Origin of the sequence: Lysobacter yananisis (assembly GCF_031199375.1) — a bacterium.
Lineage (GTDB): Bacteria > Pseudomonadota > Gammaproteobacteria > Xanthomonadales > Xanthomonadaceae > Lysobacter > Lysobacter yananisis.
The window spans coordinates 2988607-3044238 of the sequence record NZ_CP133568.1 but is presented as its reverse complement, the minus strand read 5'-3'; the positions used below and the strand labels follow the sequence as shown (position 1 = coordinate 3044238).

Sequence of the window (55632 nt, the reverse complement as noted above, 5' to 3'; positions counted from 1 at the left end):
CGTCGGCCGCGTCGCCGATCGCCTGGATGCGGCAACCCAGCGCCTGCGCCCAGAATTGCGCGGCCCAGTCGGGGTCGGTGGTCTCGCAGTCGATCACCAGTTGCGCCAGTCGGCTCCTGTGCATGAGGTCTCCTCCGTCTCGAATGAAGGCGTATCGGTGCGCGCGGATGCGCGAACGAAGCATCCCGACGAAAGAGCGACGCAAACGGTGTGCCACCTCGCCGAGCGTCCGCGCCGTCGCCGCGCGCAGAGCCCGGCGCGCGGCGACGGGCCAGGCCGCGGCCGCGAAACAATTTCGCGCTGCGGAAAAAGCTTCGCGCAGACACTGCCGACACCGTCGTTTTCGCGCGGATTTCCGCGGTTTTCCGTGCGTTCTCGGGCGAATCCTTGAACCGATCCATTACATCCGCGGGGTTAGGATGAGTTCATGGCTTCGATACGCACTCTGCGCACCGCGCCGCCGGCGCCTGCGCCCGACTGGGCTTTGTTCCTCGACGTCGACGGTTGTCTGCTCGAACACGCGCCCGCTCCCCATCTCGCCCGCGTCCCGGCGCAATTGCCGCAGCGATTGCTCCGCTTGGCCGCGGAACTCGACGGCGCCCTGGCCCTGGTCAGCGGCCGCTCGCTGCAATCGCTGCAGGCCTTGTTCCCGGACTGCGCCGACCTGTGCCTGAGCGGCATGCACGGGCTCGAGCGGCGCAGCGCGCATGCGCCGCTGCGCGCGCCGGCGCCGCCGGAATCGATGCTGGCGCTGGCCGGCGAAGCCGCGCGCTTCGCCCTCGACTATCCCGGCGCCTGCATCGAAGCGCACGGCCCCTGCCTGAACCTGCATTGGCGCGCCGCGCCGCAAGCGGCCGCGGCCATGGGCGAATTCGCCGATGCCGCGCTGACCCGCCTGCCGGGCTATCGCCAACACCGCGGCGCGCACGGCATCGAAATCCGTCCCGACGGCATGGACAAGGGCCGCGCCATCGCCGAGCTGCTGGGATTGGCGCCGTTCCGCGGCCGCGTACCGGTGTTCGCCGGCGACGATCCGGCCGACGAACCCGGCTTCGCCATGGTCAACGCGCACGGCGGCATCAGCGTGCTGGTCGGCGAACGCGACGATACCGGCGCGCGCCACCGTCTCGCCGATCCGGCGCAGGTGCGCGCCTGGCTCGGCGTGTCCGCGGAGGCCGGCTGACATGCCCCGCACCGTGATCGTGTCCAACCGCGTCGCCCTGCCCGGCGCGCAACGCCCCGGCGGGCTGGCCATCGCCTTGCAGGCCGCGCTGCGCGAGAGCGAGGGACTGTGGTTCGGCTGGAGCGGCCGCAGCGGCGCCGCCACCGAGATCCCGCAGCGCTGCCGCGAACGCGGCATCGACTACGCCACGCTCGACCTAAGCCAGGACGATGTCGACGCCTACTACCGCGGCTTCGCCAACCGGGTGCTGTGGCCGCTGCTGCATTCGCGCGTCGATCTGGTCGATTATCGACGCGAGTGCAGCGACGGCTACCAGCGGGTCAACGCCGGCTTCGCCCGCGCGCTGGCGCGCGAGCTGCGCGGCGACGACGCGATCTGGGTCCACGACTATCACTTGATCCCGCTGGCCGCGCAGTTGCGCCGGCTCGGCGTGGACAACCGCATCGGCTTCTTCCTGCACGTGCCGTTCCCGCCCGCGGATCTCGCCGCGACCCTGCCACACCACCGCGAGTTGTTCGACCCGCTGCGCGCCTACGACCTGATCGGCCTGCAGACCCGGACCGACGCGGCGCATCTGGCCGAATACCTGCAAACCCATGCCGGCCTGCGCGCGCTCGGCGGCGGCCGCTGGCGCGGCGACGAGGGCCGCACGACCCGCATCGGCGCCTTCCCGATCGGCATCGACACCGACGCCATCGCCGCGCAGGCCGCCGACGCCGCCGCCCTGGCCGAAGTGCGGCGCCTGCGCGACAGCCTGGGCGGCCGGCGGCTGGTCATCGGCGTCGACCGGTTGGACTATTCCAAGGGCCTGCCCGAGCGCATGCGCGCGTTCGAGCGCCATCTGCAGCGTCATCCGGACCTGTGCGGCCAGCTCACCTACCTGCAGATCGCACCGCTCTCGCGCAGCGACGTGCCCGAATACCGCAGCCTGCGCGCCGAGCTCGAAGCGCTGGCCGGCCACGTCAACGGCGCGCACGCGCGCCCGGACTGGACCCCGATCCGCTACGTCAACCACGATTACCCGCACAGCGCGCTGACCGGCTTCTACCGCAGCGCCGCGGTCGGCCTGGTCACGCCGCTGCGCGACGGCATGAACCTGGTGGCCAAGGAGTACGTCGCCAGCCAAGCCGCGGCCGATCCCGGCGCGCTGGTGCTGTCGCGCTTCGCCGGCGCCGCGGACCAACTCGGCGAGGCCTTGCTGGTCAATCCGCACGACGCCGACGAAGTCGCCGACGCGGTGGCCGCGGCCGCGCGCATGCCGTTGGCGCAACGGCGCGAGCGCTGGGCGGCGATGATGGCGAGCCTGCGCGCCAGCGACATCGGCGCCTGGCGCCGCGGCTTCCTGCAAGCGCTGGCCGAGACCGCGCCCGCGCCGGCCCAGGACGGCGTCCGCGGCGAAGCCCGCGCCGCGCCATCGCCATCGCCATCGCCCAGCATGGCCGCGCGCGGCCTGGCCGCCCTGGCGCCCGCGCCGCTGCTCGCCCCCGGCTCCCTGCTCAGCAAAGGCACGCTATGAAGATCGCGCAGATTTCCCCGCTCTACGAAGCGGTCCCGCCGCGCTTGTACGGCGGTACCGAGCGCGTGGTCGCGCACCTGTGCGATGCGCTGGTCGAGGCCGGCCACGAGGTGACCCTATTCGCCTCCGCCGACGCCGCCACCCGCGCCGAACTGGCGCCGGTGCGCGACTGCGCGATCCGACTGGATACCGGCGCGTTCGCGTCCAACACCGCCAACCTCGCCGCGCACCTGAGCCAGATGCACGAAGTGCGCCGCCGCGCCGCCGAGTTCGACGTGCTGCACTTCCATGTCGACCTGCTGCACTTCCCGTTCTTCGAAGACTGCGCCGACCGCACCCTGACAACCCTGCACGGCCGCCTGGACCACAAGGACATGGCGCCTGCGTACAAACGCTGGCCGCGCTATCCGCTGGTGTCGATCTCCAATCACCAGCGCCGGCCGCTGCGCCAGGCGCGTTGGCTGGGCACGGTCTATCACGGGCTGCCGCCGCAGTTGTTCGCGTTCGCGCCGCGACCGGCCGGCGGGTATCTGGCCTTCCTCGGCCGCATCTCGCCGGAAAAGCGCGTGGACCGCGCGATCGAGATCGCGCGCCTGGCCGGCTGGCCGCTCAAGATCGCGGCCAAGATCGACCGCGCCGACCGCGACTACTTCCGCGACGTCATCGCGCCGCTGCTGGACGCGCCGGGAATCGAGTTCGTCGGCGAGATCGGCGACGCCGACAAGGCCGGCTTCCTCGGCCAGGCCGCCGCGCTGTTGTTCCCGATCGACTGGCCCGAACCGTTCGGCCTGGTGATGATCGAAGCGATGGCCTGCGGCACGCCGGTGATCGGCTGGAACTGCGGCTCGGTGCCGGAGGTGATCGACGAAGGCGTCACCGGCACGGTGGTGGATTCGGTCGAAGCCGCGGCCGCGGCGGTGCCCACGGTCGTCGGCTACGACCGCGCGCGCATCCGCAGCGTATTCGAACGGCGCTTCTCCGCCGCGGCCATGGCCCACGACTACCTCGACCTGTACGCCGGCCTGGCCGGACGCGGCGGCCGCGCGCTGCAGCTGAGCGCCTGAGCGCGGAGGCCCGCCGATGGACGCCGCCGCCACCGCCGCCCTCTACACCAGCCATGTGCTCAAGGACGGCGACAGCTTCCTCATCGCCAACGGCTACGGCGACATCGCCGGCCCGGCCGAAGGCCTGTTCCACAACGACACCCGCCTGCTGAGCGTGTACCGGCTCGGCATCGGCGACGGCCGTCCGGCCCTGCTCAGCGCCGCGGTCTCGCGCGACAACGCGTTCTTCGTCGCCCACCTGACCAACCGCGCGCTGTCGCCGATCGGCGACACCGGCACGCCCGAGGGACTGGTCCACATCGCCCGCACCCGCCTGCTGCTGGGCGAGCGCATGTACGAGCGCATCGCCTGCACCAACTACGATTCGCGCCCGGCGCTGCTGCCGCTGCGGTTCGAGCTGGCCGCCGATTTCCGCGACATGTTCGAAGTGCGCGGCAGCGTGCGCAAGGCCCGCGGCGAGATGCTCGCCACCCGCGACGACGGCAGCCGCCGGCGCTTCCAGTACCGCGGCCTGGACGGGGTCCTTCGCAGTTCGTTCATCGCCTTCTCGCAGGCGCCGCGCGCCGAGGACGGCGCCGGCCTGGACATCGAACTGCGGATCGAGCCCGGCGGCCACGGCGAGCTGTACGTCGAAGCCGGCATCGACAGCGACGACGCCGCGCCCTCGCGCGCGCGCTTCCGCCAGGCCGCGACCCAGGCGCGCCTGCGCATGCGCCACCGCCGCCGCCGCGGCGCCCACATCGGCAGCAACGGGCCGCTGTTCGACGAATGGATGCGGCGCTCGCGCTCGGACCTGGCGCTGCTGACCAGCGAACTGCCGAGCGGGCCATACCCTTACGCCGGCATTCCGTGGTTTTCCACGCCGTTCGGACGCGATGCGGTAATCACCGCGCTGCAGACGCTGTGGCTCGATCCGGGCCTGGCCCGCGGCGTGCTGCAGTTCCTGGCCGATCACCAGGCGCAGGAGGATTCCGCGTTCCTGGATTCGGCGCCGGGCAAGATCCTGCACGAGACCCGCAAGGGCGAAATGGCCAGCCTGCGCGAACTGCCGTTCGGCCTGTACTACGGCGGCGTCGACACCACGCCGTTGTTCGTGATGCTCGCCGGCGCGTACGCCAAGCGCAGCGGCGATCGCGCCTTCATCGACCGGCTGTGGCCGGCGCTGCGCGCGGCGACCGCGTGGATCGAACGCGTCTGCGACGCCAATCCCTGGGGACTGCTCGACTACGCCCGCGCCGAGGCCAGCGGCCTGGCCAACCAGGGCTGGAAGGACAGCGGCGATTCGGTGTTCCATGCCGACGGCCGCATCCCGGCGGGGCCGATCGCTCTGGTCGAGGTGCAGGGCTACGCCTTCGCCGCGCTGCGCGCCATGGCCGAACTCGGCCGCCGCCGCGGCGACGCGGCCGCCGACGCGTGGGACGCTCGCGCCGAACGCCTGCGCGCCGCGGTCGAGGACAAGTTCTGGATGCCCGAGGCCGGCTACTACGGCCTCGCGGTGGACGGCGACGGCCGCCTGTGCGAAGTGCTGGCGAGCAATCCCGGCCACCTGCTCTACACCGGGCTGGCCGATGCGCAGCGCGCGCATGCGGTGTCCGAGCGGCTGCTGTCGAACGCGTTCTACACCGGCTGGGGCCTGCGCACCCTGGCCAAGGGCCAGCCGCGCTACAACCCGATGTCCTACCACAACGGCTCGGTGTGGCCGCACGACAGCGCGCTGTGCGCCAGCGGCATCGCCCGCCAGCACGGCCGCGAGACCGCCGCGCGCCTGCTGCGCAGCGCGTTCGAGACCGCGGTGCACTTCGACATGCGCCTGCCCGAACTGTATTGCGGCTTCGCCCGCCGGCCGGGCGCGCCGCCGATCCCCTACCCGGTCGCCTGCCTGCCGCAGGCCTGGGCCGCGGGTTCGCCGTTCATGCTGTTGCAGGCCTGCCTCGGCGTGGAGATCGACGGCGAGCACGGCGTGGTCCACGTCGACCGCCCGCGCCTGCCGCCAGGCATCGACGACGTGCGCGTGCGCGGGCTGGTGGTCGGCGAGGAACGCGTCGATCTGGTGTTCAAGCAATTCGGCGAGCGCGTGGGCGTGTTCAGCGAAAGCCGTTACGCCAACGCCATTCCGGTCAACTTGCGCAGTTGAGCGGCGGTTGGCGCGGCAAGGATTGCGCAGTGCGAAAAATATTCCGGGACCTGCGTGGCCGGGCTCGGCGCAGATCGCCCAGGCGGCGCGCGCAGCGCGGTCTTTTCCGCGATTTGCGCAGTGCGTCGCGCGCCCGGCGCCGGCGTCGAGGCATGCCGGCGCTGGCACGCGGTTTGCTTCGCCTGTTCATGCCGCAGGCCACCGCGCCTGCCTTGGGCCGTCATGCACCCTAGCGCCATGGATCGCGAAGACCGACCCGCCCGCGCCGGGCTCGAACGCGCGCTCGACCGGCTCGACAGCGCCGTGCAGGCGTGGATAGACGATCCGCCGCAGCGCGAAGTGCTGGAGGTCGAGTTCGAGCAGGCCGTGGCGCGGGTGCTCGAACAGGCCGGCGCGATCGACTACGGCTACGTCGGCGCGCGCATCCGCGGCAGCATCGAACGCTTGTTCGGCCACGACCGGCCGCAGCGCTCGTGAATCCACACCCCACCCACAGGAGACCGGCATGAGCGACGACAGCGACCGACGCGGCCCCCAGGACCGCGCACGCATCAGCCTGGAGCAGGCCCACGAGCTGCGCTACTGGACCGAGCGCTTCGGCGTCGACGAACGCCGCCTGCGCGAGGCCGTCGCCGCGGTCGGCGTATCGGTCGACGCGGTGGAACGGCACCTGCGTGCGAACGGCTGATCCGGCGGCGCGCCCATGAGCGAAACTCCCGCCCGCACCGGTGGCGACAACCGCGCCTTGCGCGCGGCGCGCATCCTCGCCTTCGTCGCCAAGTACCGGCACATCGCCGCATTCTCCGAGTTGGCGTCCGCGCACGGCAACGCGCTGGCGCCGCAGCCCGGCGCGGCGCCGGACGCCGAGGCGTTCGTGCGCGACCTCGAATCGCTGGGCCCGGCCTTCGTCAAGCTCGGCCAGGCGCTGGCCACGCGCCCCGACCTGCTGCCGCCCGACGTGCACCGCGCGCTCGGCCGCATGCACGACCGGGTCGAGCCGCAGCTGCCTTACGACGTGGTGCGCGCGCGGATCGAGGACAGCCTGCAAGTGCGCCTGACCAAGGCGTTCAAGGACTTCGATCCCGAACCGCTGGGCAGCGCCTCGCTGGCGCAGGTGCACCGCGCGCGCCTGCGCGACGGGCGCGAGGTCGCGGTGAAGGTGCGCCGGCCCGGCATCGAACACGTCATCGCCACCGACCTGGACATCCTCAGCCGGCTCGCACGCACCGCCGACAAGGTCACCCAGACCGGCCGCCGCGTGCATTTCGCCGACTGGCTCGACGAATTCCACCGCAGCCTGCTGGGCGAACTGGACTACTGCGCCGAAGCGTGCAACCTGGAACGGTTCGCCCGGCATCTGGCGCCGTATCCCGGGTTGTACGTGCCGCAACCGGTCTGGAGCCTGTGCGCACCTGCGGTGGTGACGATGGACCTGGTGCACGGCCGCAGCGTACTCGCGCTGTCGGGCCTGCTGCGCACCGAGCGCGACTTTTGTGGCCTGGCCGCCGACCTGCTGCGCGCCTACCTCGACCAGACCTACCTGCACGGCGAGATCCACGCCGATCCGCATCCGGGCAACGTCCTGCTGGCCGGCGACGGCCGGCTGGCGGTGATCGACCTGGGCATGATCGTGCACGTGCCGCCGCAGCGGCGCGAGCGCCTGCTCAAGTTCATGCTCGCCGCGCTCGACGGCCGCGGCGAGGACGCCGCCAGCGAGGCCATCGGCGTGGCGGTGCGGCTGGAGAGTTTCGACGAGGTCCGCTACCGGCGCGAGATCGGCCACTTGGTCGGCCGCTACGCCGTGCGCCAGGCCGACGACGGCCTGGCCGAGGGCAGCCTGCTGATCGAAGTGGTGCGCATCTCGGTCGCCTGCGGACTGCGGCCGCCGGCCGAACTGGGCCTGCTCGGCCGCACCTTGTTGAATCTGCAACAGGTCGCGCACGCGCTCGCGCCGCAGCTCGACATCGAAGCGGTGGCGCGCCCGCACCTGCAGCGGCTGATGCGCCAGCGCCTGACCCGTTCGCTGTCGTTGTCCGGACTGGCGGCCGAGTCGCTGGAACTGCAAGGCCTGCTGCGCGACGGACCGCGCAAACTGCAGGCGCTGCTGTCGCTGCTGGCTGATAACCGCCTGCAGGTATCTGTGGCGGGCCTGGAGGAATCGCGGCTGATGGAAGCGCTGCAGAAAATCGCCAACCGCATCAGCACCGGAGCGATCGCTTCGGCATTGATCATGGCCTCAGCGATCATCATGCGGATCGACACACCGTACATGCTATTCGGCTATCCCGCTCTTGCCCTGATTTTATTCCTGATTGCTTGTTTGTTAGGCCTTGGGTTGATCGCCAGCGCCGTACTTAGCGATCGTAAGGCCCCATCGCGTAAATTACCGCCGCCTTAGATTAGTGAATCCAGCGCCGCCGCCCCAATCTTCGCGGCGCGCTAACCTGTTGGGAGGCAGCTTTTCCGAAAGCTTGCTTTCGCCAACCTCCAAGCCGTCGCGGAATCGATGATCGATGACGAACGCCGCTCCGCCCCAGATCGCCCTGCTGATCGTCGATATGTTCAACTTCCTCGATTTCGCGGACGGGCAGGCGCTACTCAAGCAGGCGCTGCCGGCCGCGCGCCGGATCGCCGCGCTGAAGCGCCGCTTCCGACGCGTTGGCGCGCCTGTGATCTACGCTAACGACAATTTCGGCCAGTGGCACGCCGATTTCCGCGAACTGGTCGCGGTCTGCCGCCACGAGACTTGCCGCGGCGCGCCGATAGCGGACTTGCTGGCGCCTGAGGCGGACGACTTTTACGTGCTCAAGCCCAAACAGTCGGCCTTTCATTCCACGCCGCTGGCTGTGCTTCTTGAGCATTGCGGCTGCCGCGAAGTGGCCATCACCGGCATTTCGACTGACGTATGCATCGCAGCCACCGCGATCGACGCGCACATGCGCGACCTGACGGTGAGGATTCCCGCCGATTGCGTCGCCGCACCGAGCCGGCGCCGCACTGCGGTGGCCCTCGCGGTGCTCAAGCAGTCGGTGCATGCGCGCTGCGCGCAGTCGCGTTCGCTGCATCCATGACCGTCTAAGCCGGCGCAGACTCGATTGCCGCGGCGACGCTTTCATGACGATCCGCGATTCCCGGAATGGGCAGGCGGTGAGCGACCATCGGAATTTCGACCGATGCGTGCATCTGGGGCCACCGCGATCGCAAGCCGGTCACGCAGCCACCGCGCGCCTGCCTCACAGCTGCGAACGCAAGGGGCGGACCAAGGCCTCGCGGACGCGCTGATGCCACGGCCGCTGCAGCCAGGCGTCGCGCGTGTAGGGGCGGGACCGAGCCAGATCGCTCTCGAACACCCTGCGCATGCGCTGGGCGAATCCGCGGTCGTATACGTTGAGGCTGGCCTCATCGTTGAGCCGGAACGATCGGATGTCGAAATTGGTCGAACCCACCGATACGAGGTATTCGTCCACGATCAACATCTTCACGTGCATCATCGTCGGCCGATATTCGTGGAATTCGACGCCCGCCGCGAGCAAGGCGCCCCATTGGGCCTTTGAGGCGAGCCTTACGGTTTCCGAATCGGTGTGCTCGCCGGGGGCCAGGATGCGCACGCGTACACCGCGCAAGCGCGCGCGCAGCAGCGCCTGCACGATGAGTTCGTCCGGAACGAAATACGACGCAGACAGGTCGATCGAGCGCCGCGCGGCGGTGAGCGCCATCAAGTACATCAGGTGCATGCTCTCGCTGCCGCTGGTGGGCGAACTGAGAAACATCTGCGCGTCTGCGCCGCCGACCGGCGCCAACGCCGGAAAATAGGCCGGCCCTGAAAGAGGCCGACCGGTCATCTTGATCCAGTTGTCGTTGAAGGCGGCCTGGAATTGTCCCGCCGCCGGACCACGCAGGCGGAAATGCGCCTCGCGCCAATGCTCTGGGTCTTGCGCATGTCCCCGCCACTGGTCGGCGATGCCGACACCGCCGGTGAAGGCCACGGCGCCGTCGACCACCAGGAGCTTGCGATGGGTCCGGTTGTTGAACCGGTCCCAGCTGTACCAGTCCAGCGGGCGATAACGCTCGATCTGCACCCCGGCGCTGCGCATCTCATCGAGCAAGTCCGTATCCATCTTGGCGCTGCCGAGCCAGTCGATGGTCAAGCGCACCTCGACGCCGGCGCGTGCGCGCTCGGCCAGCGCGCGGCTGAAATTCCGGCCGACCTCGCCTGACCAGTAAATGTAAGTCTCGAAGGTGATCGAACGCCGGGCCGCCGCAATCGCCTCCAGCATCGCCGGGAAGATCTCGTCGCCATTCTGCAGATCCACGACTTCATTGCCGGCGACGATGCCCGGCCCGAGCATGATCGACATTTCGCGCCGGAACTGGGGGTCTTCGACTCCGTAGCGATGCTCCGGCAGGCGTTGAATGCGCTTTTCCGGACCGGCCAGGTTCACCGCGACCCATGCCACCAAGGCGGTCGTCAGGACAGCGCCGAGCAACCAGGCGCCGACCTGCCGACGTGTCCAACGCTTTCGTTCCAGGATGCCCATGCCCCACCTCGATGGCCGCGCCAGCCTTCGTAGCTTCATCGCCCGGCGGGTGTTCGTTCGACGTCTTCGCGGCGGGCGGTCGCCTTCGCAAATCCCTAACCAAGGGCGTTGCAGCGTATTCGACTACCGCTGCAGCGGCTAAGGAGCGTGGCAACGCACAGTGACGACTGCCGTCTGCCGGATCTACCGCCCGCGGTGGAACGAGCCCCGCCATACACCCAAGACTGGAGGCTGTTGTCCCCATGCAACCGGACTGGATCGGATGGATCTCCTCCGCCGTGCTGATCGCCACCTTGGTGCGTCAAATCGTGAAGCAAGCCCGTAGCCCAGATCAGGAGGGCGTATCGAGCTGGCTGTTCATCGGACAATGTGCGGCCTCGCTGGGATTTGTGGTGTACAGCGTCCTGCTCGACAACTGGGTATTCGTCGTCACCAACAGTTGCCTGCTGGCGACCGCGCTGGTCGGACAGATGCTGGCCTGGCGCAACCGACGCTCAAACGGCCAAGGAAAAGCCTCGTGAGCGCGACACGCATTCGATCCGTCGGGGCCACGACGATCGGGCCGGTCCATCGCGCCACCTGTCATTGCGGCGCGGTGGAACTGGAGCTGCGGCTGCCGCACGGCATCGTCGATCCGCACCGTTGCGACTGTTCGCTATGCCGTCGCCGGGGCGCAATCGCGGCAACGGTGCCACTGCCCGATCTACGAGTCGTTCGGGGACATGCAGCGCTGAGGCTCTACCAGTTCCATACCCGGACGGCCAAGCATTACTTCTGCTCGGTGTGCGGCGTCTACACTCATCACCAGCGGCGCTCCGATCCCAACGAATATGGCGTCAACGTCGGTTGCCTGGAAGGTGTCGATCCGTTGTTGCTCGATCCGGTGCCGGTCAGCGATGGCGTTCACCATCCCAGCGACTCGCAGCCGGAGTAGGTTGTGTCGGTCAGGCATCTCGGCGCGCTCGTCCGGTCCCGCATCGCCGCACCGCAGCAGGCTCGCGGGTATGCGTAGATTCGTGCAGGCGCTTTCGGCCGAAACAGACTGGGCGTCGGCCACTTTTCCCGCCTTCGCAGATGCGCTGCGGGCCACGCCCGACCGCTACAACATCGCCGGCCACGACACCGCCCTCGCCGTTCTCGGCCTGCCCGACGGCCCGCGCCTGCGCGAATGCGTTTGGGGCCTGGTGCCGCCGTGGTCGCCGTCGCCGCAGACGCGCTACACCACCGTCACCGCGCGCCTGGACCGCGCCGCGCGCAGCCGAATGTACCGGCGAGCGTGGCAGTCGCAGCATTGTGTGGTGCCGATCAGCGGCTACTACAAATGGGACCGCAACTCTGCGCCGGCGCGGCCGTACTTCATCCACGCGCGTTCGGGCGAGCCTTTGTTGCTGGCCGGGTTGTGGGAATGCTGGGATCGCGACGGGCCCGCGCTCTACACCTTCACCCTGCTGACCGGCCCCAATCCGGCGATCCCCGCGCCGTTGACCCAGGATGGGCCGGTGTTCGTTCCTACCGACCGCTGGCAACGCTGGTTGAAGCCGGGCGCCTGGTTTCCCGGCGTATCGTTGAAGGGGCTTCGCCTGCCCGCGCTGGATGCGTATCCGGTCGGCCGCGCGATCCAGGACAAGACCCGCGACGACTACACCTTGCTTGAACCCGCTGCAGCGGACAACGAATCGGCATACCCGGACGACACCGACGAGGATTTCACCGACGACGACTAGCCGGCGGGACGGGACACAGCATCCGTATCCGACGGCTCAGGCTTCCGCTTCGAGCCGCAGCCTGCGCCGCTCCCACGTCTGCGCGGTCTGCGGCTTGACGAACAAGACGACCACATCCGGATGCTCGCCGCGCACCGCGGCTTCCAGGCGCAGGATGCAGGCTTCGATCTGCGGCGTGGTCAAGGCATCGTGGAAGTCCGCGCTCAAGGCCGCCATGATCGATTCCTGACCCAACTGCTGGGTCAAAACGCCGTTGGCCCGGCGTATCGCCGGGTCGGCGTTGGCGATGCGCAGGATGTCGTCCGCAACCTGGCGCTGCGCGGCCTCGCCCAGCAACAGGCCCTTGGTCTCTCGCGCGAGCAGGATCGCGGTGACCGCGAGCACCACGCCGATGCCGAGCGACGCGTAGCCGTCGTAACGCGGGTCCGCGGTCCATTGGGACAGGGCGATGCCTGCGAACGCGAGCAGCAGGCCGAGCATCGCGGCGGTGTCTTCGAACAGCACGGTGAGGGTGGTGGCGTCCTTGCTGTCGCGGAACGCCTGCATCCAGCCGCGGCGTCCCTTGGCTTCGCTGCCCAGCGATCCAGGCATCGCCGCGGCGTGCCAAGCGCAGGGCACGGCTTATCGGTTCTCGGCTCCGATCACGCCTGCGCAGCAGGAGGCCTACGCCAACCAAGGCATCTATATCCATGGCGTATCGCCGATTGGAGCCGGGAACTGGCTCATCGGCAACTCCGGCACCTACAAGGTTCCGGCGCCGCTGCGGATCTCGCGTCGCTACGTCTACGACCAGAGCCAGCAACTGTGCAAGACCATCGAGCCGGAGATCGGCGCGACGGTAATGGAGTACGACGGGGCCGGCAATCTGCTGTGGTCGGCCGCTGGCCTGAACCTGCCCGATCCGAACCAATGCAATCGGGCCGAAGCCGTCGCCTCTGGCCGCGTCGTGGCCCGCACGTACGATGCGCGTAACCGGCTCAAGACCCTGAGCTTCCCCACCGGACGCGGCAATCAGGTCTGGAACTACTATCCCGACGGCTTGGCCCGCGAGATCACCACGGACAACGAGGGCACCGGACAAAACCTCATCGTCAACCGCTACCAGTACAACAAGCGGCGGCTGTTGAGCAACGAAGCGGTCACGCTGCAGACCGGCGCGGTCTGGAGCAGCGACAACGGCTACGACGCCAACGGCAGCCGCATCAGCTACACCGTTCCGGACGGCACGCAGGTAAACTACGCGGTCAACGCGCTGGGGCAGCAGACCAACGTCAGCTCGGTCGGCCGAACCTACGCTTCCGGCGTCAGTTACTACCCGAACGGCGCGATTCGCCAGTTCACCTACGGCAACGGCATCGTGCACACGATGACCCAAAACGCCCGGCGGCTGCCATCGCGCAGCGCCGATGTGGGCGCGCTCGACCTGGAGACCGGCTACGACGCCAACGGCAACGTCGGCCAGATCCTGGATCGCCTGCGCGGTGATCACTACAGCCGCTGGATGAGCTACGACGCCTTGGATCGATTGTCCACGGTCGGTTCGTGCAACTTCGGGGGCGACTGCTGGCATCGTTTCAGCTATGACGCGGTCGACAACCTGCGCGGCTGGTCGTTGGGCGGGGTCAAGAACCACCGTTATGTCTACAACGACAAGAACCAGCTGACCAACCTGCGCGAGGGCGAGAACGGGCCGAGCGTGGTCGGCCTGGGCTACGACGTTCAGGGCAACTTGAACAACAAGAACGGCCAAGCGTACGAGTTCGACTATGGCAATCGCCTGCGTCGGACGCCGGGGAAGGAAACCTACGTCTACGACGCCTACGGCCGCCGACTGAGCCAGTCGAACCAGGCGGACACGAAGTTCACTAACTCCTTCTACAACTTAGGCGGGCAGTTGCTGTTCCGTTACGAAGGGCACGCAAACGAGGCCACGAACGACAACTACCCCGAGATCAACCGGCCGCACATCTACTTGGGCAGCAGCCTGCTGGCGACCGTCGACTGGAATCGCGCGACCAGCACGGTCGAGACGAAGTACTACCACACCGATGCGCTGGGCAGCCCGGTCGCCGTGACCAATGGCGCAGGCCAAGTGGTCGAGCGGACCGAGTGGGAACCCTACGGTGCTGCGATCGGAAAGCCCAGCTACGACGGCGTTGGCTATACCGGGCATGTGATGGATGGACGCACCGGTCTGACCTACATGCAGCAGCGGTACTACGACTCGACCGTTGGGCGATTCTTAAGTGTCGACCCGGTCACGGCCAACGCGGTTACGGGCGGGAACTTCAATCGTTATAAGTACGCCGGGAATAATCCGTACCAATTCGTTGATCCCGATGGGAGGATGGATAAGACATCCATAGACAAGGCTAACGCTGAACAAAAAGCTGAACAACGAAAAACAGCTTTGGATCGTCTACTAGAGGCCGGAAGTGGCATCGTTGGCGGAGTGCGCAGCGATGTTCGCGCGCTCGGAGCTGCAGCACAAAACCCAGGCTCAGACGAGCCTACCATGGCGTTTGTCGGCCTAGGGCTGCTCTTCACTCCAGCAGGCCCCGAAGGACGCCCTGTCGTGGCGGCTAGTGTGGGAGCAATCGACCTAAGAGCAATTGGTTTAGGAGTTAAAGCTCTCGCGCAACGTTTTTTTGGACCATGGACTAAACGCGACTTGATGCGCGCCGCAGAAGGCAAGGGACCATTGGACTTCATACCGATGAGAAACGCAGCGGGTAAAGAAGTGCCCCTTGAACTTCATCATGCAGATCAAATGCCTGGCTCAGCCATCCATGAAGTACAACCGTTTCACTCTGCCATACCTGGCGCACATCCAAATAAGTACAATCAAGGCGTCACACCACAAATGCGTGCCGAGGATGCCAATCTACACTGGCAACTTCGTGGCCAAGAAATGGGCAATCCACCACCCGGACCGTGATCATGAGACATCTAACTTTTGATGATGCTGTTTCTGCACTGAGGCGCGGCCGAGTGGTCGATCAATTGATCGAAATTGCCCCTGCTTATGGCACAACAGTGATTCGATATGTCAGCGTCACTCCAACCAAAGAGGGCAGCTTTGACGTATCGCTGATCGAGCGATTCGACGAGGGCAGGCCAGATTTTCTCGATGTCTATGCCTTCAGCTACGTTGATCCAGACCCACCTCACGGCTCGACCGAAAACTTTCTAGCTCCCGGAGAGGCGTTAGCCTACGCTCAAAATGAGCTGGGCTGCTCTAGCGACAAATTTGTCAACGAAGGCGTAATCCAGGACGAGTATCGCGACCGAAAGTTTGGTTAAAACTTGCGAAACGAGCAATCCCGATTTCTTGGTCCCGGCAACGGGGCCTTTCTTTTTTCGGCGGAAGGTGCGTTACGGCAGCGCATCGATCAACCTGCTCCCAAAGTTGCGGGCCAAACGAGGACTGCCACCCCATCGAGCGCTCTTGCAATTTCGCTGAGTTGATACCTATACGCCATAGCCTCGCCAACTCATCGCGCAAGCAACCTCAAAACCAAGGAACCCAAGGAAAGTGAGGCATAAATACAGCGAGGGCACGTGGTTTGCGGTCCCCCTGCGAAACGGGGGGTTCGCTACAGGCGTCGTCACCAGGAAAAGCAAAAAAGGCGGAATCATCGTCGCTCATTACTTCGGGCCACAGCGGGATACGCCAAGCACGATGGATGAGGTCGAATCGCATTCCGCCGCATATGCCCTCATCGTGCTTCGTTCTGGTGACATCTCCATCAAGAAGGGACTCTGGCCTACTATTGGCCATACGCCTAACTTCTCCATAGAAGAATGGCCCACCCCGCTGTTCATTAGGAAGCAAGAAATAGGCGGCATGGCATATGCCATGGCCTACGACGATGGAGATGTCAGCGTGCTACTACATGAGGAACTCGTTGCGTACGACGAAAACCTATCACCGGATGGGCTTCATGGCGACGGAGCTGTGGAACTGATCCTCACATCAGCTTCGACGTAGGCCCAAAGCACGCCGTAGCGGCGGCAAAGCGAGCAATTGCATTCGGTGATCGTCGGCGGGAATGCGCGGAGGACGATTTCTACCGTGCCGCAATGGCAGGTGCCACGTATCGCCGATTCGGTCACGACATTTCTCGCAAGGGGGGCTCTCATCCTACCGGCGTGTCGTTAAATTGACATCTGGCGCCCACCGGGCTGAAGCCGAGGCTGCTTGACAGGCGCATGGGCGGAGTTGGAATCATGGAAAACATGAACTTCAATATCGACGAACTTAGCTTACGGGAGCTGACGTCCCTTCTTATTTCTGCGGAGAAGCGAAAGCAACTCTATCAAAGCATCGCCCCGCCGCTTCGGTGCGTCGGCAAGCGGTCGCTCTTGCTGCAAAACATGGCTACACGATAGAAGAACTCTTTGGCGAGCAGCCTGCAGCCCCTCCGATCCGACGGAAGCGGGGATCACGCCGCAAGGCGAGCAAAGTCGCGCCCAAGTACCGCGACCCAGAAAACGAGCGCAACACTTGGTCAGGCCGAGGGAGCATGCCGCGTTGGCTAGCGAAAAAGCTCCGGTTCGGCCAGCACCCCATTGATTTCTTGATTCCGGGCATAGCGAAACCCACCGCTCGCACAACCAGCTCAGTAGGCAAGCGGACACTCGTCAAGCAAGGCTGCCCCTCACCGCGCGAGGCGAAGTGCACGATCCAGGAAGCCACTTTCGACTATTGGCGCCGGTCAATGCCTAAAGTATTGCGGGTTCTCGACGGGCGAAATGTAACTTGACGCTTGCTGGAGCCGCCCACCCCGATGGATTAGCAACTGCGAGTAGCTCCTTAGATTCGCATACCCGGTGTATGCTTGCTCGAAAGCGCTTTCAGTCCAGGGACAGGGCCCGAGGGGGGGTATGCGGAAGCCAGAGCTTTCCAAGCGGTACGACGCAATGACAGCGGCCATCCGAAAGTCATGGGGCGAGCTGGTTCAACACTCCAAAAAGTACGCCAGGCTGAAGAAAGCTGAGCTCGTCCGCACAAGGTACGTGCAGCGCGATCGACTCATCGACCTAGCCAGTCGCAAAATGTGGGTGGCCCGAGCGGTTATTTTCTTGCTTGCAGCGTCCGCGACAGCACTAGTTGCGGAGCCGCTACAAGTACGAGTGATAGAAACTTATCTAACCACCAAGGATGATCTCGCAGCGATCAAGTCGCTATTTTTGAACGTGGGGAGCGCATCGATCGGCGCGGCGGCAATTGCTTTCTCCATCGTTCTGTTCGCCATCCAGATCAACGTTGAACGAATGCCTCAAGGCTTGTTTCGCAGACTTAGCTCGGATCGCCGGCTTCTAGGTTCGTTCTTCTTCTCATTCGTTGTCGCGGTTGCGATCACGTTCTTGTCCCTAATCCCTAGTGCCAAGTACGCGTCGGCAGCACTGCTCGCAATGTGCTGGGGAATTGGCACGATGTTGGGCCTTTTCCTCTACGCGTATCGCCGGGCACTTTCTCTCATCAATCCCATTGAGCAGCTCAAGATAGTCCAGAGCGTGGTAAGAAACGACCTCCTCGCATGGGGTAAGCGCGCCCTACGAATGGGGCCACTGTTTGAGTTGGACCCGGAAACCCAGAGGCGAGAATCGCAGTACGATTATGCTCGCCTGTCATTTTTCAACGACCACCCTCATTGGACACGCCTAGCCGAAGACGGCGTTCGCACAGCTGTATCGTACTCAAGACAGTACGCTCAGAGCGGTGACTATGAAGTATCCCAGTTTGCGATCCTGTCCATCGTAAAGATCAATGGCGCTTACGTAGCCGCCAAAGGTCGAACTTTTTTCGCACACAACGGCTTCATCGATGAACCGAGAGCCACCGACGGCTTCATCAACTCGACGCTGGAGCAGGTAAAGCAGAGCTTTCAATTGGCGCTGTCACGTCGCGATGAACAACACATCAATCAGACCATCCGAACGTTCACCGGCCTTGCTGCCGTCTACACGTTTATCGACTATCCGCAGGAAGGCGCGAGCAGGCATCACACAAATTTGGCCGTGGGGTACCTGAAGTCCGCCCTAGAGGAAGTCGCCAGGCAGAATCTACCTGATGTGATGATGCTCGGCGCTCGAGGCCTTGGTGACGTAGCGCGCGCCGTTCTTGCGCGCGCTCCTTCGGATCAGATCAGAGGGATTGTCGAGCGAATTGGGGTAATCGCTGCGATTGGAGCATTGAACTCTAACCAGCGCCCTGTCACACAGACAGCGATGGAGCAGTTGGCCGATCTAATCTTACAAGTTTTACAGCGGCAGCAAGAGATAGAATCCACGCTGGAAAAAATTGCATTGGCTGCATACGGTGCTGCGACCATCTTCAGCACAAGCCCCGAAGACCTACGATCCCATTCCGACTACTTATCCCCTTACTTCTCCACGGCGCAACTTTCGTCGCTTCCGACGGGGATAAACCTCCTTGTCAATGCCGCCATTGCGGCTCCAGCCGACCACGAGCACGCGCCAACCATCATTCGAAATCTCTACACGCTGCTCAAAGTAAGCAGGCGTCCACACAAAGATCTTTTGATTCACACCATTGGCCAGCGTTCATCGTTGGCGTTCGACATGCTTCACGGCACGACAGATGCGATGGAAATCTTGCTCGCGCTCGCGGGTGGCCCGGCTTGCCCGCAAAACCTAGTGGAAGCGATGAGGGACGAAGCCGATAGATATGCTTCCATTTTAACGTGGATACGCTTCGATGATGGAGTCGCGAATTTTCTGGAGAGCCACTCTTATACAGAATTGCTCTTCCGCGCAGGAGCAACGGCACAGGACCGCGACGGTACTGACGCATATGAAACCGTCAGAGACTTACTACTCAATTGGGGGATCGAAGGCGGACGGTTGGCTCGTGGTTGGGCTACGTTTGAGCAAGCGATGTTTGCGCTGTGCGCGCTGGCTGTGCGCTCAGGAAGCCAACATGAGGCCGAGTGGCTGATCCGGCGCCTTACAGAGCGACATGAGGACTTGTTGCTTTATGAGTTGGACGAACGTGTGGGGATCGCACGCGCGCTGCGTGACAGAGCGCATAGGCTTCGTGCGAGAGCATACGAGCTCAACGACATAGACCGACAGCTTGGAGCGGGAGATCGCAACGCCACCGGGCACCTCCTAGAGCAGATCGCAGCTTCACTTGGCGCAGATGGCGGCGCATAGCCCTGGTAGTCAATTGCAATCCTGCACGGCAGGTTGATCGCGATAAAACTCGTTGAAAAGACCAGCCGTAACCCATTGATCCGTAAGCCACCGAAAAACCATCCACTGGTCGGCAGTCCACAGGAAGGGAGAAAACGGAGAAAAGTTGGCGAAATTTTCGCCAAATCCGGGGCTGTGGATATTTGACAAGTCCACAGGCCTGGGACCAAAAGGCCGGAAATAAGGCCTTTTCGCGAGGGGGTGTGGCGGAGAGACGCGGTTAGACCGCGATGGAATGGTGGAGCGTGGGCAACCGGAATCCAACTCTCTTGATTATCCAAGGTTACCCCCGGTTATCCAGAGATATCTTAAATCATGTCGACTTGTCGGTGCCGCCCTGCCCGGACAGGCAGACCAAGTCGACCGCGGGCTAACTGCCCAGTCCCTCCCGGCGGTCGGATCAAGCCGGTAGCGAAGGCGCGGGCCCTGCCCCAGAGTGGACCGCCCCCCAGTCGCTCGGCCACTTCGGCCACCGGCCGACCCTACTCCACGATCTACCGGACCGCTTCGATCTTGAGTTCATCGGTGTACCGCTTCGAGCTCATAACCACCTCCGCTCATGTCGTCCTTCTGGGCGAATTGTCGACGTCCTGCGCCTGGCTTTCGAGTGGCACTTTGCGCGGGTGTGCGGGCATGGTGATCGGTTTTGTCGACGGACGCTGCGGTCGCTGCTTCTTCCGTGCGCTCAGGCGCCCATTGTCCCGGCTGATCCGAACGATCGGCGGGATTGCGCAACTCGCCGCGCGCCGTCCAGACTTCCTCGCCCGCAGGCGCGTTGCCGCGTAGCTTGCTCATATCGCGATCTTCCGTATCGGTGTAAAGCGATGGCAATACGCTCGCAGCCGTGGCGTTAACAGTGCGCATGAACCGCGCGAAGACCGGGCTAGCGCCCAAAGCCACCACCCGTTGGCGGATCGCTTGCTGACACACAGCAACCCCATGAAGCGCGCTACCACCTGCCGGCGATCACGCACGTGTAACGAAGGAAAGCCCATGCTACTTGTGCTGCGGCGCAATGCCGCAACGGCTGCTCAAGCCGCGCTCTACTTATCCTTGTCTCCGCATTGAGTTCTGCCTCCGGCAATCCGGAGGCTGTGGCCAATGGCCGATGTCACTCACACAGGAGCATCAGCGTGAAGACGCACAATCGATCATCCGCCTCCCTCGCGCACGCCGGCGCAGACGCGGCGCCGTGTCTGGATATGCTCGCCCAACAGGCGGCGGAGAACGAGGGCTGGCCCGTGGCGGCGATCGCGCCTCCCGCCCTGTTCTATGCAACGCCGTGGCGCTGGTACTTCCACACCGCCCCCGTCGACAGCGTTCAGGGCGCTCGCGCAGTGCGACTGGGAAGTTCGCTGCCGAGTTCAACATGAACGTTCTCACGATTATTGCCCTTTGCGGCTTCGTAGTCGCCTTGTCCGCGGAGTCTTTCATTCAAGCCAGGTTCTGGCGGCTAATGCGGAACCGCCATCCGACCCAACTCGCACACTTCAAGGCCGAAGCTAGGGCGCCCCTGGCCCGCTTCAGCGCGCGCGCTACGATGCTCTACTTGCGTGACAAAAATTTCCGTTTCAGTCTGGATCACAATGGCCACGCACACTGCAACGACAATCGCTGCTCAATGATGTTTTCGTATTGGGCAACCGTCATAACAGGCTGCCTCCTCCTCACCACCGTCGTTCTACGCGGTTGGTAGCGCCCAGAGCCCAGGCACATCGCCACCGTGTCGCCAGTTACGCAGTTCGCGGTGCCGCGGGCTGCGTCACCTACCGCACTCCGGCGCCCGTTTCTGAACGGTAGGCCGTCGATTAATAGCTGACTGACTCACTTGATATCCACTCATCGCCGACAGCCTACACCCTGATCTAAGCCGCCATCGACTATAGATCAGCTGCATTTCCCGATGGCGCCCGATCACCAAGAGTCCACCGATGAACTTCACCCAATCGCTACTATGCACACTGGTCCCAATATCGGGCGACACAATGACGCAAGAGCCCCCTAAGAATCTCCTTGAAGTAGCCGCGGAACAGGGCTCATTCGCTCTGTTTTGTGATGCGGTCAGACAGTCGGGGCTCCAAGAAACCCTGGAGGGGAAAGGCCCCTTCACGGCATTCATTCCCATCGATTCCGCATTCGAAAAGTTGCCAAAGGGCTACTTTGATGCACTCGTTTTGCCAGAGAACAAGAAGCAGCTGATCGACTTAATAAGTTATCACATCGTGCCGAAGCGGAAGACGGTCGCGGAATTTGAACGTTGGGATTCGTTGAAGACCCTAGACGGAAATACCCTATCCGTCCAATCCGTAAACAAGCAGGTGATTGTAGGTGTTGGAAAAGTCGTGTTGCCTGACTTGTACGCCGTCAACGCGGCCATACACGGAATAGATCGGGTCAATATCCCGCCAAGTGCACAACGGCTTGCTCCTCCTTCGGTGGCCGGATAGTCGACGCAGGGACATCAACCTGCACCGCTCTTTGGGTCGGCAAGGGGCATTCGCGGTCGAGGGGTCGAGTGCCGTGCCACAGAACCCGAGGTTTGCGATTCAGCGGCGGAAGAACGGAAACGTCGCCATGCCGCGCACGCTCAAAGCAGTCACGGCACAGCCCATATCTCCTTGCCTCACAACGGCCCCATTGACGGCAGTGTTACGACAAAGCGCGTTCCCGCGCCCAAACCGCCGCTTACCGCGGTGACCTGACCGTCATGCGCAAGCACTAGTTCGCGCACAACGGCAAGACCGATTCCCAACCCCGTGCCGTTGACTCCGACAGCGCGGACCTCCTGAACAAAGGGCTCGAAGACACTTGTCAGCGACTCCGGCGCGATGCCTATCCCACTGTCAACCACACATACTTCGATCTGGCTATCCAATAGACGGACCGACAAGACGATCTCGCCTTGTTCGGGCGTGTACTTAGATGCGTTATCCAGCAGGTTGCGCAGCACTTGGGTGAGGCGGCCCGCATCTCCGTCGACCATGAGCCGCTCCGGCGGGACACTGATGAAGAAGCGCTGCTGACGTGCCTCCATAGCCGAACGGCAGGACTCGGCAGCCTGTTCGGCGATCAGAACCATGTCAACGGGGCGTCGATCGAGTTGAAACTTTCCGCTTTTTGCCCGCGCCACATCGACTAAGTCACCGATCAATCGTGAGATATGCATGACTTCGCGTTCGATGATGCGCTGCATATCAATCCGTTCGCTCGCGTTCTCCGACTTCAGCATGGTCGCGGCGATCAGAATCGGCGTTAGAGGATTGCGCAGTTCATGAGCAACCATTGCCATCGCCTGTTGCTGATGCTGATACGCAGCTTCGGCCGTGACTTGCGACTGACGGGAACTCAACGCGGCCAGCACCAACTCGCCGTTAGCTTCCTGAAGCTGATCGATACGCACACCGGGTTGAACAATTGCCGCTTGATAACGGGAAAATGGCCGGACCTGCTGCCTTTCCACACGGTTATCGCCCGGGCTTTCGCGCACTGCGTGATCCCGGTAAAAGGCATACCTTCCCCGCCCCTTTTGTCCTTGTTTGGCGCGATACATCGCGGTATCAGCCCGGTCGATCAAGCTCTCGACATCATCTCCATCAGCCGGAAAAAGGCTGATGCCGATGCTCGCGGTTAAACGCAGGACATGCGCCCCCATTCGACACGGAACCCCCAGCGCATCGATGAGCTTTTCGGTCGTTGCGCCGGCGTCTGACGCGTCTCCTATCCTGCTCAACAAGATCAGGAACTCGTCTCCGCCGTAGCGACTGATCATGTCACCTTCCCGCGTCACGGCCGCGAGCCGATGCGCGGCCATCCGCAATACTTCGTCGCCGACGGCGTGACCGAGCGTATCGTTGATCCACTTGAAGTTGTCCAGATCTATGAACAGCAATGCGACGAGCCCACCATAACGACGAGAGTTCGCTATCGCGGCACTGAAATGCTCTGATAGGCGCTCGCGATTGGGCAGCAAGGTGAGGGAATCCATGCCGACCGACCGAACCGCCTCGTCGAGCTTGTGGGCGGCGGCATCGGACTCCTGCCGCGCTTGCAGGGCGGCGATAACGAGCTGCTCATTGACCGCCACCAGATAGGCTGGGGCCGCGCTGCAACGGGCATACGCGTTCGAGACGCTTTGAATCCGAGCCGCCAGGACCCTCGCGGCCTTCTGCATCTTTGCCTGTTCGCAACCGCCTCGAACCGCTTTGCGGTTGCCGCGGCGGCGGAGCCCAGATCCGAATCTAGCCACGATCGTCATCGCAAGTACCATGCGTGCCGGCTTTGCGGGTAGGTCGCCCCCCGAGAAGGCCCTCGCGATCGTCCAGTCGTCCGGCAATCCGTAGACCATCGCTATCGATTTCATACAACCGCAAGTCGTTTGAATGGGCGCTGGCCCGAACTTTTACTACCGCGATAACTCGCAACAAGCGACTATCGATCTCGACATAGCGCTGCACGATGATGGCGTCGGTCAGGAACGCGGTGCCATAGGGGCTAAAGCGCAAGTCGGTATAGCGGTCCTCCAGTTCTGATGTCATCAGCAGGCTTACACCAGCCTTAGCCATCGCGGAAACTAAGCGCGCCAGAGACTGACGAAAATCCTCGCGGAATGTCGGCGCCAGCGCCAGTTCGAACGCCGAGAGCGAATCGATGACCACTCGCGTGGCACCGAGACGTTCCACCTCCTTGAGCAACAGCAGAATCACCTCGTCTATGGACAGATCGCTGGCACGGCTATCGACCAGACCCACGCGTCCAGTCTCGATCAGTTCGATCAGTCGTTCGTTACGACCACGATTGGGTTGCTGTTCGAACACGGCGATCACACCCCGCTCTCCCACGCGATCCCCCTCGCTCAGGAACGCCGAGGCCAAGATGCTCTTTCCCGAGCCGGAGGGTCCCGCGACAAGCAACGAGTATCCCTGGGGCAAGCCACCTCCAAGCATTTCGTCCAGAGTCGCATCGCCCATCCCCAGCCGCGGCTTGGTGCCGGCGCCACGGTCCATAGCCGCTGCGATCAGGGCCGGCGCGAATACTTCGATGCCCTCCGGGCCGATGCGGAAGGTATGCAGGCCAGGCAAGGTGGGTTGACCGCGCATCTTCAGCACCTCCATTTTCCGTACCATCGAATTGCGCTGCACGCTTTGCCGCAACCAGATCAATCCATCGGCCACGGTGAACACCGGGTTGGCCTCGCTGTCGTTGAAGTACTCCCCGATCAGAAAGGTAGTCGCCTGCCAGCCGGTCATTGCGACTCCCAGCCGCTGGACGAAGTGCTGCAGATCGGCGATCCGATCGCCTGCCGAAACACCTGCGAGCATTACGGACCGGAACGAATCAACAAAAACGAGGGCGGGACCGGATTTCTCGACCTCAGCTTCGATTCGTTGCAGTACGCGATCGAGACTTCCGGCCTGGATCTCTTCGCCGAGGTTAACGAACCGCACAGAGCGATTGATCGCCGTGTCGTCGAAGAACCCGAACTGCTGCTGATAGCGGAGCATCTTGAGCGGGGGTTCGCCCAGAACCGTGAAATACAATGCCGGACGGCGCGGCGTCGCCAAGGCGAACATGATCTGATGTGCAAGCGTCGTCTTCCCGCATCCGGGAGGACCGGCGATGAGATTGAAGGAGTACTCGGGTAGGCCGCCACCCAAGACTGCGTCCAAGCCTGGGACCCCAGTGGCCAAACGGGTAATGGTCACTTTGCTGCTCATGGGGGGACATCCTGCGGCGGTAAATCACTAAGAGGATCCATCGGCACGGGGCATAAGAGCCGCTGAGCTAATGAAGGGCCGATCAGACTGGCGAGCAACTCATGGAAGGTGCGCAGGAAACTGCTTCCACTCGTCAACGCGTCGCTTGCGCTGCATTGCGTGAGGTATTCGCGAAGCCCGTCTACGTCGTTTCCCTCCGCGGAGGAAGTCGACACCCGATTGAACCCGGGAGTCGTAGCACTCGCCAGATTCAGGCTGCGCCTATACAGCGCAGTGACGGCGGCGGGTCCTATGATGGGCTGCAAGGCCGCTTCGAACTCCAGCCAGAGCGAGGCAACCGCTTCGGCTATCACCACCGCATCCGCATTTTCACTGATGGCCTGCGCCAATCGACAGTCGATTCCCTGATTTTCCTGATCGTCCATCGCATGAACCACAGAACCAGTCTCGTGGAGAAACCTACACTACTCCTAATTCTTCCATCTGACCCAAAACTTCGTCTGTTCAGCAAAACGGGAGGCGCGACGTTGGATTTCCCAGATGACACTAAAAGTACTTATCTCCTGTAAACGCCGTTGATGGACCTGATAATCGCTGCGGGCGGCAGTCCGGCAGATGCGACGCGTCCAACTTTGACGGGCCGCCGATGAGCATGCTGGTGTCCTCCGTGAAGGAACCCTGCTGCAGCTTGAAGTTGATTGTGGGGGACTGCTAGAGGGCCTAAATCCAATCCCCGAGCGGCGCATATTCGATCAAAGCGGCGTGGGATAACGGCCACGAGAGGTTCCCGATCACGGGACCAAAGCCCCCGACTCCGTCGCGCCAGTAGTTTCATCTCCGCCTGCATCGATCGGGACTGTCGGTCGGCCATGCAAGTAACCTTGCTGAAGGTAGACACCGAGCTCCAGCAAGGTCTCGGCGTCCTCTGGCGTCTCCACGCCCTCGGCAACGACCTCCGCGCCCAGATCCAGCACCATCGCTGCGACGTGCCCAACCAGCTTTCTACGGACCCGTTGCGCCGAGTCCGAGACGCCCTGCACCAATCGCATGTCGAGCTTCACAACGTCGGGGACGTAAGCGGCTAGGACCGATAGGCTGGCGTAGCCCGCGCCCAGATCATCCAACGCGGTCCGAAAGCCCGCCGCCCGCAGCAACTTGTGGCTCGCCACCCATGCAGGTACATCAATCGGCAGGTGTTCGGGGAACTCCAAGATGACTCGACCTGGTGACAGTCCGGCGCGCGCTGCCAATTCCGTCAAGTAGCTGAGCGCGGCTTCGTTACCGAGCAACGTGCTGCCCAAGTTGATACAGAGAAAGCCGGGGAGCCTCGATCGCGCCGCCGCCGCCATTGCCTCCCAAACGAGCCGCCGTTCCATCCGACTAAGTTCGCGCCCTTGCAGCCCCTGGTGGACATCGTGGGGGACTCCAGGGATAGGGGACGCGCGACGGCGTCCAGTTCGGTGTGCATTTGCTGCACGGCGTCGCCGAGCGTGCCGATGCGATCGGCCAGGCCGGCATCGAGCGCGTCCTGGCCGAAGAACAAGCCGGCCTCGGTGGCGCGAATCGCTTCCGCCGCGGACCCGCGCTGCTCCGCTACTGTCAGGACGAACAACTCGTAGAGGCGGTCGACCTCGGTTTGGATCGCCGCGCGCGCCTCAGGCGACAGCGGCTGATACGGGCTGCCGTCGTTCTTCCGGGCGCCGGCCAGAATCGGGGTATAGCTCAGACCGGCGTTGGCATCGCGGCGCGATTGGTCAACGTGCAGTGCGATCACGCCGATGGAGCCGACACCGGCGGTGCGGGTCACGAAGATCCGGCTGGCCGCGCTGGCTAGCGCATAGGCAGCCGAGAAGGCGGCATCGTTTGCGGCTGCCCAGACAGGCTTAGTCTGCCGAGCCGCGTGGATCTTGTCGGCCAGGTCGAACACGCCGGCGGCCTCGCCGCCGGGACTGTCGATGTCGAGCACGATGCCCCGTACCGCAGGATCGGCCAGAGCGGCATCGAATTGCTGCGCGATCGCCTGATAGCTCGTCAGGCCCGATAACGCTTCGAGACCGGCCGTCCGCTGCACCAAGGTGCCGTGAATGGGGATGACCGCGACGCCGCGGTAATCTGTGAATCGCGGTGCCTGCGGCATCGGCGGCGCCACCTGGACCGCTACGGCCTGGAGCGAACGGAGTTCGACCAGACCGTGACCTAACTCGTTCAGCTTCTACGTGATCCCCTTATGGGGAGGGGCCATCATGCAGACGTGGATCAAAGTCCGCAGAGCCTGGAACGCCATGCTCGTCGCCATACCGATTGAAGAGCTAGCGGTGATCGCACTACAGGCCGTGCCCGGCGTCCGCTCGCCGGTGATCGAGCGTGAGGATATGGACGGCGTCGTTGTGGCGTTCGACTGGACGGGCCCCGGACAACCCGATATTCCCGTCGAGTTTTTGCACCGCTTCGGCCTGGAGCCCGTGCCCGAGATCGATGCACCAACGAGCCAAGAAAAAGGCGGCGGCCCTAGTTGAGCCGCCGCCTGCTGCTGCGCCTTACATCACCACGTGTCGGACATACCCGCATCAGCATGGGATCTAGGCTAGGGCAAATCCGGGGTTTTTGGGACACCCGATAACGACCGCGATCATGATCCTGGGTAATCGTGGATAACGCAGGATCCAATGACCTCCTTGTTGCTCAGTTCACTGCGTCGCCAGCTGAACTGTACAGCGCATGTGGCATCACTCTCGGACCGACGGCGCGGTCCGGTGCTCGCTTTAGCGTATGGTGGCAGATATGCCGCTTGCCCGAAGTCCTCGCTTCGGAAGTGCGGTTCCCTTAGGCAGCTCCGCCATACCTGCTGCTCAACCCTTTTGTCAGGCGCTGTTGGCCGTCCTCAAGGGCTGCGCCTCGCTTTTACTGAACAAGGGATGCTCTCAACATGGTCACTTACACGTCGAACGACGACTCTGCTCGACAACGCGCATTCGACATTGAGGCGGAACGGTGCTACTGGATGGAGAACACAGACCTCCTTCCGAATGCCGACATGTTCAGTTCGAACGAACTGAACTCTGCTGTATCGCTCGGCATCGACTCGGCAGTGCGCGGCCGCCTGCCTGCCGACGCCGAGGATATATTGCGCGCCACATACTACCGTCTGGTAAATCTCCCGATGATGTCTTGGTCCCGCGTCCTGACGGTAATAAGTGCGGTTTATCAACGCGCGATTTTCTGTTCGCTGCCTCAAGTCGGCCTCGAAGCTGAGTGTAACGTGGCCGATGCAGCACCAAGAACGCACGACTGGCAATGGGTATCACGGCAGATGAGACTGCGTTTTCTGCCCCTGCAAAGCTGAGGTATCAACAATTCTTGGCAGCTTGCCGTTCAACTGCACAACGACCAACGCCAGAGCGTGTTGATGGCGTCGCCATGCTGTCTTGCGGATCAGCCCGGTCCGGTTGCAAATCTCGCGCCACGGCACGTACTGCGCCCGCAGCCAAACCAGGCGGCGCTGATCCTCGTCCAACCACTTCAGCCAGCGCACCGTCTCGCCAAAACGGTCGATCGCGCCGGGCGACGCAGTGAACCGCAAGACAATGCGCTCGTCGGCATAGCCCTCCCACGACTGGCGGTTGATGTCCGGCCAGAAGGCCGCATAGCCCTGGACCCGGACCGGCGGCAGTCTGCGCGCGGTGATGGCGGCCTCCTGGAATCGGTCGGTCACGCGCTGAATGTTCCAGGCCGTGCTCATGCTTCTGCTCCCTGCGACAGCGCCCAGTGCAGCAGAGCCAACGCATCGGCCTCGTTGTCGTCGCTGGGCGCATGGCCGCGCCGCTGCATCGCGGCGATCATGGCGTCCTTCTTGGCGTTGCCGTTGCCGGTCGCGAACCGCTTGATCGTGCCGACCGGCACACCCTGATACGGAATCCGGTGCTGCTCACACCAGGCCGTCAGCTGCGCCAGGAAACCGCCGTAAGCGTGCGCCGCATCGACACCGCGGTGTCGGCGCACCTCCTCGAAGTAAAGCGCCTCGACTTGGCCGACGAAGGCCAGCGTCTCGTCCAGCCAACGGCCAAATCGCAGGTAGCGCATGCCGCCGCCTTCGAAGCGACCCGGCCGGAACGCCTGCGTGCCGCTGGCGATCTGGCCGCCGCGCGCCAGCGCCCAGCCCATCGTCGTGCCCAGGTCCAGCGCCAATGTCGTACTGCTCATCATGCATCCTTGGGTTGGGCGGGTGACGCATGTGACATGGTTTCCGGTTATCCCCTGTATGTGCGTGCGCGCGCACACGCGAGGGGTAACTAGCAGCTGTGTCACATGCGTCACCCACCGAGGTAACTGTCTGATTCAATTAGCCTGCGTAGCGAGCGAAGCTCTTTGGCCGCAAGCTCAGGCCGACGACATAACGCGCGCCTTTTCCGCCTCGATGGCGATCGTAGCGACGGGATTCGAGCATCTCGGAAAAGCGCTTGATCGATCCCGAAAACTCCCCGTTCGCCAGGCACCAGTCCTTCCAGTCTGTAAATAGGTCGGCGATCAGCGCTTTCGACTGTGCGTGTTCCTGACACCGCTCTTCGATCCATCGCCCGAGCGCGTCTTCCGACTCGAAGTATTCGTCGGTAGCGTCCAGAACACATTTTGGCGGCCGTAGGCCATTACGCTGCCATTCCAGGCAGCCCTCGACCGCCCAGGCCAGAACGCCTTCTCGCTCCGCCAGCAGCTTCCTCGATAGATCCCCATCGCGTCGCTCGGGCGGGACGGTGACGGTGAAGGGAATCAGGTGCAAGCGCCGCTTCATCGCTTCGTCCACGTTGCGGATCGCCGGCTTGTGGTTGCCGGCGATGACCAGCTTGAACTGCGGCGTGTACTCGAAGAAGTCCTGCCGCATGAAGCGCGCCATGATCTTGTCGCCGCCTGTGATCGCTTTCAGCTTCGACTCGTTCCAGCGCCTGGGCGAGTTCGCCACCCTCGGTGCGCCATTGACCATCCTGGCCGCGACGGTACGTCTCTTTGTTCGAGGCCGTCAGCTGCTCGGCGTTGTCTAGCGCGGTGGTTACGGCCGCCGGAGTGTCGCCGAAGGACTGCCACCCATACGCCTTATAAGCGAGCTCGTATCGAGCGGCGATGGGCGCCGGGCCGCTCGCGATGTTCGCCTTGATGACTTGCTCGGCATCGCGATCCAGTTCGTCAGCGCGCTCCGGCGAGGCGGTGTCGGTGCGCGTTAGCGGATGACCGCGGTCCATTCTCGCGACGATGGTCTCGCGCTGCCAGTTTCCAGTCTCTCCATCGCGCTTCCAGTTCGCGTCCCCGAGGCTCTTCGCATCGGTTTCGTTTGCCGGGAGGTTGTAGGGGTCTCTGGGCGGCTCAACATTGCCGAGCGAGAGCTTGGTCGCTGCGTTGCTTGCCAGAAAGTTGAGTTCGCGCTCTTTGTCCGGTAGCGCCGAGAACGACTGCTTAGTCGGGGCCCTGATCCCGTTGTCACTGAGATCGGCCTGCTCCTGACGGAGCCACTGCCGCCCGTTGTACTCCCACTCGACGCCTTGCTTGTCCTTCTGTTCGTAAATTTGCTTGTTGTCCCACCACTTGGCCGCGTTCTCCCCGACGTGGCTGCCCGCCAACGCACCGACTGCAACGAAGCCGATCACACCGGGCCCCGTCTCCCAGCCAACGGCCAGGCCGGTCACAGCGCCGCCGACCCACCCACCTGTACCGCGCGCGACGTAATGCGTCAGAGCGGACTGCGCCGCGAGCGGATTGTCCTGCGCGAGCAAGGTACTAGCTCGCTCGGCGCTACCCCATGCATCGACTAAGCTGGCGGCCGCACCTGCGGCACCTAGCCCCAAGGCCATTCTGTTGCCTGGAGTTAGATGCATCGGTTCACGATAAGGCGTGACCTCCACATTAGATCCCCTGGCCAAGACCTGAGCCATTTGCTCTTCCGCTGGAGCAGCGGTCATCTGGGCGGGGATGGAACGAACGACGGGACGCGCACGGGCGGACACACCAGCCACATCTTCGCCAAGCGCCTCGGGGCCCTGGAGCGGCGCATGCACAACCTGTCCCGGCGGCGCCAAATGAGAGTAGTCACGCGCCAAGATGGTTACTTCGCCGGAAGGCGTATCGCGCTGGGCGGACGACACGTACTGCAAGTACTTGAACACACCACCTTCTTCCGAACGGTGGATTACATTGAGACGAGGATCGTATGTCTCGGGCAAGCGATTCAGCAAAGGCTCGCTGAAAAGACTGTTGTGATAATCCGTCATCAAGTTCTGGCTTCGGGTACCCAAGCCATTTCGAAGGTAGCTCCCGCCAACATCGGAATGCGCCCCAGAGACGGTAACACTCAGGAATCTCCCGTCCTCCGACATCCCCTTAGGAATGATTCGATCTACCGGAAACGTTCCGCGCTTCTCGTCCGCCGCATTGATCTGGAAACCAGAGACAACCGACGGCGGCAGGCGTCGGTCTAACATTTCCATTGTTCCGGTGGGGACGGGGTCATAAAGCCCCACCGACATAGCTGTTTGACCCGGCGCCTTGTGAAAATGCGGATACGTCTTGGTGACGTTGCCCGCATCGTCTCTCACGTACTCCGGTTTCGAATAATTTGGGATGCCACGATCATGGATCATGCGCGCGAGTAGTGGAACCTGACTGGCGCCTCGGCTGAAGCCTTCGATGTGCAAGGACACTTCCGCACGCGGGTCAGCGTTATAGATCCTATTCGCGCTGCGAACCAATCGATCGTACATGATCTCGGCGCGGTCAAGACTAGTGCTTCCGCGGGCCCCATCGTAGACCTGCGAACGCAGGCTAGTCTGCGTCCCTGCCCCCTCGATGTACTCGACATCGATATTTACGCTGGTGCGCCTCAGCTGCTGCAGCTGGGTCTCGAACCGGGCAACGTTCGTAGCATGTAGCGCGTCCTGATGCACGTCATTACCAGTGCCGTCCATCAATCCGACAAGCAGGTACGAGTGCGGATTCCGCGTGTCTAACAACGCGGGAACTTTGAACTTGTAAAGCGAGTCGGCGGCTTGATCGTAGCTACTGAGGTGCGAAGGAGACGCGGTGTAGTGCCTTACATCGTCGTTCGGCAGGCCGTCCTCGCCCAACTGAACCTTCTGCTTCTTCTGACTTTCCATGTCTCGCCCCTCAGAATGTCCTCGTCCAGACGGAAATCAGATCTTCGCGACTGAAATTGTCGGGGCGATCTGAAACGGGGGGGAGCTTGGTCAGCACCGTCGCGCGCATGTATATATTGATCGCTCGATCATTGACTTCCAGGAGGATGTCGGGAACCGCCTTGTCGTACCGCGCCCAATCCTCATTCACTTCCGCCTTGGTAACGTTGTGGCGGACATCCCATCCGGGAAAGATGTCATTGATCAAATCGAGTACCGTGGCATGGTCAGTGCCGTCTAGCGATCTCCAGGCGATCTCCACCGGCGTAGGAGGCATCATGTCCTCCGCAACGATGAAGCTCGCAGACCATCGGTCTTTCCAGTCTGGCGAAGGGTGCTGGCCAGACGGCTGCAACAGTTGTTCGTCAGGGACGAACTGACGCCCCTGAAAGATGACGTTGGCCTGGAGCGTGTTGAATACCCACACGCCGAATGCAAAGGAACTGAAAGTCAACGGCCAGGGGAAGTCGGAAGTGGGCTCAGCGGGGCGGGAGGCTTGGGTCATTGCAATATGTCCTGAGGGAAGAACTTCGAATTCGGACGAGGTTAGTCTCAGCCACGCACACCACCCGCTCCGCCAACTAGGCAGTTCGGGATGCTTGCGGCGCGTGAGCAATAAGACATAACCGTCCGTGTTCAACTGTCGGGCCGTACCACCCATCCTGGGCGATATGGAGTTACTGCCGATTGGGCTCGATCATCCAAAGTGTGTTGCGGTCGGGGACGCCATCGTTGGCGGCTCCCTTAGGTCTGCGGTCTTGCCCGGCGAGATTGATCCGACGCGCCGGGCGGCGTCAAGCCCAATCACGACTGACGCGACACAGTTAGCAGGTCGATCTTGGAATTTTCCAAGGAGATGTTAAAAATGCGCTCCTTTTGCGCTCCTTGGACGCACGGCTCACGTCGCGGGCGGTGAGATTGGGGGCCGGTACCTTCCCGACGTTCCGCCGGAGCGAACGGCAAGCTGCTCGCGGCCAGCCACCCGATCCTGGGGCGCACACCGAAGTATTGAGACAGAAAAATGGTCCGCCCCGCGCACGCCAACTTCGGCATTTGTGTATCCCGCTACGAGTGCCGCCTGCGCACGCGTCGTGAACCTGTCGTCTACAGCGATCAGAAGTCCTTCGCGATCATCGAGGAAGTTCGCGAGCGGGATGAGTGGGGCAATCCAGGGCGCCTGGTGCACCGGAAGCTGCTGTCTGTCGAGGAATCGTTCGGCCCAACCTGGGCGGCACATCATCGATCGAAACATTCTGGTTGGCGCCTTGAGCTTGGCCCTCGCTGCGGGCCGCTGAACTGGGCCGATGCAGGCGACCTAGCTCTGGCTTGACGGCGCATACGTCTTGGCCTTGAGCGCTGCCGCCAAGCTCGGAAGCTGTGTGATCCATCTATTAACTACCGTTACGCTTTCTTGAGAGCGGCGGGTGTAGGCTGGCGCATCAATATCTAGAGAAGACACACAGGGGCGTGGCAAGACCATGTTGCACAGTGAAATTGGGAAGGACCCGGCCAGCGTGGAGTTGCCGCGCGGGAAGTCACTCTGGGGCGATGCTCTTTTTTTCCGAGCAAAAAGCGAGCGTGAAGAAGCAGAATTATTGCGCAAGCAACTGAGCGAGAGACCCTACGCCGCGACAGGCACAGGCGAAGAGAGTGACCTGACATTCTTGCGACCGGGCGAGTGGGTTTTCGCGCCGTTCAAGGAGGCGCTCATCGCCGCGATCACGCGGTGGGATCAGATCGGCATCAAGACTCGCTGGTACGACTGGCGCGCGGACAAGAGCGCGATTCCTAGCTACGACGATTTCGTGCGCGAACACGCCGAGCGCCAGCAGCGTTTCGATAGCAATCGAATGACCGTGTTCGAGGCTCTGGACCACGTCACGTACACACCGGACACCTTCACCGGCTACTGGCTCATCGAGAACCTGCCGATGGGCATGAGCATGATGGACTGGTACGGCCCGCGATATCGCCATTGCATCAAGCGCGATGCGAAGCTCATTGAGGCGAAGTGCATCATGCAGGAGGCGACGTTTGACCATTGGCGCTACGCGCCGCGGAAAGGCCTCAAGCTGCTCGATGCTCGCCGCGGCGAGTGGCGCTAGTCGCTCAGCGGACGACGCCAGCAGCGAGCCGCACTTCGCTGTAACGCATCCGCGACAGGTCGCCTTGGGCCTCAAGGCGCCCCGTGGCCACCATCTCCGCCACGCGCTTAGCGTAGAAGCTATCGGGAATGCCCGGCACGCGGTCAGGCATGTTGTCCATGACGGTGCCGACAACCCAAGCGACCTTGCGCCAGCGATGGTCGCAGGCGTTGAGCAGGGCCGTATCGATCCCTTGGATCTGACCTGGCCGAAGTACTGCAATCAGTTTGAGCGCATTCTCATCGGGCGGCGCATCCGGCGCCTCGTACTCCGAGCTATACCTCTCCATTTGATTTCCCCTCGGTTGACACGCTGCTCGTATGACTGGAGGCTTGGCGACATGAATATAGAAATCGACAAGCTCAATCTTCGCGAACTGACTTCGCTCCTGGCCGCCGCAGAGAAGCGAAAAAAGCTGCTATCAAAGCGTCGCGCCGCCGTACTTGTGCGTCGGCAAGCGATCGCGCTCGCCGCCCGCCACGGCTACACGATCGAGGAACTCTTTGGCGATCAGCCGGCAGCCCAGCCGGTTCGACGAACGCGTGGAGCGCGCCGCAAGCCGAACAAGGTCGCGCCCAAGTATCGCGATCCAGACAATGAGCGCAACTATTGGTCTGGCCGAGGGAGCATGCCGCGTTGGCTAGCCAAAAAGATCAGATTTGGACAGCACCCCACTGACTTCCTAATCCCCGGCTTGGCAAAGCCAACCGCTCGGAAGACAAATTCAATCGGTAAACGGAGACTCGTCAAGCAAGGCTGACACCTGACTGCGCGAGGCGAAGTGCATCTCACGGACGAGAGCTATCCCCAGAAACAGTAATAGGGGTCACGCCAGACCTCATCCACGAGTTCCGCCAAGTCTCCTGCTTCACGCATTGGCTCATACCCCTGCCACTTACCGCTAGCCCGAAACCAAAAAAGTTGCCAGACTTGCCGCGTTCGAACGTACCGAACCTTGACAATCGGGATCTCGATGATCTCGCCAGGATCGTCGTAAGCCGGTCTTGCAGAGTAGATCTCGATGGCCTGGCCCATCACTCGGTAGAGTATGGTCCCGCCAGACTTCACGTGAGTACCGTGGCGAGGTCTTAGAAGCCTCGCGATGGTCTTCTCGGCACGCTTACGTTCAATGTCGTTGAGCATTCACAGAGTTTAGCTCCACAGGTAGTGAAGCAACGCGTCGACACGGAACTCCCACCGTCCCCCTATGCCAAAGCCCGTGGCCGCGAGACGTCGACGAAGTCCTGGGGATCCACCCGGTTGTCGCGTGCAATGCGCTCGGACGAACAGAATCATAGAGGATTGCGCATCAGGAACGTGCGACCTTGGATGCAACGACCCTAGTAAGCCCTTCGCCCGCGAGCTAAAGTTCAGCCTTGGGCACACAGGGGAATGGAATGTCTGAGATGCGCCACTTATTATTTTCAGTGCCGGCCGACTGGAGCAATGACGACAAGGGGACTTTCTACGAGGAATTCATTGTCGAAATTCTCAAGCCGATGCGACTTAGAGCAGAGCAGCGGCTCAGAGTCACCGGTATGGAACTCGATATCTTAGCGAAAAGTGAGGATAGACCAACCACTATTTTGGTTGAATGCAAGGCTCATAGAGATCCAATATCAGCAGACGTAATTACCAAGCTCATGGGAAATGTTGTTTTCCGCAGAGCTGACCAAGGCTGGCTCTTCACCACCAGCGACTTAACCAAGGATGGCAAAGGGCTGTGGGATGAAATTCAACATGATCCAGAACACGCTCGAAAGTTCGTATGGTATTCCCCTACTCGCACCATAGATGTCTTAATTGATCAACGAACCATTGTTGATCCGCTCACCATTCTTCATCGCCTTGATGGTCAAGACATTGGAGACTGGAGCTTAGTAGTAACACCCGCCCGCCTTTCGTGGCTGGTTGAATTGCTTGAGGATGGAATTCCTACTCGTTATGCCGTCTTCGACGCGCGAACTGGGCACCCATCAAATCAGAAAGAAGCGCTGTCTGTAGCCCAAGCAGCGCCGAGGTACGCTGCCTTACAGCCACTGTCACTTGGCAGCGAAGTGGCAAAAAAGATCATTCCAGTTGTTAGAGCCCCAGTGGCCAGGGTAATCGCGGGAGATGCCTGGGAGGATCCTCGGCCAGCACGTCCAATTGACTTCGTTGGGCGGGATGACGTTATCAAAAGCATTTCGACGTTCATTGAACACGTGCGCGTCGGAGCAACCTCTACGCGCTCATTTTCAGTACTTGCGCCTAGCGGATGGGGTAAAAGTTCGCTCTCACTGAAACTGGTACATAAAGCCGGCTCGGGCAGCATTGGAAACGCTTCTATCACTGCCGTTGACTCTCGATCTGCCAGTAACGCGGCTTTCGTCGCGGAAGCCCTCCGCTTGGCGCTGAAAGACGCACTGAGTCGAGGTGCACCCAATAAGAAGAATGCACTCAAAATCCACAGCTTACGCGAACCTCTCGATTCACCCGATGTCCGTCGAGCAATCGAACAATTACGAGATTCAGGTAGAGTCGCCGTCTTACTTTTCGACCAGTTTGAAGAGCTGTTTGCCAAGGAAAGCTTATTTGAAGTATTCAACGCCGTCCGCGACCTGACTCTAGACATTGATTCCGCGCAAGCCCCCATCGTCTTAGGTTTCGCATGGAAGACCGATGTCTCCCTTCCCCAGCAACACCCTGCATATCATCTCTGGCATGAGCTGGCAGATCGTCGCAAGACATTCAAGGTGGGTGAGTTTGGGCGCGGCGAAATCGATCGTGTAATTTCGAAAGCTGAGAAAGCCATAGGGAAAAAATTGTCCCGGGCGGTACGCTCTCGCTTGGCCGAGCAATGCCAGGGATTGCCTTGGCTTCTCAAAAAACTCCTAGTTCATGTATTGCAACGAGTATCAACGCACGAATCTCAATATCTACTACTTGAACGAGAGCTAGATATTGAGCAGCTTTTTAAAGAAGACTTAGAACAGCTAAAAGACGAGCATCTTCGCTGTCTAAAGTTCGTTGCGGCCAAAGCACCGGTGCCGGTAGCCGAAGTAGAAGAGAGCTTCTCTCGAGACACGACAAACTTACTCATTAATCAGCATCTGCTGGTTAGGAGCGGCATGAACTACGTGATCTATTGGGATATCTTTAGAGACTACCTAATAGAAGAACGAGTTCCCCAGATTCCCTGGACCAGAACATTTCAACGAACACCGCCAGTCGGCGCAAGAGCACTGGACGTCTTAAAAAAGGAAGGCCCTCTATCTGCGGCGAGCTTGGCGTTGAGGCTGTCGTTGAAGGAAGGCCCGACATTCAATCTTCTGGGTGATTTAGTGGCACTACAGCTGGTTGACGCTGACGGCGCGGGAAATTACCAGCTACCAAGCCACCTGACAAATCTGTCGCCTACTGCGGTCGCTATTGTTGCTCGCAACCAACTTTCCAGGCACGTGGTTAATCGAGCAATCGAGCGCTCTTGGTCCAAAGATCAAATCGTCAGCTATGAAACGTGGATGCAATTCTTCGATGATCAGCAACCTAGAAATACCGTTTTTTCGGAAGCAACCTTGCGTCAGTACGCCGCGAATTTGAAGAGCTGGCTACTATTTGCGGGGCTGATAGAGTTGAGACCACGAGGGATAGGAAGGGCAGACGGCACCGGCGCGCAGTTGGGTGTTCTCGCATCGGGGAAGTCCATGGCTGGCCTATTTCTGGGTAGCGCATCACCAGCGCGCCTACAAGAACTATTGAAGAAAGTTCTTAGCGCAGGCCAAGTGAGCAAAGCTGAGCTAGAAACCATGAGGCTTCGGAATGCGGCCTCCGACGCCTCTGCTCTCGGACTAATCGACGCAAGCACTGATGTAATTGAACTGCAGGGCCGGTGGGATTCCGAAGTGGAACTCCTCAATAGGGCGAAAAAAGCGATCCTTCAGCAATCAATAGTTCAAATAGCCATCGAGTCGCTACGGCAAGCAAACGGGGATAGAGAGTTGGCCGGCGCGATGCTCGCGGAGGCCGTAGGAGCAAAATGGAAACCAGCATCCGCGATGCGCGTGCTTGGAGGCCTCACCAGATTTGCGACTTGGGCGGGCGAAGATAGGACGTCGAATGACGATGTCAATACCCAACGCAAACTCGGGTTCTGACCCTGCACCATGTCGCGGAACAGGCATTGGTTGCTGGTTAGAATCCGGCACGTATGTTTGTTCAGAATAAAACTCGTTGAAAAATCAACGAGTAACCCATTGATCTATAGGCCCCCTAAAAACCAATCCACTGGTTTGCAGTCCATAGGAGGGGAGAAAACAGAGAAAATTTGGCGAAATTTTCGCCAAATTGAGGGTTGTGGATATTTGACAAGTCCACAGGCCAACGACGAAAAGGCCGAAAATAAGGCCTTTTCACGAGGGACTGTGGCGGAGAGACGCGGTTTGACCGCGGGGGAATGGTGGGTCGTGATGGATTCGAACCATCGACCAGCGGATTAAAAGTCCGATGCTCTACCGACTGAGCTAACGACCCGATGCAGTGGCTGCAAGGCTCCGGACGCGCCGGAGCCGGGCATTCTAGCCCAGGACGGGGCCCGAGTCAGGCCCCTGCCCCGCGCCTGTTCAGACGTAGCGGGTCGGATCGGCCACGCCGGCGGCGTGGAAGCCTTCGGCGCGCAGGCGGCAGGCGTCGCAGTGGCCGCAGGCGCGGCCGGCGTCGTCGGCCTTGTAGCACGACACGGTCTGGCCGAAATCCACGCGTAGGCGCACGCCTTCGCGCACGATGTCGGCCTTGCTCAGGAACTGCAGCGGCGCGACCACGCGCAGCCCGGCGCCCTCGACCCCGGCCTTGGTGGCGAGGTTGGCCAGGCGCTCGAAGGCCTCGACGAACTCGGGCCGGCAATCGGGATAGCCGGAGTAATCGACCGCGTTGACGCCGCAGAAGATGTCGTTGGCGCCGAGCACCTCGGCCCAGCCGAGCGCGATCGACAGCATGATGGTGTTGCGCGCCGGCACGTAGGTCACCGGGATCGCGTCCTTGGCCGCGTCCTGGCCGACCGGGTGGCCGTCGTCGTCGAGCGGCACCTGGATGCTCTCGTCGGTCAAGGCCGAGCCGCCGATGCTGCGCAGGTCGACGCTGACGGTCTTGTGCGCGGCCGCGCCGATCGATTCGGCGATGCGCGCAGCGGCGTCGAGTTCGGAGGTGTGGCGCTGGCCGTAACGCACGCTCAGCGCGTGCACGACGAAACCCTGTTCGCGGGCAATGGCGGCGACGACGGCGGAGTCCATGCCTCCGGAGACGAGGACGACGGCTTTTTTCATTTCGACAAGACTCCGGCAGCGGGTTCGGCGGCAGGTGCGCCACCCGGCATATCAGGTTGATCAATAACTTAGGTGTTCCGGGCGAAGGCGCCGGCTTGGGCACCAGGCTTCGGCCGGCCCCGCGCGGGCGCGCCGCGGCAGTGCGGGGCTCCGAGGCGTCGCGGCGAAGCTCGGGCCCGTCGCGGGCGGCCCCGCAGCGGTGCGATCCCAAGCCAGGGGCCGCCGGACGCCGAGGCGCACGGGCGCCCGATGTCCCGCGCAAGGTTACCGCAACCGCGCCCGCGGCGTTCATGCCTGCCTTGGCCGGCTGCCAGGCGGATTCGTGGCCGCTTGCGGGTGCGTGCTCGCGGCATCGGCGCATCGATGTCGCCCCGCCCGGAACCGGCTTGCCCGGGCGCAAAGCCAGCCGCGCCGCCGGCGTGGGAAGTCCGACGCGCTTGTTGTGTCGCGACGACCCGACCCGTAGCCGCGCTCGCTTCAAGCGACGCCGGCGTGCCCCTCGCTGTCGGCGCGGCGAACAACCGCATCCGACCCGGCGCAAATGCGCGCACGCATCGCAGCATCCGTCGCAACGCGCGAACCCGAGCCCGCGCAACCTGCAAGCTTCGTCACGAGCGACTACCGATGAACCTCTCGAATCCGCGCACGCGCACACGCGAGCGCGCGAATCGAAAACCGCGGCCGCCATCGTTCATTTGTCGATGCGTGCGAAAAATTTCCGCTACGCCGCGCGCATTTCCTGCGTCGTTCGTCCATTGGAAAACTTTTTCATAGAAACCGTCGATAGCCACCATCGGAACAATCAATTTTTCCCGATGGCCACGCGGGCCTAATCATGGCGCCCATTCGAGCGAACGCTCGATCCGACGCAACCAGGGGCGAGCGCATGAGGCGGTATCCATTGCCGGCGACGATGATGTCCATCGCCATCGCGCTGTTCCCTGCCGTCGCCTCGTCGACCGGACCGGCGCCGTCGGCGCAGGAAGGCAAACAGCATTTCATCCGCTGCGCCGCGTGCCATTCGACGAATGCCGCCGACCGCTCGGCGACCGGTCCGCACCTCAACGGCATCGTCGGCCGCGCGGCGGCGTCGCTGCCGCACTTCGCTTATGCGAGCGAACTGCGCGGCCAGGATTTCAAGTGGAGCCCGGCCAGGCTCGACGCGTTCCTGGAGTCGCCGCGGACCACGCATCCGGGCATGTGTCCGACCTTCAACGGCCTGGCCAAGGCCGAACATCGCGCGGCGCTGATCGCTTACCTGCAACAGCCGGCCGACTGACCCGCCGCGGCCGACACCGCGACGATCGCGAGGCCGCGACCGCGGCATCTCGCGGAATTTTCCTGCCTGAAGGAGGCAACCATGCGCCACCCAATCGCCGTATCGATCCTGGCTTCGGCCATCATCGCCGTGTCGTCGACGCCGACCCCGTCGCACGCTGCGGCCGCGCCGGCCCAGATCCCCGCGCCGACCGCGCCGGCGGCGATGGGCAACCGCGACTGGTGGCCGCAGACGCTGGATCTGTCCGCGCTGCGCCAGCACGAGACGCAGTCCAATCCCTACGGCGCCGACTACGACTACGCCAAGGAGTTCGCCAGCCTCGACCTCGACGCGGTCAAGGCCGACATCCGCAAGACCCTGACCACCTCGCAGCCGTGGTGGCCGGCGGACTACGGCCACTACGGCCCGTTCTTCATCCGCATGGCCTGGCACAGCGCCGGCACCTATCGCGTCGGCGACGGCCGCGGCGGCTCAGACGGCGGCGAGCAGCGCTTCGACCCGCTCAACTCCTGGCCCGACAACGTCAGCCTCGACAAGGCGCGCCGGCTGGTGTGGCCGATCAAGCAGAAGTACGGACGCAAGCTGTCGTGGGGCGACCTGATGGTGCTGAGCGGCAACGTCGCGCTCGAGGACATGGGCTTCAAGACCCTCGGCTTCGCCGGCGGCCGCGTCGATGCCTGGCAGCCGGACGTGGTGTTCTGGGGGCCGGAAACCAAGATGATGACCGACCGGCGCCGCGACGCGAAGGGCAACCTCAAGGGCCCGCTCGCCGCGACCCAGATGGGCCTGATCTACGTCAACCCGGAAGGCCCCAACGGCAACCACGATCCGATGTCCGCCGCCGCCGACATCCGCCGCGCGTTCGGCAACATGGCGATGGACGACGAAGAGACGCTGGCGCTGATCGCCGGCGGCCACACCTTCGGCAAGGCCCACGGCGCGCACAGGCCGGAACAATGCGTCGGTGCCGAACCGTCCGCCGTGGGCGTGGAGAAACAGGGCCTGGGCTGGGAGAACAAGTGCGGCAAGGGCAATGCCGAAGACACCGTCAGCAGCGGGCTGGAAGGCGCGTGGTCGGCGAATCCGATCAAGTTCACCACCCAGTACCTCGACAACCTGCTCGGCTTCGATTGGGTCAAGACCAAGAGCCCGGCCGGCGCGACCCAGTGGATACCGACCGACGCGTCCGCGGCGCGGCTGGTGCCCGACGCGCACATCAAGGGCAAGACCCACGCGCCGATCATGTTCACCACCGACATCGCGATCAAGGAAGACCCCGGCTTCCGCAAGATCGCCGATCGCTGGCACGAGAATCCGCAGGAGTTCGCCGACGCGTTCGCGCGCGCGTGGTTCAAGCTCACCCATCGCGATCTCGGGCCGCAGGCGCGCTACCTCGGCAAGGACGTGCCCAGCCAGACCTTCGGCTGGCAGGACCCGCTGCCCAAGCCCGGCTTCGCTGCGCTCGGCGAGGCGGACCAGCGCGCGCTCAAGGCGCGGCTGCTGGCCTCGGGCCTGACCGCGCCGCAGTTGGTGCGCACCGCCTGGGCCTCGGCGTCGACCTTCCGCGGCACCGACATGCGCGGCGGCGCCAACGGCGCGCGCCTGCGGCTGGAACCGCAGCGCGGCTGGGCGGTCAACGATCCGGCCGAGCTGGCGCAGGTGCTGGGCAAGCTCGATGCGGTGCAGCGCGAGTTCGCGAAGTCCGGCAAGCAGGTCTCGCTGGCCGACCTGATCGTGCTCGGCGGCAACGCCGGCATCGAGCAGGCCGCGGCCAAGGCCGGCTACGCGGTGACGGTGCCGTTCGCGCCGGGCCGCGTCGATGCCGCGCAGGAGCAGACCGATGTCGCCTCCTTCGCTCATCTCGAACCCAAGGCCGACGGCTTCCGCAATTACTACACGGCCGCGGCCGGGCTCGATCCGGCCGCGGCGCTGGTCGACAAGGCCGACGCGCTCGATCTGACCGTGGCGGAGATGACGGCGCTGGTCGGCGGCCTGCGCGCGATCGGCGCCAACGCCGGCCGTTCGAACGCCGGCGTGCTTACCGCCACGCCGGGGCAGCTCGACAACGCGTTCTTCGTCAATCTGCTGTCGATGGACACGGTGTGGTCGAAGTCGGCCGCGGCGCCGGGTCTGTACGAAGGCAAGGACCGCGCGTCCGGCGCGGCGAAGTGGACGGCGACGCCGGTCGACCTGGTGTTCGGCTCCAACTCCGAACTGCGCGCGGTGGCGGAGGTTTATGCGTCCGACGACGCCAAGCGCAAGTTCGTCGACGACTTCGTCCGCGCTTGGGCCAAGGTCATGAACGCCGACCGCGGCTGAGCGGGCTTGGGCGAAAGGGCTCGGTCGGGCGGTACGCGCCCGACCGTGTCCGCGGGCCGCTTCGATGGTGGCTTGTTTGAGGGCATCGCAGCGGGAGCGATGCGATGCGCGCGGAGTTTCGCGCCGTCGTCCTGTGCAAGGGGCGGCGGCGCGAGAATGGTCGGCGCGTCGTGCGGGCGTCGGTCGTGGCACGGCGATCTGGCACAAAGGCGTCGGGCCTGAAGGCCCTCCCACAAGAGCACGCGGCGCCGGGCGGCTCAAGGTCTTTCCACAGGAGCGCGCAGCGTCGGGCCGCTCAAGGCCCTCCCACATGAGCGCGAAGCGCCGGAGCGCTCAGCGTCCGGGTTCGTCGTCCCAGAGGATCTTGTGCAGTTGCAGCTGGAAGCGCACCGGCAAGCGGTCGGCGACGATCCAGTCGGCGAGGTCGCGCGGGCGCACTTGGTGGAAACTCGGCGAGAACATCACCGCGCACACCGCGGTCAGGCCGTATTCGGCGACGATCGCCTTCGACCACTCGTAGTCCTCGCGGCTGCAGATCACGAACTTGATCTGGTCGCGCGCGCTCAGCAGCGCGAGGTTGCTCCACAGGTTGCGGTGCGCTTCCTTGGAGTCGGGGGTCTTGATGTCGAGCACGCGCGACACGCGCGGATCGACCGGGCCGATGTCGATCGCGCCGGAGGTCTCCAGCGAGACCTCGTAGCCGGCGTCGCACAAGCGCTTCAGCAGCTCGATGCAGCGCTTCTGCGCCAGCGGCTCGCCGCCGGTCACGCAGACGTGGCGGGCGCCGTGGCTGGCGACCTCGGCCAGGATCGACTCGTACGTCCACCACTCGCCGCCGTGGAAGGCGTAGGCGGTGTCGCAGTACTGGCAGCGCAGCGGGCAGCCGGTCAGGCGCACGAACACCGTCGGCCAGCCGATGCTGTCGGATTCGCCTTGCAGCGACAGGAAGATTTCGGTCAGCCGCAAGCGCTCGGAGGACGGCGCGGCGGCCGTCTCGGAGACAACGGCAGCGTTCACGATGGGACTCAGTTGCGCAGCCGGCTCAGCTGGATCGCGTTGAGGCGATCGGCGGCCGTGCGCGCGGCGTCGGTACCGGGATACCGGTTGGCCACGTCGGCGAGCGTGCGCTCGGCGGCGTCGACCTGTTTCAGCCCGAACTGGGCCAGGCCGACCTTGAGCAGGGCCCCGGCGGCCTTGTCGTGGGTCGGATAGCGGTCGAGCAGGGACTGGAACTGCTCCTGCGCGAGCTGGTAGTTCTGGGTGACGTAGTAGCTCTCGCCCAGCCAATACAGCGCGTTGGGCGTGTAGGTGCCGTTCGGGTGCGCGGCCAGGAATTCCTGGAACAGGCGCGCCGATTCGACGTACTGGCCGCCCTTGAGCGCGTTGAACGCGGCGTCGTAGGCCGCACGCTCGTCGCCGCCCTGGGCCAGCAGGCCCGGATCGCCGTGCACGCTGGGCGCGCTGTCCTTCACCGCCGGCGACGGCGGCGAAGGCTTGGCGGCGGACGCCTGCGGACCCGGCGCGGCGACGGCGGGCGCCCCGCTTTCGAGCCGGTTGAGGCGGTTGTCGGTGTCCAGGTATTGCGCCTTGCCCGATTCCTGCAGCTGGCGGTTCTGCTGCTGCAATTCCTCGACCTGCGCGCGCAGCGCCTGCATTTCCGACTTGAGCTGGTTGACCTGGTTGAGCAGGTCCATGTTGGCCTGGTTGTCGGACGCGCGCTGTTCCAGCACCGCGACCCGGTCGGCCAGGCTCGCGCGCTGGGCAAAAGCGGGCGTGGCGGCCGCAAGGGCCGCCACGACTGCCAAGGCTAGTACGAACTTGCGCTCTGCGGACTTCAGCATCGCGGGTCAGCCTCGTCTGGGTTGCTTCGGAAAGTCGAGCCGCCGATCACTTGGCGGTGTAGACGATCTCGACGCGACGGTTCTTGGCCCAGCAGTCTTCGTTCGAGTCGGTGCAGACCGGACGCTCTTCGCCGTAGGACACCACGGTGATCTGGCTGCCCGAGGCGCCGTTGGCCTGGATGGCCGACGACACGGCATTGCCGCGACGCTCGCCCAGGCCCAGGTTGTACTCGCGGCTGCCGCGCTCGTCGGCGTTGCCTTCCAGGGTCATGCGCGAGGACGGACGGTCGCGCAGGTACTTGGCGTGGCAGCCGACGATGGCCTGGAACTCCGGCTTCAGCGAATCCTGGTCGAGGTCGAAGTAGACCACGCGCTGGCGCAGGCAGGCATCGGTGTCCAGGTCGTTCGGGCCGTAGGCGCCGGAGGCGACCGGGCCGGTGCTGTCGCCGGGCTGGGTGGTGGTCGAACCCGGGCCGGTATCGGTCGGCGCGGTTTCCTTGACCTTCTTCGAGCAGGCGACGGCCGCGGTGCAGAGCACGGCGGCGAGCAGGATGCGGGCAGCGTTGTTCATGGGTATTCCTCGTCAGTGTGTAACGTGGGGCAGGAGTCGTTCGGGGAGCTGTTGCAGGCGTGGTGCTCGGCGCTACCGGCGCGGCTGCGAGCCGGCGCGATGAGGGCCCGCCGGCGCGTCAGCGCGGCAGGCGGTAGGGCCCCCAGGCCGGTTCGCGCACGTCGCCGTCGGCGAGCACCAGGCGCTGGCGCACCCGGGCATCGGCGGAAACGGCATAGAGCACGCCACGGCGTCCTTCGCGCGCAGCATAAATGATCATGGAGGCGTTCGGGGCAAAGCTCGGCGATTCGTCCAGCGAGCCCGGCGACAGGGTGCTCCACAGGGCGCCGCCGGTGCTGGAATCCATCATCGCGATCCGGTAGGTGTTGCCCGCGCCCTGGGCGGTGGCGATCTTCTTGCCGTCGAAGGACACGCTGGCGCTGGCGTTGTAGCTGCCCTGGAAGGTGACCCGGGTGGCGCTGCCGCCGCTGGTCGCGACCGAGTAGATCTGCGGCTTGCCGCCGCGGTCGGAGGTGAAATAGATCTTGTTGCCGTCGGCCGACCAGGTCGGCTCGGTGTCGATGCCGAAGTGGTTGGTCAGCTGGGTCAGCGCCTTGCTGCCGAGGTCCATCACGTAGATCTCGGGGTTGCCGCTGCGCGACAGGGTCAGGGCCAGGCGACGGCCGTCGGGCGAGAACGCCGGGGCGCCGTTGATGCCGCGGAACTTGGCCACCAGTTCGCGGCTGCCGGTGCCGATGTTCTGGATGTAGATCGAGGAATTGCCGCCCTCGAAGCTGACGTAGGCCAGGCGGTTGCCGTCCGGGCTCCACGACGGCGACAGCAGCGGCTCGGGCGAGCGCACCACGGTCTGCGGGTTGTAGCCGTCGGAGTCGGCGACCATCAGCGCGTAGTTGCTGCCGCGGCCGACGCCGGTCGCGGTGACGTAGGCGATGCGGGTGAAGAACGCGCCGCGCACGCCGGTGATCTTCTCATAGACCGCGTCGGCGACCTGATGGGCGACGTCGCGCATGGCGTTGGCGCGCGCGGTCAGGGCGAAGCCGAGCAGGCGCTGCTGCTTGCCCACGTCGTACAGCTCGTACTCGACCCGGTAGCTGCCGGCGCCGGCGTCGAGCACGCGGCCGACCACGATGAAGTCCTGGTTGAGCGCGCGCCAGTCGGGGAAGCTGATCTCGCTGCCGCGGGTCGGCTTGGCCGCCATCTGCTCGACCGGCAGGCCGCGGAACTGGCCGGAGCGGTTGAGGTCGTTGCGGACCACTTCGGCGATGTCGGTCGGCGGAGCCGCGCCGCCGCCCTGGTACGGCATGGGCACCACGGCGATCGGAGTGGCCGAAGCCAGGCCGCCGACGATGTCGATCTCCAACCCCTTCTGCTGGGCAGACGCGGCGAGGGGAAGCAGGACGGCGAGCAGCGTGGCCAGCCAGCGCAGGGGTCGTTTCATCGGCACTCCGTGAGAATCCAACGGGGGTTTGTTCAGGTTCGGCATTGTTAACGCTGTTGGGTGAACGTGGGCTCAAAACCCGGCGTCAATTTACGTTTCAGTGCGTTAGCGGCGTCCGGACGCGGGCGAATGGCGCACAAAACGTGCAGCGAACGCCCGCGATCGGCAGCAAGCGACGCAGCGGGGCAAGCGCCCTGCCCGCCCGGCCGCCCGTTCAGCCGACCGCCCGAAGCGGCACGGCACGGCGTGGCACGGCCGTGCGGCGGCGCGTTCGGCTGCCGCGTTCAGCGATCGCGCATGCGCTGCCACCAGCGCTTGAGCCGGCTCTCTTCCCGTTCCTTGGGATCGTCGGGTTCGGCCACGCGCAGGCTCAGCCGCAACACCGGCCGGAACACCTGCTGGTAGCCCTGGTACGGCAGCGGGCTGGCCGCGCGCGCGGCCGCCAGCAAGCTGTCGCGGCCGCCCGGGTCGAGGTCGCAGGGCTGGATCGTGCGCACCGACACCAGCTTGCCGCCCGGCGATTGGGTCAGCTCCAGCGTGCACGCGCTGTCGGCGGCGGCGCTGGCGGGCGCCTGCCAGTGCTGGCCGATGGCCTGGCGCAGCACTTCGTAGTAACGCAATTGGTTCTGCGGCAGGCAGTGCTCGGGCGTGTCGCAGGCGCGGCCGATCTCGGCCGCCAGGGCCGCCAGGGCCGGCATCGCGGCCAGGCCGGCGGCCACGGCGGCGATGCGCGCAAGCGAGCGGGCCGCGGCGCGCATCAGCGGTCCTCGGCGCGGAAGTTCAGGATCAGGCTGCGCTGGAACACGCTCTCGAAGCCGGCGTAGGGCAAGGGCTGGGCCTTGAGCACCGCGGCCTCGACCGAGCGTCGGCCGGCCTCGTCGTAGGCGCAGGGCTCGATCACTTCCACCGCGATCACCTGGCCGCCGGGCAACTGGCGGATGTTGAGCCGGCACGCCGCGCCGAGCGGAACCGAATCCGGGCGGGTCCACTTGTTCTTGATCGCCGACTGCAGCGCCGCCTGGTAGCGCGCGAGCAGGCCGGTGTCGGTGCCCTGGTTGCCGGCCTGCTGCGCCGGCGCGGTCGCCGCGGCGGTCTGGCTGGCCTGGCTGGCGCGGCGGTCGGCGAGCTGCTGCAGCTTCTGCTCGGCCAGGTTCTGCTCGCGCTGCAGGCGCGCGCGCTCGCGGCGGATCTCTTCGAGCTTCTTCTGCCGCTCGGCTTCCTGCTGCTCGGCCAGGCGCTGCTTCTGCTGCGCCTCTTCCTGGCGTTTCTGCTCGGTCAGGTCGACCTGCTCCTGGCGCGCCTTGGCGTCCTGCAGCTTCTTGTCCTCGGCCGGATTCGGCGTCGGCGTGTCGACCACCTGCTCCTGGCTGGTGGCGTCGGGCACCGGGATGAAGTCCTGTGGCGACTGCTGCTGCGGCGACACCGCATCCTGCGGCTTGGGCTCGGCGACCGGTTGCGGCAGCGGCTCGGCCTCTTCGGGCTCCGGCTCGGGCTGCGGCTGCGGGACCGGCTCGACCTTGCTGCGCAGGGTGCGCTGCATCGCCGCAGACAGGTCGCTCATCTCGGCCAGTTCGGTCGACACCGGCGAGCCGGCGGCCGACACCGCGCCGCTGTTCCAGTTCAGCAGCGCACTGACGATCAACGCCGCGATCAGCAGGCCGTGCAGCAGCACGACCAGGATCGCGGCCTGGACCGAGTCGGCGCGGGTCTCCCTCATTTCCTGCCCTTCTCGGGCTGGCTGATCAGGCTGACTTTCTCGACGCCGGCGCTCTGCAGGATGTTCATCGCATCCATGACCGGCTGGTAATTGGCGCGGCCGTCGCCGGCGATGTAGACCTGCAGCTTCTCTTTGTCGTTCTGCTTGACGATGGCGCCGACCTTGGCGGCCAGGTCCTGCGCGGTCACCGCTTCCTTGTTGCCGGCCTTGACCGTGAGGAAGAAATTGCCGGCTTCGTCGACCTGGACCACGACCGGATCGGTCTTGGTGTTGCTCGACTTGGCGTTGGACTTGGGCAGGTCGACGTCGACGCCGAGCGTCAGCAGCGGCGCGGTGACCATGAAGATGATCAGCAGCACCAGCATGACGTCGATGTACGGCACGACGTTGATGTCGGCCTTGAGCTTGCGCTTGTTGGGGCGGCGGATGGTGCCGGACATGGCGGGTTCCTCTGGTGGCGCCTGATCAGGCGGGGCGCGGCGCCGTCGTAGCGCCCGGCGCGCGCCCGCGGCGCGGGCTGTGCGGTGCGGAACGGATCGCCCGCATCACTCGTCCAGGTGGGCCTGCCGCTGTAGGATCGAGGAGAACTCCTCGGAGAACGCGTCGTAGCGCACCGCCAGCCGCTCCACGCCGGTGGCGAAGCGGTTGTAGGCCCACACCGCCGGGATCGCCACGAACAGGCCCATCGCGGTCGCCAGCAGCGCCTCGGAGATGCCCGGGGCGACGTCGGCGATGCCGACCTGCTTGGACGCGGAGACCAGCGAGTGCATCGTCACCATGATGCCGAACACGGTGCCGACCAGGCCGATGTACGGCGAGGTCGAGCCGATGTTGGCCAGCAGTTCCAGGTTGTGCTCTAGGCCGTCGACCTCGCGCGAGCCGGTCGCGCGCATGGCGCGCTGGGCGCCTTCGATCTGGGCGCGGGCGTCGACGCCGCGGCGCTGGCGCACGCGGTTGAACTCGCGGAAACCGGCCTCGAAGATCGCCTCCAGGCCGCCGATGTTGCGCGCCCGCTCGGTGGTGCCGGCGTAGAGCTTGGACAGTTCGGCGCCCGACCAGAAGCGTTCCTCGAAATGATCGGCCTCGGCCTTGGCGCGGCGGATCACCTTCCACTTGCGGAAGATGATGAACCACGAGGTCAGCGAGGCGACCACCAGCAGCGCCATGATGAACTGCACTGGCAGGCTGGCCTTGATCACCAGGTCCAGCAGGCTGAATTCCGCGGCGGCCTGGCCGGCGGCGGCGGCGCCCTGGGTCACCGCCTGGGTGGCTTCCTCCGGCAAGGCTTGCACAGTCGTGGCCAGAAGCGCGATCAGCGATGACGTCATGCTCGGTTCTCCGTCGCCCGGCGCGCGGGCTTGTGTGGGGCGTGCGGCGCGTCGGGAGTCAACGGGCCGCAGGGTGTCGTGGGGTTGAAGCGGTGGGGGGAAGCAGGTGGGGACGAAGCTGGGAATCGGGATGGCGCGGGTTTTACTACCGGGTGCGTGAAGCCGCCTGCAACGCGTCCGGTTACGGCGCTTCCTGCGCCTGCAGCTGCGCGTGCAGCGCCGGCGGGATCGGGCACGGGCGCAGGTGCTGCGCGTCGACCGCGGCGACCTTCACTTCGGCCTCGACCAGCCGCTGCGCGCCGCGCATCACCCGCTGGGCGAAGACCAGGCTGGCGCGGCGGCAGCGCACGAGCTGCACGGTGACCTGCAGTTCGTCGTCCAGCCGCGCGGGCGCGAGGAAGCCGATCTGCATGCCGGCGACCACGAACAGCAGCCCGTGCTCGCGGCGCAGGCCGTCCTGGGCGTAGCCCAGGGCGCGCACCCATTCGCTGCGCGCGCGCTCCATGAAGGCCACGTACTGGGCGTGGTACACCAGCCCGCCGGCGTCGGTATCTTCCCAATAGACGCGTGTCGGCCAACTGAATAAGCCGGGAACCGCGCCGGAACCCGGCTCGGGCGCGCTCATGCGCGATCTCCGCGCGGGCCGGCCGCGGCGGGCGTCGAAGCGGTCGCCATCAGAACAGTTCTCCCGGCTCGCCCGGCCGCTCGCGCGGGTCCAGGCCGAGGTGGCGGTAGGCGCGCGAGGTGGCCATGCGGCCGCGCGCGGTGCGGATCAGGTAGCCCTGCTGGATCAGGAACGGCTCGATCACGTCCTCGAGCGTGCCGCGTTCCTCGCTCAGCGCGGCCGCCAGCGACTCGACCCCGACCGGACCGCCGTCGAAGGAATCGATGATGATCTTGAGCAGGCGCCGGTCGAGGTCGTCGAAGCCTTCCGGGTCGACCTTGAGCATGGCCATCGCCGCATCGGCCACGGCGCGGTCGATGTGGCCTTCGGCGCGGACCTGGGCGTAGTCGCGCACCCGCCGCAGCAGCCGGTTGGCGATGCGCGGGGTGCCGCGCGAACGCTTGGCGATCTCGGCCGCACCCTGGGCCTCGCAGGCGATGCCGAGGATCTGCGCCGAGCGGCGCACGATCTTGGTCAGTTCCTCGGCGTTGTAGAACTCCAGCCGCTGGACGATGCCGAAGCGGTCGCGCAGCGGCGCGGTCAGCAGGCCGGCGCGGGTGGTCGCGCCGATCAGGGTGAACGGCGGCAGGTCGATCTTGATCGAGCGCGCCGCGGGGCCCTCGCCGATCATGATGTCGATCTGGTAGTCCTCCATCGCCGGGTACAGCACTTCCTCGACCAGCGGCGAGAGGCGGTGGATTTCGTCGACGAACAGCACGTCGTGCGGTTGCAGATTGGTCAGCAGCGCGGCCAGGTCGCCGGCCTTCTCGATCACCGGGCCGGAGGTCTGGCGCAGGTTGACGCCCAGTTCGTTGGCGATGACGTGGCTCAGCGTGGTCTTGCCCAGGCCCGGCGGACCGAAGATCAGCACGTGGTCGAGCGCCTCGCCGCGGTGCTTGGCGGCCTCGATGTAGATCTTGAGCTGCTCGCGCACCGGCTGCTGGCCGAGGTATTCGTCCAGGCGCTTGGGCCGGATCGAGGCCTCCAGGGCGTCGTCTTCGCGGGTGGCGCCGGAGCCGATGATGCGCTGATCGTTCATGCGGCTATGTTCGCATGGGACGGGGCGCGGGCGCAGTGGCGCGAGCCATCGGATCGACGCGGCACGCGCTGTGGACAAGTGCGCCGCCCCGCCGCGGCGCGAACCGCCGGGCGCCGGCCGCGGCTACTCCAGTTCGCCCCGGCGCAGGTCGGCGAAGAAGCGGTGGAAGTCGCGGGCGCGATAGTTCGCCACCAGTTCGCCGAAGTATTCGAAATACACGACCTCGGGTTCCTGCTGCGGACCGCGCTCGCGGTAGTCCAGGCACAGCAGCCATTCGATGTTGTGCGAGGCCAGGATCAACAGGCGCTCGCAGCCGGCGTAGTTGCGGACGAAGCCGTACAGCGCATCGCTGCCCTGAAAATCTGCGGCCCAGTCGGCCAGCGTGCGCAGGTCGGCGAGCGCGGCCACGCTGTCGCCGGGGACGACGCTTTCCCAGTCGTACAGGTGCCAGGACGGCTGACGCCGCAGCGGCGCCCAGACGAATTCGGTGCTGCCGCCGTCCTGGCGCAGGTACAGCGCGCGAAGCAGCGCGGGCAGGCGCAGGCCCAGGCGCGCTTCGGCGGCGGCGAGCGCGGCTTCGTCGGCCGGCGCGGCGGCGTCGGCCCAGTAGCCCGGGCCGCTCCAGAACGTGTCCAGGCTCGGCGGGCGCGGGTCGCAGCGCAGTCGTTGCCGCGGGTCGTGGCGCGCCTGCAGGGCCGGGTTCCAGTATTGGATTTCGACCAGGTCGGCCAGGAACGCGGTGTGATCGGGATACTCGCGCAGGCGCTGGCGCTGGTCGGTCAGCACGATGCGCGGTTCGCCGCCGGCGCTGTAGTCCAGGCAGAGAGTGCCGTTGTCCTCGCCCAGGGCGATAGCGATCAGACGGCTGTCGTCGGCGGCCAGCGCAGCGAAGGCGTCGTCGCGGTAGTCCTCGCGCCGGCGCAGCTCCGCCAGCGAGAACCACTCGGCCAGCGGCAGCAGCCGCGCGCGCGGAACCAGCCAGTCGGCATCGATCCAGTCTTCGCTGTGCAGCGACGCGGCCCGCGCCATCCGCACCGCGCCGCCGTCGTAGCGCGCGTACAAGGCGCGCAGCCACGGCGGCAGTTCGATCCCCAGCCGCGCCTGAGTCGCGGCGATGTCGTCGGCGCCGGCCGCGGCCTGGCCGAGGTTGCCGGCCTCGTCCCAGAACGTGTCCAGGCTCGGCGCGCGGCCATAGACGCGCCAGTCCAGGACGCTGCCGGCCATCTCAGATCTCGACCTGCGCGCCCAGCTCGACCAGGCGGTTGCCCGGTATGCGGAAGAACCCGGTCGCCGGCGCTGCGTTGCGGTGCATGAAGGCGAACAGGCGATCGCGCCAGATCGGCATGCCGCGGTGGCGGCTGGCGACCACGGTCTCGCGGCTGGCGAAATACGTGGTGTCCATCGGATCGAAGTAGATGCCGCCGGCGTCGCACGAGCGCATCAGCGCCAGCGGCACGTCGGGCACTTCCATGAAGCCGAAGCGGATCAGCACGCGGTAGAAGTCGTTGCCGATGGCCTCGATCTTGAGCCGCTTCTCCTTCGGCGCGTACGGCACGCCGAGGGTCTCCACGGTCAGGAACACGTTGCGCTCGTGCAGGACCTTGTTGTGCTTGAGGTTGTGCAGCAGCGCGTGCGGCACCACGCCCTTGTCGGCGGTCATGAAGATCGCCGTGCCCGGCACCCGCACCGGCGGCGCCAGCATCAGGCCTGGCAGGAAGCTGTCGAGCGAGATGCCTTCCTTGCGCACTTCCTCGTGCAGCAGTTCGCGGCCGCGGCGCCAGGTGCGCAGCAGGGTGAACACGATCAGGCCCAGCGCCAGCGGGAACCAGGCGCCGTCGAAGAACTTGGCGCCGTTGGCGATGACGAAGCCGACGTCGACCACGAAGAACAGCACGCACAGCGGCAGCACCCACTTGCGCCAGCGCGGCCACAGCGCACGCGCGACCAGGGCCAGCAGCAGGGTGTCGATCAGCATCGTCGCCGACACCGAGATGCCGTAGGCGGTGGCCAGCGCGGTCGAGCTGCGGAACGCCAGGACCACGGTGATGACCGCGATCGCCAGGATCCAGTTGATGTACGGCACGTAGATCTGGCCGATGGTGCTCGACGAGGTGTGCTTGATCTGCATGCGCGGGATGTAGCCCAGCTGCATGGCCTGGCGCGACACCGAGTAGGCGCCGGTGATGACCGCTTGGGAGGCGATCACCGCGGCCATCGTCGCCAGCACGATCATCGGGTACAGCGCCCACGACGGCACCGATTCGAAGAACGGGTTGACCACCGCGCGCGGATGGTTGAGCACGAACGCGCCCTGGCCGAGGTAGTTCAGCATCAGGCTCGGCAGCACCATGATGTACCAGGCGTAGCGGATCGGCTTGGCGCCGAAGTGGCCCATGTCGGCGTACAGCGCCTCGCCGCCGGTCACCGCCAGCACCACCACGCCCAGGATCAGCACCGACTGCGCGCCGTGTTCGATGAAGAAGCGCACGCCCCACATCGGGTTGAGCGCCCTGAGCACTTCCGGGCCCTGGATGATGTTGTAGACGCCGATCGCCGCGAGCGACACGAACCAGATCATGGTGATCGGCCCGAACACCTTGCCGACCTTCTCGGTGCCGAAGCGCTGGGCCAGGAACACCATCACCAGGATCAAGACGGTGATCGGCACGATGAAGCGGTGCAGGCCGGGCGCGGCGACCTCCAGGCCCTCGACCGCGCCGAGCACCGAGATCGCCGGGGTGATGACGCTGTCGCCGAAGAACAGCGAGGCGCCGAAGATGCCGAGGATGCCGACCACGTACGCCGAGCGCCCGCCCTTGGCCAGCGTGCGCTGGGCCAGGGTCATCAGCGCCATGATCCCGCCTTCGCCGTCGTTGTCGGCGCGCATGATGATGGTGACGTACTTGACCGTCACCACGATCATCAGCGCCCAGAACACCAGCGACAGGATGCCGAGCACCGTGTCGTGGTTGCTGGTGAGGTGGAAGTGCGGCGAGAACGCTTCCTTCAGCGTGTACAGCGGGCTCGTGCCGATGTCGCCGAAGACGACGCCAATCGCGCCGACGACCAGCCCGGGAAGCCCCTGTTTGGGCCCGTGATGGCCTGAGCCGTGTCCGTTCGCGCCGTCGTGGCCGTGAGCGTGCTTGGCGTGCTTGTCGGAAGAGGGAACGGTAGAAGACATTGTCGTCAGATTCCGGGCGGTGTCCGCCGTGGGCTCAACGCAGCGCGGACTGTAGCGCCTTGCGGATGATGGCGGCGGCATCGTCGCCGGCGGCGGTGGCCTCGCGGGCCATGCGCGCGGCTTCGGCCGGCTTGTAGCCCAGTTGCTGCAGGGCGATCACGGCTTCGCTCTGCGGATCGGCCGGCAGGCCGCCGCTGGGCAGGGTCGCGCCGGCGCCGATGAGGTCGGCGGCGCGGTCGCGCAGTTCCACCACCATGCGCTCGGCGGTCTTCTTGCCGATGCCGGGGATGCGGGTCAGCGCGGTGACGTCGCCGGCCTGGACCTGGCGCGCGAACTCGTCCACCGACACGCCCGAGAGCACCGCCAGCGCGATCTTGGCGCCGATCCCGCTGACCTTCTGCACGTCGCGGAACAGCCGGCGCTCGCTCTCGCGCAGGAAGCCGTACAGCGAAACGCTGTCTTCCTTCTGCGCGTAATGGGTGAACAAGGCGACCTCGCGGCCGACGTCGGGCAGGTCGTAGAACGTGCTCATCGGCGCTTCG

At 64.5% G+C, this 55632-nt stretch carries 55 protein-coding genes, 1 tRNA gene and 2 pseudogenes (2 of these 58 cut by a window edge); 26 read left to right on the top strand and 32 right to left on the bottom strand.

The window, feature by feature from the left end; all coding sequences use genetic code 11:
* Positions 1-124, bottom strand: the beginning of a protein-coding gene (locus RDV84_RS12930) for a VOC family protein (protein WP_250449478.1). It extends 257 nt beyond the left edge of the window; only the first 124 of its 381 coding nucleotides appear in the window; its start codon is at positions 122-124; its stop codon lies beyond the left edge, outside the window.
* A 303-nt stretch (positions 125-427) separates the two neighbouring features.
* Between RDV84_RS12930 and otsB the strand changes: the two genes are divergently transcribed.
* The 8 genes and pseudogenes from otsB to RDV84_RS12890 all read left to right on the top strand — a co-directional run bounded on the left by otsB (position 428) and on the right by RDV84_RS12890 (position 8968).
* Positions 428-1183, top strand: a complete 756-nt coding sequence (otsB, locus tag RDV84_RS12925) for a trehalose-phosphatase (RefSeq protein WP_309153631.1) — start codon at positions 428-430, stop codon at positions 1181-1183.
* 1 nt (position 1184) lies between these two features.
* Positions 1185-2543 (top strand): annotated as a pseudogene (locus RDV84_RS12920) (alpha,alpha-trehalose-phosphate synthase (UDP-forming)); the annotation flags it as partial.
* 152 nt (positions 2544-2695) lie between these two features.
* Entirely contained in the window at positions 2696-3763 is a 1068-nt protein-coding gene (locus RDV84_RS12915) for a glycosyltransferase family 4 protein (RefSeq protein ID WP_309153630.1), read from the top strand.
* Positions 3764-3779: 16 nt separating this feature from the next.
* Positions 3780-5897: an amylo-alpha-1,6-glucosidase gene (locus tag RDV84_RS12910; protein ID WP_250449475.1), complete on the top strand. Its 2118-nt coding sequence runs from the start codon at positions 3780-3782 to the stop codon at positions 5895-5897.
* Between the two features lie 237 nt (positions 5898-6134).
* The gene (locus tag RDV84_RS12905) at positions 6135-6374 is read left to right on the top strand and encodes a hypothetical protein (RefSeq protein ID WP_309153629.1); all 240 of its coding nucleotides are present in this window, start codon (positions 6135-6137) and stop codon (positions 6372-6374) included.
* Positions 6375-6402: 28 nt separating this feature from the next.
* Complete coding sequence (locus RDV84_RS12900) at positions 6403-6585, top strand: DUF3606 domain-containing protein (protein ID WP_309153628.1); 183 nt, start codon at positions 6403-6405, stop codon at positions 6583-6585.
* A gap of 15 nt (positions 6586-6600) precedes the next feature.
* Complete coding sequence (locus tag RDV84_RS12895) at positions 6601-8295, top strand: ABC1 kinase family protein (RefSeq protein ID WP_309153627.1); 1695 nt, start codon at positions 6601-6603, stop codon at positions 8293-8295.
* A 115-nt stretch (positions 8296-8410) separates the two neighbouring features.
* Positions 8411-8968, top strand: coding sequence for a cysteine hydrolase family protein (locus RDV84_RS12890; RefSeq protein WP_309152621.1), 558 nt, complete (start codon positions 8411-8413; stop codon positions 8966-8968).
* A 162-nt stretch (positions 8969-9130) separates the two neighbouring features.
* Here the strand turns inward: RDV84_RS12890 and RDV84_RS12885 are convergent, their stop codons facing one another.
* Entirely contained in the window at positions 9131-10435 is a 1305-nt protein-coding gene (locus RDV84_RS12885) for a phospholipase D-like domain-containing protein (protein WP_309153626.1), read from the bottom strand.
* A gap of 242 nt (positions 10436-10677) precedes the next feature.
* On the opposite strand from RDV84_RS12885, the gene RDV84_RS12880 reads away from it, so the two are divergent.
* The 3 genes from RDV84_RS12880 (at position 10678) to RDV84_RS12870 (ending at position 12159) form a co-directional block, all read left to right on the top strand.
* Complete coding sequence (locus tag RDV84_RS12880; RefSeq protein ID WP_309153625.1) at positions 10678-10956, top strand: hypothetical protein; 279 nt, start codon at positions 10678-10680, stop codon at positions 10954-10956.
* Entirely contained in the window at positions 10953-11369 is a 417-nt protein-coding gene (locus RDV84_RS12875) for a GFA family protein (RefSeq protein ID WP_309153624.1), read from the top strand. The genes RDV84_RS12880 and RDV84_RS12875 overlap by 4 nt, the downstream gene beginning before the upstream one ends.
* A gap of 70 nt (positions 11370-11439) precedes the next feature.
* Positions 11440-12159, top strand: coding sequence for an SOS response-associated peptidase (locus RDV84_RS12870; protein WP_309153623.1), 720 nt, complete (start codon positions 11440-11442; stop codon positions 12157-12159).
* Between the two features lie 36 nt (positions 12160-12195).
* Here RDV84_RS12870 and RDV84_RS12865 read toward each other — a convergent pair whose 3' ends face one another.
* Complete coding sequence (locus tag RDV84_RS12865; protein WP_309153622.1) at positions 12196-12750, bottom strand: cation diffusion facilitator family transporter; 555 nt, start codon at positions 12748-12750, stop codon at positions 12196-12198.
* On the opposite strand from RDV84_RS12865, the gene RDV84_RS12860 reads away from it, so the two are divergent.
* The 3 genes from RDV84_RS12860 (at position 12722) to RDV84_RS12850 (ending at position 16150) form a co-directional block, all read left to right on the top strand.
* Positions 12722-15097: an RHS repeat domain-containing protein gene (locus RDV84_RS12860; protein ID WP_309153621.1), complete on the top strand. Its 2376-nt coding sequence runs from the start codon at positions 12722-12724 to the stop codon at positions 15095-15097. The genes RDV84_RS12865 and RDV84_RS12860 overlap by 29 nt on opposite strands.
* A 2-nt stretch (positions 15098-15099) precedes the next feature.
* Positions 15100-15462 (top strand): hypothetical protein, encoded by a 363-nt coding sequence (locus RDV84_RS12855; protein WP_309153620.1) that lies wholly within the window; start codon positions 15100-15102, stop codon positions 15460-15462.
* Between the two features lie 232 nt (positions 15463-15694).
* Positions 15695-16150: an immunity 26/phosphotriesterase HocA family protein gene (locus RDV84_RS12850; RefSeq protein WP_309153619.1), complete on the top strand. Its 456-nt coding sequence runs from the start codon at positions 15695-15697 to the stop codon at positions 16148-16150.
* Here RDV84_RS12850 and RDV84_RS27345 read toward each other — a convergent pair.
* A complete protein-coding gene (locus RDV84_RS27345) occupies positions 16102-16302 on the bottom strand; it encodes a GFA family protein (protein ID WP_486624512.1) in 201 nt (66 codons plus the stop codon). The genes RDV84_RS12850 and RDV84_RS27345 overlap by 49 nt on opposite strands.
* A gap of 383 nt (positions 16303-16685) precedes the next feature.
* Here RDV84_RS27345 and RDV84_RS26385 point away from each other — a divergent pair, with 383 nt between their 5' ends.
* Positions 16686-16925 (top strand): hypothetical protein, encoded by a 240-nt coding sequence (locus RDV84_RS26385; RefSeq protein ID WP_425606268.1) that lies wholly within the window; start codon positions 16686-16688, stop codon positions 16923-16925.
* Between the two features lie 121 nt (positions 16926-17046).
* The gene (locus RDV84_RS12840; RefSeq protein ID WP_309153617.1) at positions 17047-19341 is read left to right on the top strand and encodes a hypothetical protein; all 2295 of its coding nucleotides are present in this window, start codon (positions 17047-17049) and stop codon (positions 19339-19341) included.
* A 558-nt stretch (positions 19342-19899) separates the two neighbouring features.
* Here the strand turns inward: RDV84_RS12840 and RDV84_RS12835 are convergent.
* On the bottom strand, positions 19900-20244 hold the full coding sequence (locus RDV84_RS12835; protein WP_309153616.1) for a hypothetical protein: 345 nt from the start codon (positions 20242-20244) through the stop codon (positions 19900-19902).
* Positions 20245-20513: 269 nt separating this feature from the next.
* Here RDV84_RS12835 and RDV84_RS12830 point away from each other — a divergent pair, with 269 nt between their 5' ends.
* Complete coding sequence (locus RDV84_RS12830; RefSeq protein WP_309153615.1) at positions 20514-20753, top strand: hypothetical protein; 240 nt, start codon at positions 20514-20516, stop codon at positions 20751-20753.
* Between the two features lie 558 nt (positions 20754-21311).
* Positions 21312-21827: a fasciclin domain-containing protein gene (locus RDV84_RS12825; protein WP_309153614.1), complete on the top strand. Its 516-nt coding sequence runs from the start codon at positions 21312-21314 to the stop codon at positions 21825-21827.
* Positions 21828-22003: 176 nt separating this feature from the next.
* On the opposite strand, the gene RDV84_RS12820 is transcribed toward RDV84_RS12825, so the two are convergent.
* The 5 genes from RDV84_RS12820 to RDV84_RS12800 form a co-directional block, all read right to left on the bottom strand.
* A complete protein-coding gene (locus RDV84_RS12820) occupies positions 22004-23551 on the bottom strand; it encodes a diguanylate cyclase domain-containing protein (protein WP_309153613.1) in 1548 nt (515 codons plus the stop codon).
* Positions 23552-23618: 67 nt separating this feature from the next.
* Positions 23619-25094, bottom strand: coding sequence for an ATPase domain-containing protein (locus RDV84_RS12815; RefSeq protein WP_309153612.1), 1476 nt, complete (start codon positions 25092-25094; stop codon positions 23619-23621).
* Complete coding sequence (locus RDV84_RS12810; RefSeq protein ID WP_309153611.1) at positions 25091-25519, bottom strand: hypothetical protein; 429 nt, start codon at positions 25517-25519, stop codon at positions 25091-25093. Before RDV84_RS12810 ends, RDV84_RS12815 begins: the two co-directional genes overlap by 4 nt.
* Before the next feature lie 366 nt (positions 25520-25885).
* On the bottom strand, positions 25886-26443 hold the full coding sequence (locus RDV84_RS12805; RefSeq protein ID WP_309153610.1) for an EAL domain-containing protein: 558 nt from the start codon (positions 26441-26443) through the stop codon (positions 25886-25888).
* Positions 26350-27231, bottom strand: coding sequence for a S49 family peptidase (locus RDV84_RS12800; protein WP_309153609.1), 882 nt, complete (start codon positions 27229-27231; stop codon positions 26350-26352). Before RDV84_RS12800 ends, RDV84_RS12805 begins: the two co-directional genes overlap by 94 nt.
* A gap of 106 nt (positions 27232-27337) precedes the next feature.
* Between RDV84_RS12800 and RDV84_RS12795 the strand changes: the two genes are divergently transcribed.
* Together RDV84_RS12795 and RDV84_RS12790 are read left to right on the top strand one after the other, a co-directional pair.
* Positions 27338-27610, top strand: a complete 273-nt coding sequence (locus tag RDV84_RS12795) for a hypothetical protein (RefSeq protein ID WP_139381742.1) — start codon at positions 27338-27340, stop codon at positions 27608-27610.
* A gap of 410 nt (positions 27611-28020) precedes the next feature.
* Complete coding sequence (locus RDV84_RS12790; RefSeq protein WP_309153608.1) at positions 28021-28437, top strand: hypothetical protein; 417 nt, start codon at positions 28021-28023, stop codon at positions 28435-28437.
* Here RDV84_RS12790 and RDV84_RS12785 read toward each other — a convergent pair.
* The 5 genes and pseudogenes from RDV84_RS12785 to RDV84_RS12765 form a co-directional block, all read right to left on the bottom strand.
* Positions 28396-28833, bottom strand: a complete 438-nt coding sequence (locus RDV84_RS12785) for a DUF6362 family protein (RefSeq protein ID WP_309153607.1) — start codon at positions 28831-28833, stop codon at positions 28396-28398. The two genes, RDV84_RS12790 and RDV84_RS12785, sit on opposite strands and share 42 nt — an antisense overlap.
* Positions 28830-29294, bottom strand: coding sequence for a crossover junction endodeoxyribonuclease RuvC (locus tag RDV84_RS12780; RefSeq protein ID WP_078995568.1), 465 nt, complete (start codon positions 29292-29294; stop codon positions 28830-28832). The genes RDV84_RS12785 and RDV84_RS12780 overlap by 4 nt, the downstream gene beginning before the upstream one ends.
* A gap of 139 nt (positions 29295-29433) precedes the next feature.
* On the bottom strand, positions 29434-29982 hold the full coding sequence (locus RDV84_RS12775) for a phage/plasmid primase, P4 family (RefSeq protein ID WP_309153606.1): 549 nt from the start codon (positions 29980-29982) through the stop codon (positions 29434-29436).
* A gap of 1693 nt (positions 29983-31675) precedes the next feature.
* Positions 31676-32041: pseudogene (locus RDV84_RS27340) on the bottom strand (phospholipase effector Tle1 domain-containing protein); the annotation flags it as partial.
* 199 nt (positions 32042-32240) lie between these two features.
* Positions 32241-32774 carry a hypothetical protein gene (locus RDV84_RS12765; RefSeq protein ID WP_309153605.1) on the bottom strand — a complete coding sequence of 178 codons (534 nt, stop codon included), beginning with the start codon at positions 32772-32774 and terminating at the stop codon, positions 32241-32243.
* 516 nt (positions 32775-33290) lie between these two features.
* Between RDV84_RS12765 and RDV84_RS12760 the strand changes: the two genes are divergently transcribed.
* Together RDV84_RS12760 and RDV84_RS12755 are read left to right on the top strand one after the other, a co-directional pair.
* The gene (locus RDV84_RS12760; RefSeq protein WP_309153604.1) at positions 33291-33599 is read left to right on the top strand and encodes a hypothetical protein; all 309 of its coding nucleotides are present in this window, start codon (positions 33291-33293) and stop codon (positions 33597-33599) included.
* A gap of 184 nt (positions 33600-33783) precedes the next feature.
* Positions 33784-34374: a hypothetical protein gene (locus tag RDV84_RS12755; RefSeq protein ID WP_309153603.1), complete on the top strand. Its 591-nt coding sequence runs from the start codon at positions 33784-33786 to the stop codon at positions 34372-34374.
* Positions 34375-34378: 4 nt separating this feature from the next.
* Here the strand turns inward: RDV84_RS12755 and RDV84_RS12750 are convergent, their stop codons facing one another.
* Positions 34379-34702, bottom strand: coding sequence for a DUF3658 domain-containing protein (locus RDV84_RS12750; RefSeq protein WP_309153602.1), 324 nt, complete (start codon positions 34700-34702; stop codon positions 34379-34381).
* Between the two features lie 51 nt (positions 34703-34753).
* On the opposite strand from RDV84_RS12750, the gene RDV84_RS12745 reads away from it, so the two are divergent.
* Positions 34754-35173, top strand: coding sequence for an H-NS histone family protein (locus RDV84_RS12745; RefSeq protein WP_309153601.1), 420 nt, complete (start codon positions 34754-34756; stop codon positions 35171-35173).
* 41 nt (positions 35174-35214) lie between these two features.
* On the opposite strand, the gene RDV84_RS26375 is transcribed toward RDV84_RS12745, so the two are convergent.
* The gene (locus tag RDV84_RS26375; protein WP_425606269.1) at positions 35215-35556 is read right to left on the bottom strand and encodes a DUF3024 domain-containing protein; all 342 of its coding nucleotides are present in this window, start codon (positions 35554-35556) and stop codon (positions 35215-35217) included.
* 254 nt (positions 35557-35810) lie between these two features.
* On the opposite strand from RDV84_RS26375, the gene RDV84_RS12740 reads away from it, so the two are divergent.
* A complete protein-coding gene (locus tag RDV84_RS12740; RefSeq protein WP_309153600.1) occupies positions 35811-38549 on the top strand; it encodes an nSTAND1 domain-containing NTPase in 2739 nt (912 codons plus the stop codon).
* 300 nt (positions 38550-38849) lie between these two features.
* Here RDV84_RS12740 and RDV84_RS12735 read toward each other — a convergent pair.
* Positions 38850-38925, bottom strand: a tRNA-Lys gene (locus RDV84_RS12735).
* Between the two features lie 89 nt (positions 38926-39014).
* Positions 39015-39713, bottom strand: coding sequence for a 7-cyano-7-deazaguanine synthase QueC (gene queC, locus RDV84_RS12730; protein ID WP_309153599.1), 699 nt, complete (start codon positions 39711-39713; stop codon positions 39015-39017).
* Between the two features lie 916 nt (positions 39714-40629).
* Between queC and RDV84_RS12725 the strand changes: the two genes are divergently transcribed.
* Together RDV84_RS12725 and katG are read left to right on the top strand one after the other, a co-directional pair.
* The gene (locus RDV84_RS12725; RefSeq protein ID WP_197414756.1) at positions 40630-40992 is read left to right on the top strand and encodes a c-type cytochrome; all 363 of its coding nucleotides are present in this window, start codon (positions 40630-40632) and stop codon (positions 40990-40992) included.
* A 204-nt stretch (positions 40993-41196) separates the two neighbouring features.
* Positions 41197-43311, top strand: coding sequence for a catalase/peroxidase HPI (katG, locus tag RDV84_RS12720; protein WP_309153724.1), 2115 nt, complete (start codon positions 41197-41199; stop codon positions 43309-43311).
* Positions 43312-43644: 333 nt separating this feature from the next.
* Here katG and queE read toward each other — a convergent pair whose 3' ends face one another.
* The 13 genes from queE to ruvA all read right to left on the bottom strand — a co-directional run.
* On the bottom strand, positions 43645-44328 hold the full coding sequence (gene queE / locus RDV84_RS12715) for a 7-carboxy-7-deazaguanine synthase QueE (protein WP_309153598.1): 684 nt from the start codon (positions 44326-44328) through the stop codon (positions 43645-43647).
* Between the two features lie 8 nt (positions 44329-44336).
* Positions 44337-45152 (bottom strand): tol-pal system protein YbgF, encoded by an 816-nt coding sequence (gene ybgF, locus RDV84_RS12710; protein WP_309153597.1) that lies wholly within the window; start codon positions 45150-45152, stop codon positions 44337-44339.
* 46 nt (positions 45153-45198) lie between these two features.
* On the bottom strand, positions 45199-45723 hold the full coding sequence (pal, locus tag RDV84_RS12705) for a peptidoglycan-associated lipoprotein Pal (RefSeq protein ID WP_057948743.1): 525 nt from the start codon (positions 45721-45723) through the stop codon (positions 45199-45201).
* A 118-nt stretch (positions 45724-45841) separates the two neighbouring features.
* The gene (gene tolB / locus RDV84_RS12700) at positions 45842-47161 is read right to left on the bottom strand and encodes a Tol-Pal system beta propeller repeat protein TolB (RefSeq protein ID WP_057948744.1); all 1320 of its coding nucleotides are present in this window, start codon (positions 47159-47161) and stop codon (positions 45842-45844) included.
* Between the two features lie 284 nt (positions 47162-47445).
* Positions 47446-47919 carry a hypothetical protein gene (locus RDV84_RS12695; protein ID WP_309153596.1) on the bottom strand — a complete coding sequence of 158 codons (474 nt, stop codon included), beginning with the start codon at positions 47917-47919 and terminating at the stop codon, positions 47446-47448.
* Positions 47919-48878 carry a cell envelope integrity protein TolA gene (gene tolA, locus RDV84_RS12690; protein ID WP_057948746.1) on the bottom strand — a complete coding sequence of 320 codons (960 nt, stop codon included), beginning with the start codon at positions 48876-48878 and terminating at the stop codon, positions 47919-47921. The genes RDV84_RS12695 and tolA overlap by 1 nt, the downstream gene beginning before the upstream one ends.
* A complete protein-coding gene (gene tolR / locus RDV84_RS12685; protein ID WP_057948747.1) occupies positions 48875-49318 on the bottom strand; it encodes a protein TolR in 444 nt (147 codons plus the stop codon). The genes tolA and tolR overlap by 4 nt, the downstream gene beginning before the upstream one ends.
* A gap of 105 nt (positions 49319-49423) precedes the next feature.
* The gene (gene tolQ, locus RDV84_RS12680; protein ID WP_057948748.1) at positions 49424-50206 is read right to left on the bottom strand and encodes a protein TolQ; all 783 of its coding nucleotides are present in this window, start codon (positions 50204-50206) and stop codon (positions 49424-49426) included.
* A gap of 181 nt (positions 50207-50387) precedes the next feature.
* Complete coding sequence (gene ybgC, locus RDV84_RS12675; RefSeq protein WP_309153595.1) at positions 50388-50831, bottom strand: tol-pal system-associated acyl-CoA thioesterase; 444 nt, start codon at positions 50829-50831, stop codon at positions 50388-50390.
* Positions 50832-50880: 49 nt separating this feature from the next.
* Positions 50881-51909 (bottom strand): Holliday junction branch migration DNA helicase RuvB, encoded by a 1029-nt coding sequence (ruvB, locus tag RDV84_RS12670; RefSeq protein ID WP_078995536.1) that lies wholly within the window; start codon positions 51907-51909, stop codon positions 50881-50883.
* A gap of 123 nt (positions 51910-52032) precedes the next feature.
* Positions 52033-53133: an SMI1/KNR4 family protein gene (locus tag RDV84_RS12665; RefSeq protein WP_309153594.1), complete on the bottom strand. Its 1101-nt coding sequence runs from the start codon at positions 53131-53133 to the stop codon at positions 52033-52035.
* Between the two features lies 1 nt (position 53134).
* Positions 53135-55090, bottom strand: coding sequence for a potassium transporter Kup (locus RDV84_RS12660; protein ID WP_078995538.1), 1956 nt, complete (start codon positions 55088-55090; stop codon positions 53135-53137).
* Between the two features lie 34 nt (positions 55091-55124).
* On the bottom strand, positions 55125-55632 hold the 3' portion of the coding sequence (ruvA, locus tag RDV84_RS12655) for a Holliday junction branch migration protein RuvA (protein WP_057948752.1). Its footprint extends 83 nt past the window's final position; only the last 508 of its 591 coding nucleotides appear in the window; its start codon lies beyond the right edge, outside the window — the gene reads right to left on this strand; the stop codon is at positions 55125-55127.

Excerpts from the sequence above, each read along its gene's own strand:
- otsB (WP_309153631.1), top strand. The coding sequence starts at position 428 with ATGGCTTCGATACGCACTCTGCGCACCGCGCCGCCGGCGCCTGCGCCC.
- RDV84_RS12915 (WP_309153630.1), top strand. The coding sequence starts at position 2,696 with ATGAAGATCGCGCAGATTTCCCCGCTCTACGAAGCGGTCCCGCCGCGC.
- RDV84_RS12910 (WP_250449475.1), top strand. The coding sequence starts at position 3,780 with ATGGACGCCGCCGCCACCGCCGCCCTCTACACCAGCCATGTGCTCAAG.
- RDV84_RS12905 (WP_309153629.1), top strand. The coding sequence starts at position 6,135 with ATGGATCGCGAAGACCGACCCGCCCGCGCCGGGCTCGAACGCGCGCTC.
- RDV84_RS12900 (WP_309153628.1), top strand. The coding sequence starts at position 6,403 with ATGAGCGACGACAGCGACCGACGCGGCCCCCAGGACCGCGCACGCATC.
- RDV84_RS12895 (WP_309153627.1), top strand. The coding sequence starts at position 6,601 with ATGAGCGAAACTCCCGCCCGCACCGGTGGCGACAACCGCGCCTTGCGC.
- RDV84_RS12890 (WP_309152621.1), top strand. The coding sequence starts at position 8,411 with ATGACGAACGCCGCTCCGCCCCAGATCGCCCTGCTGATCGTCGATATG.
- RDV84_RS12885 (WP_309153626.1), bottom strand. The coding sequence starts at position 10,435 with ATGGGCATCCTGGAACGAAAGCGTTGGACACGTCGGCAGGTCGGCGCC.
- RDV84_RS12880 (WP_309153625.1), top strand. The coding sequence starts at position 10,678 with ATGCAACCGGACTGGATCGGATGGATCTCCTCCGCCGTGCTGATCGCC.
- RDV84_RS12870 (WP_309153623.1), top strand. The coding sequence starts at position 11,440 with ATGCGTAGATTCGTGCAGGCGCTTTCGGCCGAAACAGACTGGGCGTCG.
- RDV84_RS12865 (WP_309153622.1), bottom strand. The coding sequence starts at position 12,750 with ATGCCTGGATCGCTGGGCAGCGAAGCCAAGGGACGCCGCGGCTGGATG.
- RDV84_RS12855 (WP_309153620.1), top strand. The coding sequence starts at position 15,100 with ATGAGACATCTAACTTTTGATGATGCTGTTTCTGCACTGAGGCGCGGC.
- RDV84_RS27345 (WP_486624512.1), bottom strand. The coding sequence starts at position 16,302 with ATGAGAGCCCCCCTTGCGAGAAATGTCGTGACCGAATCGGCGATACGT.
- RDV84_RS26385 (WP_425606268.1), top strand. The coding sequence starts at position 16,686 with ATGCCGCGTTGGCTAGCGAAAAAGCTCCGGTTCGGCCAGCACCCCATT.
- RDV84_RS12840 (WP_309153617.1), top strand. The coding sequence starts at position 17,047 with ATGCGGAAGCCAGAGCTTTCCAAGCGGTACGACGCAATGACAGCGGCC.
- RDV84_RS12835 (WP_309153616.1), bottom strand. The coding sequence starts at position 20,244 with ATGCGCACTGTTAACGCCACGGCTGCGAGCGTATTGCCATCGCTTTAC.
- RDV84_RS12825 (WP_309153614.1), top strand. The coding sequence starts at position 21,312 with ATGAACTTCACCCAATCGCTACTATGCACACTGGTCCCAATATCGGGC.
- RDV84_RS12820 (WP_309153613.1), bottom strand. The coding sequence starts at position 23,551 with ATGCAGAAGGCCGCGAGGGTCCTGGCGGCTCGGATTCAAAGCGTCTCG.
- RDV84_RS12815 (WP_309153612.1), bottom strand. The coding sequence starts at position 25,094 with ATGAGCAGCAAAGTGACCATTACCCGTTTGGCCACTGGGGTCCCAGGC.
- RDV84_RS12810 (WP_309153611.1), bottom strand. The coding sequence starts at position 25,519 with ATGGACGATCAGGAAAATCAGGGAATCGACTGTCGATTGGCGCAGGCC.
- RDV84_RS12805 (WP_309153610.1), bottom strand. The coding sequence starts at position 26,443 with ATGGCGGCGGCGGCGCGATCGAGGCTCCCCGGCTTTCTCTGTATCAAC.
- RDV84_RS12800 (WP_309153609.1), bottom strand. The coding sequence starts at position 27,231 with ATGCCGCAGGCACCGCGATTCACAGATTACCGCGGCGTCGCGGTCATC.
- RDV84_RS12795 (WP_139381742.1), top strand. The coding sequence starts at position 27,338 with ATGCAGACGTGGATCAAAGTCCGCAGAGCCTGGAACGCCATGCTCGTC.
- RDV84_RS12790 (WP_309153608.1), top strand. The coding sequence starts at position 28,021 with ATGGTCACTTACACGTCGAACGACGACTCTGCTCGACAACGCGCATTC.
- RDV84_RS12785 (WP_309153607.1), bottom strand. The coding sequence starts at position 28,833 with ATGAGCACGGCCTGGAACATTCAGCGCGTGACCGACCGATTCCAGGAG.
- RDV84_RS12780 (WP_078995568.1), bottom strand. The coding sequence starts at position 29,294 with ATGAGCAGTACGACATTGGCGCTGGACCTGGGCACGACGATGGGCTGG.
- RDV84_RS12775 (WP_309153606.1), bottom strand. The coding sequence starts at position 29,982 with ATGGCGCGCTTCATGCGGCAGGACTTCTTCGAGTACACGCCGCAGTTC.
- RDV84_RS12765 (WP_309153605.1), bottom strand. The coding sequence starts at position 32,774 with ATGACCCAAGCCTCCCGCCCCGCTGAGCCCACTTCCGACTTCCCCTGG.
- RDV84_RS12760 (WP_309153604.1), top strand. The coding sequence starts at position 33,291 with ATGGTCCGCCCCGCGCACGCCAACTTCGGCATTTGTGTATCCCGCTAC.
- RDV84_RS12750 (WP_309153602.1), bottom strand. The coding sequence starts at position 34,702 with ATGGAGAGGTATAGCTCGGAGTACGAGGCGCCGGATGCGCCGCCCGAT.
- RDV84_RS12745 (WP_309153601.1), top strand. The coding sequence starts at position 34,754 with ATGAATATAGAAATCGACAAGCTCAATCTTCGCGAACTGACTTCGCTC.
- RDV84_RS26375 (WP_425606269.1), bottom strand. The coding sequence starts at position 35,556 with ATGCTCAACGACATTGAACGTAAGCGTGCCGAGAAGACCATCGCGAGG.
- RDV84_RS12740 (WP_309153600.1), top strand. The coding sequence starts at position 35,811 with ATGTCTGAGATGCGCCACTTATTATTTTCAGTGCCGGCCGACTGGAGC.
- queC (WP_309153599.1), bottom strand. The coding sequence starts at position 39,713 with ATGAAAAAAGCCGTCGTCCTCGTCTCCGGAGGCATGGACTCCGCCGTC.
- RDV84_RS12725 (WP_197414756.1), top strand. The coding sequence starts at position 40,630 with ATGTCCATCGCCATCGCGCTGTTCCCTGCCGTCGCCTCGTCGACCGGA.
- katG (WP_309153724.1), top strand. The coding sequence starts at position 41,197 with ATGGGCAACCGCGACTGGTGGCCGCAGACGCTGGATCTGTCCGCGCTG.
- ybgF (WP_309153597.1), bottom strand. The coding sequence starts at position 45,152 with ATGCTGAAGTCCGCAGAGCGCAAGTTCGTACTAGCCTTGGCAGTCGTG.
- pal (WP_057948743.1), bottom strand. The coding sequence starts at position 45,723 with ATGAACAACGCTGCCCGCATCCTGCTCGCCGCCGTGCTCTGCACCGCG.
- tolB (WP_057948744.1), bottom strand. The coding sequence starts at position 47,161 with ATGAAACGACCCCTGCGCTGGCTGGCCACGCTGCTCGCCGTCCTGCTT.
- RDV84_RS12695 (WP_309153596.1), bottom strand. The coding sequence starts at position 47,919 with ATGCGCGCCGCGGCCCGCTCGCTTGCGCGCATCGCCGCCGTGGCCGCC.
- tolA (WP_057948746.1), bottom strand. The coding sequence starts at position 48,878 with ATGAGGGAGACCCGCGCCGACTCGGTCCAGGCCGCGATCCTGGTCGTG.
- tolR (WP_057948747.1), bottom strand. The coding sequence starts at position 49,318 with ATGTCCGGCACCATCCGCCGCCCCAACAAGCGCAAGCTCAAGGCCGAC.
- tolQ (WP_057948748.1), bottom strand. The coding sequence starts at position 50,206 with ATGACGTCATCGCTGATCGCGCTTCTGGCCACGACTGTGCAAGCCTTG.
- ybgC (WP_309153595.1), bottom strand. The coding sequence starts at position 50,831 with ATGAGCGCGCCCGAGCCGGGTTCCGGCGCGGTTCCCGGCTTATTCAGT.
- ruvB (WP_078995536.1), bottom strand. The coding sequence starts at position 51,909 with ATGAACGATCAGCGCATCATCGGCTCCGGCGCCACCCGCGAAGACGAC.
- RDV84_RS12665 (WP_309153594.1), bottom strand. The coding sequence starts at position 53,133 with ATGGCCGGCAGCGTCCTGGACTGGCGCGTCTATGGCCGCGCGCCGAGC.
- RDV84_RS12660 (WP_078995538.1), bottom strand. The coding sequence starts at position 55,090 with ATGTCTTCTACCGTTCCCTCTTCCGACAAGCACGCCAAGCACGCTCAC.